At 62.4% G+C, this 45803-nt stretch carries 46 protein-coding genes and 1 riboswitch; of the genes, 24 read left to right on the plus strand and 22 right to left on the minus strand.

What is annotated here, in order from left to right; all coding sequences use genetic code 11:
* A partial coding sequence (locus RWT78_RS08775; RefSeq protein WP_314675371.1) for a helix-turn-helix domain-containing protein occupies positions 1-455 on the plus strand: 455 nt, incomplete at its 5' end.
* Here the strand turns inward: RWT78_RS08775 and RWT78_RS08780 are convergent.
* Positions 440-1285: an alpha/beta fold hydrolase gene (locus RWT78_RS08780; protein WP_314675373.1), complete on the minus strand. Its 846-nt coding sequence runs from the start codon at positions 1283-1285 to the stop codon at positions 440-442. The two genes, RWT78_RS08775 and RWT78_RS08780, sit on opposite strands and share 16 nt — an antisense overlap.
* A 128-nt stretch (positions 1286-1413) precedes the next feature.
* On the opposite strand from RWT78_RS08780, the gene RWT78_RS08785 reads away from it, so the two are divergent.
* The 3 genes from RWT78_RS08785 to RWT78_RS08795 are packed head-to-tail and all read left to right on the plus strand — an operon-like array spanning position 1414 to position 3448.
* Positions 1414-1917: a hypothetical protein gene (locus tag RWT78_RS08785; RefSeq protein ID WP_314675374.1), complete on the plus strand. Its 504-nt coding sequence runs from the start codon at positions 1414-1416 to the stop codon at positions 1915-1917.
* 9 nt (positions 1918-1926) lie between these two features.
* Positions 1927-2499, plus strand: coding sequence for a YdeI family protein (locus RWT78_RS08790; protein WP_007727476.1), 573 nt, complete (start codon positions 1927-1929; stop codon positions 2497-2499).
* 58 nt (positions 2500-2557) lie between these two features.
* A complete protein-coding gene (locus RWT78_RS08795; protein WP_314675379.1) occupies positions 2558-3448 on the plus strand; it encodes a sucrase ferredoxin in 891 nt (296 codons plus the stop codon).
* Between the two features lie 51 nt (positions 3449-3499).
* Here RWT78_RS08795 and RWT78_RS08800 read toward each other — a convergent pair whose 3' ends face one another.
* Positions 3500-4483 (minus strand): hypothetical protein, encoded by a 984-nt coding sequence (locus tag RWT78_RS08800; protein WP_058039036.1) that lies wholly within the window; start codon positions 4481-4483, stop codon positions 3500-3502.
* Between the two features lie 76 nt (positions 4484-4559).
* Between RWT78_RS08800 and RWT78_RS08805 the strand changes: the two genes are divergently transcribed.
* The gene (locus tag RWT78_RS08805) at positions 4560-5141 is read left to right on the plus strand and encodes a GNAT family N-acetyltransferase (RefSeq protein ID WP_073512445.1); all 582 of its coding nucleotides are present in this window, start codon (positions 4560-4562) and stop codon (positions 5139-5141) included.
* Positions 5142-5154: 13 nt separating this feature from the next.
* Here the strand turns inward: RWT78_RS08805 and RWT78_RS08810 are convergent, their stop codons facing one another.
* The gene (locus RWT78_RS08810) at positions 5155-5769 is read right to left on the minus strand and encodes an NAD(P)H-dependent oxidoreductase (RefSeq protein ID WP_314675384.1); all 615 of its coding nucleotides are present in this window, start codon (positions 5767-5769) and stop codon (positions 5155-5157) included.
* 76 nt (positions 5770-5845) lie between these two features.
* Here RWT78_RS08810 and RWT78_RS08815 point away from each other — a divergent pair, with 76 nt between their 5' ends.
* On the plus strand, positions 5846-6421 hold the full coding sequence (locus tag RWT78_RS08815; protein WP_042449699.1) for a TetR/AcrR family transcriptional regulator: 576 nt from the start codon (positions 5846-5848) through the stop codon (positions 6419-6421).
* Between the two features lie 2 nt (positions 6422-6423).
* Here RWT78_RS08815 and RWT78_RS08820 read toward each other — a convergent pair whose 3' ends face one another.
* Positions 6424-7347 carry a LysR family transcriptional regulator gene (locus RWT78_RS08820; protein ID WP_314675390.1) on the minus strand — a complete coding sequence of 308 codons (924 nt, stop codon included), beginning with the start codon at positions 7345-7347 and terminating at the stop codon, positions 6424-6426.
* An 81-nt stretch (positions 7348-7428) separates the two neighbouring features.
* Here RWT78_RS08820 and RWT78_RS08825 point away from each other — a divergent pair, with 81 nt between their 5' ends.
* On the plus strand, positions 7429-8418 hold the full coding sequence (locus RWT78_RS08825; RefSeq protein WP_314675392.1) for a pyridoxal-phosphate dependent enzyme: 990 nt from the start codon (positions 7429-7431) through the stop codon (positions 8416-8418).
* Between the two features lie 383 nt (positions 8419-8801).
* Here the strand turns inward: RWT78_RS08825 and RWT78_RS08830 are convergent, their stop codons facing one another.
* The 5 genes from RWT78_RS08830 to RWT78_RS08850 form a co-directional block, all read right to left on the minus strand.
* Entirely contained in the window at positions 8802-9320 is a 519-nt protein-coding gene (locus RWT78_RS08830; RefSeq protein ID WP_314675394.1) for a hypothetical protein, read from the minus strand.
* On the minus strand, positions 9286-11280 hold the full coding sequence (locus RWT78_RS08835; RefSeq protein WP_314675396.1) for an SDR family oxidoreductase: 1995 nt from the start codon (positions 11278-11280) through the stop codon (positions 9286-9288). The genes RWT78_RS08830 and RWT78_RS08835 overlap by 35 nt, the downstream gene beginning before the upstream one ends.
* A 50-nt stretch (positions 11281-11330) precedes the next feature.
* Positions 11331-11453, minus strand: coding sequence for a hypothetical protein (locus RWT78_RS08840; protein ID WP_003940840.1), 123 nt, complete (start codon positions 11451-11453; stop codon positions 11331-11333).
* Positions 11454-11737: 284 nt separating this feature from the next.
* Positions 11738-12205 carry a hypothetical protein gene (locus RWT78_RS08845; RefSeq protein ID WP_231915037.1) on the minus strand — a complete coding sequence of 156 codons (468 nt, stop codon included), beginning with the start codon at positions 12203-12205 and terminating at the stop codon, positions 11738-11740.
* A 67-nt stretch (positions 12206-12272) separates the two neighbouring features.
* On the minus strand, positions 12273-14393 hold the full coding sequence (locus tag RWT78_RS08850) for an MMPL family transporter (protein WP_314675400.1): 2121 nt from the start codon (positions 14391-14393) through the stop codon (positions 12273-12275).
* A 71-nt stretch (positions 14394-14464) separates the two neighbouring features.
* A riboswitch (cobalamin riboswitch) is annotated at positions 14465-14611 on the plus strand.
* Between the two features lie 115 nt (positions 14612-14726).
* On the opposite strand from RWT78_RS08850, the gene RWT78_RS08855 reads away from it, so the two are divergent.
* From RWT78_RS08855 to RWT78_RS08870, 4 genes are read left to right on the plus strand one after another with little or no spacing between them, the layout of a single operon-like run.
* Positions 14727-15722: an ABC transporter substrate-binding protein gene (locus RWT78_RS08855; protein WP_314675423.1), complete on the plus strand. Its 996-nt coding sequence runs from the start codon at positions 14727-14729 to the stop codon at positions 15720-15722.
* Entirely contained in the window at positions 15719-16759 is a 1041-nt protein-coding gene (locus RWT78_RS08860; RefSeq protein ID WP_050654847.1) for an iron ABC transporter permease, read from the plus strand. Before RWT78_RS08855 ends, RWT78_RS08860 begins: the two co-directional genes overlap by 4 nt.
* A gap of 32 nt (positions 16760-16791) precedes the next feature.
* Positions 16792-17589, plus strand: a complete 798-nt coding sequence (locus RWT78_RS08865; RefSeq protein ID WP_081305329.1) for an ABC transporter ATP-binding protein — start codon at positions 16792-16794, stop codon at positions 17587-17589.
* Positions 17586-18356: a (2Fe-2S)-binding protein gene (locus RWT78_RS08870; RefSeq protein WP_003940787.1), complete on the plus strand. Its 771-nt coding sequence runs from the start codon at positions 17586-17588 to the stop codon at positions 18354-18356. Before RWT78_RS08865 ends, RWT78_RS08870 begins: the two co-directional genes overlap by 4 nt.
* 31 nt (positions 18357-18387) lie before the next feature.
* Here RWT78_RS08870 and phoA read toward each other — a convergent pair whose 3' ends face one another.
* On the minus strand, positions 18388-19920 hold the full coding sequence (gene phoA, locus RWT78_RS08875) for an alkaline phosphatase (RefSeq protein ID WP_003940796.1): 1533 nt from the start codon (positions 19918-19920) through the stop codon (positions 18388-18390).
* A 268-nt stretch (positions 19921-20188) separates the two neighbouring features.
* Between phoA and RWT78_RS08880 the strand changes: the two genes are divergently transcribed.
* The 4 genes from RWT78_RS08880 to RWT78_RS08895 all read left to right on the plus strand — a co-directional run bounded on the left by RWT78_RS08880 (position 20189) and on the right by RWT78_RS08895 (position 25907).
* On the plus strand, positions 20189-23476 hold the full coding sequence (locus RWT78_RS08880; protein WP_037129108.1) for an error-prone DNA polymerase: 3288 nt from the start codon (positions 20189-20191) through the stop codon (positions 23474-23476).
* A 234-nt stretch (positions 23477-23710) separates the two neighbouring features.
* Complete coding sequence (locus tag RWT78_RS08885; protein ID WP_007727425.1) at positions 23711-24058, plus strand: hypothetical protein; 348 nt, start codon at positions 23711-23713, stop codon at positions 24056-24058.
* A gap of 14 nt (positions 24059-24072) precedes the next feature.
* Positions 24073-24843, plus strand: coding sequence for an SDR family oxidoreductase (locus RWT78_RS08890; RefSeq protein WP_314675411.1), 771 nt, complete (start codon positions 24073-24075; stop codon positions 24841-24843).
* A gap of 56 nt (positions 24844-24899) precedes the next feature.
* Positions 24900-25907: an NAD(P)-dependent alcohol dehydrogenase gene (locus tag RWT78_RS08895; RefSeq protein WP_007727420.1), complete on the plus strand. Its 1008-nt coding sequence runs from the start codon at positions 24900-24902 to the stop codon at positions 25905-25907.
* Here the strand turns inward: RWT78_RS08895 and RWT78_RS08900 are convergent.
* Both RWT78_RS08900 and RWT78_RS08905 read right to left on the minus strand, forming a co-directional pair.
* Positions 25894-26784, minus strand: a complete 891-nt coding sequence (locus tag RWT78_RS08900) for a dienelactone hydrolase family protein (RefSeq protein WP_083057701.1) — start codon at positions 26782-26784, stop codon at positions 25894-25896. The genes RWT78_RS08895 and RWT78_RS08900 overlap by 14 nt on opposite strands.
* A 33-nt stretch (positions 26785-26817) precedes the next feature.
* Positions 26818-27657, minus strand: coding sequence for a CPBP family intramembrane glutamic endopeptidase (locus RWT78_RS08905; protein ID WP_003941033.1), 840 nt, complete (start codon positions 27655-27657; stop codon positions 26818-26820).
* 85 nt (positions 27658-27742) lie between these two features.
* On the opposite strand from RWT78_RS08905, the gene RWT78_RS08910 reads away from it, so the two are divergent.
* The gene (locus tag RWT78_RS08910; protein ID WP_003940684.1) at positions 27743-28051 is read left to right on the plus strand and encodes a rhodanese-like domain-containing protein; all 309 of its coding nucleotides are present in this window, start codon (positions 27743-27745) and stop codon (positions 28049-28051) included.
* A 47-nt stretch (positions 28052-28098) separates the two neighbouring features.
* Here RWT78_RS08910 and RWT78_RS08915 read toward each other — a convergent pair whose 3' ends face one another.
* Entirely contained in the window at positions 28099-28740 is a 642-nt protein-coding gene (locus RWT78_RS08915; RefSeq protein ID WP_003940771.1) for a dihydrofolate reductase family protein, read from the minus strand.
* A 74-nt stretch (positions 28741-28814) separates the two neighbouring features.
* Positions 28815-29900, minus strand: a complete 1086-nt coding sequence (locus tag RWT78_RS08920) for a TDT family transporter (protein ID WP_314675416.1) — start codon at positions 29898-29900, stop codon at positions 28815-28817.
* Between the two features lie 91 nt (positions 29901-29991).
* Between RWT78_RS08920 and RWT78_RS08925 the strand changes: the two genes are divergently transcribed.
* Positions 29992-30903: a LysR family transcriptional regulator gene (locus tag RWT78_RS08925; protein WP_030535095.1), complete on the plus strand. Its 912-nt coding sequence runs from the start codon at positions 29992-29994 to the stop codon at positions 30901-30903.
* A 12-nt stretch (positions 30904-30915) separates the two neighbouring features.
* On the opposite strand, the gene RWT78_RS08930 is transcribed toward RWT78_RS08925, so the two are convergent.
* The gene (locus RWT78_RS08930) at positions 30916-31596 is read right to left on the minus strand and encodes a TetR/AcrR family transcriptional regulator (protein ID WP_007727412.1); all 681 of its coding nucleotides are present in this window, start codon (positions 31594-31596) and stop codon (positions 30916-30918) included.
* A gap of 73 nt (positions 31597-31669) precedes the next feature.
* Between RWT78_RS08930 and RWT78_RS08935 the strand changes: the two genes are divergently transcribed.
* The 3 genes from RWT78_RS08935 (at position 31670) to RWT78_RS08945 (ending at position 38012) form a co-directional block, all read left to right on the plus strand.
* Positions 31670-32806, plus strand: coding sequence for an NAD(P)/FAD-dependent oxidoreductase (locus RWT78_RS08935; protein WP_209920850.1), 1137 nt, complete (start codon positions 31670-31672; stop codon positions 32804-32806).
* A 7-nt stretch (positions 32807-32813) separates the two neighbouring features.
* On the plus strand, positions 32814-33647 hold the full coding sequence (locus RWT78_RS08940) for a DUF3626 domain-containing protein (protein ID WP_030535092.1): 834 nt from the start codon (positions 32814-32816) through the stop codon (positions 33645-33647).
* 180 nt (positions 33648-33827) lie between these two features.
* Positions 33828-38012 (plus strand): bifunctional nitrate reductase/sulfite reductase flavoprotein subunit alpha, encoded by a 4185-nt coding sequence (locus tag RWT78_RS08945; RefSeq protein ID WP_314675417.1) that lies wholly within the window; start codon positions 33828-33830, stop codon positions 38010-38012.
* A 6-nt stretch (positions 38013-38018) separates the two neighbouring features.
* Here the strand turns inward: RWT78_RS08945 and RWT78_RS08950 are convergent, their stop codons facing one another.
* On the minus strand, positions 38019-38483 hold the full coding sequence (locus RWT78_RS08950) for a tRNA (cytidine(34)-2'-O)-methyltransferase (RefSeq protein ID WP_007727408.1): 465 nt from the start codon (positions 38481-38483) through the stop codon (positions 38019-38021).
* Positions 38484-38619: 136 nt separating this feature from the next.
* Between RWT78_RS08950 and RWT78_RS08955 the strand changes: the two genes are divergently transcribed.
* The gene (locus RWT78_RS08955) at positions 38620-39291 is read left to right on the plus strand and encodes a DUF2510 domain-containing protein (protein WP_314675418.1); all 672 of its coding nucleotides are present in this window, start codon (positions 38620-38622) and stop codon (positions 39289-39291) included.
* Between the two features lie 51 nt (positions 39292-39342).
* Positions 39343-39963 (plus strand): pentapeptide repeat-containing protein, encoded by a 621-nt coding sequence (locus tag RWT78_RS08960; protein ID WP_003940770.1) that lies wholly within the window; start codon positions 39343-39345, stop codon positions 39961-39963.
* Positions 39964-39969: 6 nt separating this feature from the next.
* Here the strand turns inward: RWT78_RS08960 and RWT78_RS08965 are convergent, their stop codons facing one another.
* Together RWT78_RS08965 and RWT78_RS08970 are read right to left on the minus strand one after the other, a co-directional pair.
* Positions 39970-40245: a DUF1905 domain-containing protein gene (locus RWT78_RS08965; RefSeq protein WP_003940856.1), complete on the minus strand. Its 276-nt coding sequence runs from the start codon at positions 40243-40245 to the stop codon at positions 39970-39972.
* A gap of 32 nt (positions 40246-40277) precedes the next feature.
* The gene (locus tag RWT78_RS08970; RefSeq protein WP_063892105.1) at positions 40278-40790 is read right to left on the minus strand and encodes a GNAT family N-acetyltransferase; all 513 of its coding nucleotides are present in this window, start codon (positions 40788-40790) and stop codon (positions 40278-40280) included.
* Between the two features lie 31 nt (positions 40791-40821).
* Here RWT78_RS08970 and RWT78_RS08975 point away from each other — a divergent pair, with 31 nt between their 5' ends.
* Both RWT78_RS08975 and RWT78_RS08980 read left to right on the plus strand, forming a co-directional pair.
* Positions 40822-41679: a bifunctional methylenetetrahydrofolate dehydrogenase/methenyltetrahydrofolate cyclohydrolase gene (locus RWT78_RS08975; RefSeq protein WP_003940923.1), complete on the plus strand. Its 858-nt coding sequence runs from the start codon at positions 40822-40824 to the stop codon at positions 41677-41679.
* A 5-nt stretch (positions 41680-41684) separates the two neighbouring features.
* Positions 41685-41969 carry a DUF3017 domain-containing protein gene (locus RWT78_RS08980; RefSeq protein WP_003940740.1) on the plus strand — a complete coding sequence of 95 codons (285 nt, stop codon included), beginning with the start codon at positions 41685-41687 and terminating at the stop codon, positions 41967-41969.
* A 5-nt stretch (positions 41970-41974) separates the two neighbouring features.
* Here the strand turns inward: RWT78_RS08980 and RWT78_RS08985 are convergent, their stop codons facing one another.
* The 4 genes from RWT78_RS08985 to RWT78_RS09000 all read right to left on the minus strand — a co-directional run.
* Positions 41975-42550 carry a hypothetical protein gene (locus RWT78_RS08985; protein WP_003940836.1) on the minus strand — a complete coding sequence of 192 codons (576 nt, stop codon included), beginning with the start codon at positions 42548-42550 and terminating at the stop codon, positions 41975-41977.
* Positions 42550-44328, minus strand: coding sequence for a DEAD/DEAH box helicase (locus RWT78_RS08990; RefSeq protein ID WP_399551586.1), 1779 nt, complete (start codon positions 44326-44328; stop codon positions 42550-42552). The genes RWT78_RS08985 and RWT78_RS08990 overlap by 1 nt, the downstream gene beginning before the upstream one ends.
* Before the next feature lie 169 nt (positions 44329-44497).
* The gene (locus RWT78_RS08995; protein ID WP_042449669.1) at positions 44498-45634 is read right to left on the minus strand and encodes a homoserine O-acetyltransferase; all 1137 of its coding nucleotides are present in this window, start codon (positions 45632-45634) and stop codon (positions 44498-44500) included.
* On the minus strand, positions 45631-45803 hold a 173-nt coding region (locus RWT78_RS09000; protein WP_314675424.1), incomplete at its 5' end, for a PLP-dependent transferase. The genes RWT78_RS09000 and RWT78_RS08995, both read right to left, overlap by 4 nt.

Consider the following 45803-nt stretch of genomic DNA (forward strand, 5'->3'; position numbering starts at 1 on the left):
CGCTCGCATTGCTCGAGCGAGATCATGGTGCAGAAATGGCCCGACGTGTCGCACAGCTTCTGGTGGTACTTCTCCAACGTCCGGGTGGGCAGTCACAGTTCTCGCCGTCGTTGAGCGGGCCGCGGCCCCGGGTGCCCGCGCTTCGCGCAGTGGTCGAGGCGGTGGCCGCCGATCCGGCGGGGGAGTACTCGGTCGACGAACTGGCTGCCCTGGCGCACCTGAGCCCACGGCATCTGACGAGGCTCTTTCGGGAAGAACTCGGTACGACGCCGGCCAAATACGTCGAGTTGATCCGTTTCGACTCCGCGAAAGCGCTCCTCGATGCCGGCCACTCGGTGACCGAAGCCGCGCAATTGGCGGGATTCGGCAGTTCGGAATCCCTACGACGAGCATTTTCGACGCATCTCGGAATCTCGCCGCAGGTGTACCGCCGTCGTTTTCAAGCTTTCGGCTGAGACTGACTTTCGTGCTTGCCTTGCGGCGGGCTCATGCCCTGCTTGTCGAGCCAGGCAAGGCTGTAGTCCGCGATCTCACGCCAGCCGTGGTCGATGGTCAGCGAGTGACCTCGATCGCCGAAGACCTTGTATTCGTTGATCGTCGGGGCCTTGGCGTACTTCTTGAACGAGCTGTCCGAACTGGCTTTCGGGACTGTGCGATCCTTGCCGCCGCCGATCATCAGGAGTGGCCCGCGGCGGGCGTTGAAATCTACTGCAGCGGGGCTGTGGGGCGCGAAGTTGGCGAGTGCTGCCTCGAACAACGGCCGACCAGGGGCGGGAATCGCATACTGCTCGAACAATGCGTCGGACTCGTCCTTGGACACGGCACTGGCGAAGGACTTGTGGAACGACTCTCTGTTGTGTGAGTACGCCTTCCGGTAGTTCCCGGGGTTGGACAGGACCGGGAAAACACTGCCCAGTTGAACGAGGGGAAGTTTCAACACCCCTTTGGGCTGAGCCGGGTCGATGGCAATTGCCGCGGTCGCCAGCTTCTGGCCCAGAAGTTTCTGCGCGATCAAACCTCCGAACGAATGCCCCACCACGATCGGTGGTTCGTCGAGATCGGCTATCACCTTGGCGTAGTGATCCGTCACGTCCTCGATGCCGTGTCCCGCGATGTCTTCCGGGTGTTCACGCGTCTCACCCACGGTCGACGCGTCCCCTGGCCACCCCGGCGCCATCGTGGGGTATCCCAGCGCGCTGAAAACCTGCGCCCAGGGGTCCCAGGTGGTCGGGTGCATCCAAAGTCCGTGGATGAACAGAACAGTCGGGTTGGACTTGGGCGACATGCGCGCTCCCCGCTATCGGACCGATGATCGATACGGAATGCCCGCTTTTTACAACCTCATTCACATTTTCGGCGAGCTCTTCCGTCGGGCCGTTCCGTTCTGTTGTGCGAAGATGGCACGATCGTGGAATGGCACCAACTGGATCTGCGAAGGCGATGGCATTGTGGACGACTGCTTTTGTTGTCTCACAAGCGAATATTGCTCGCCTACTCGGGCCGGTGGCTCCCAGAGTATTGGAAGTGCAGACGGCGTTCTCCGCTCGCCGGTACGTCGAAATATTGGACTCCATGGACGCAGAGGCCACGGCACGATTTCGTAGTCACTACTACCCCGACTTCGTACATCCCGCGATCTACGCGATGGCTTTGCGGTCAGCGGGCACGAGGCTCGGGGAGCGGGTTCCCCTTTCCCCGGCAACTCGGCGCGCCCTTGCCGTAGTGCCGGTACTGTCGGCGGCCGGCGACTACGTCGAGAACGTGGTCGGACTCCATTTCCTCGATCATCGCGACAGGATCACCGACTCGAGGGTTCGCGCCGCTTCGACCGTCAGTATTGCCAAATGGGTGCTCGCACTCGGAACTCTCGGATATTTGTCGCAGGGTTTTGTCAGAGTATGGGTATCGCGAAATTGAGGAGCACTGATGGCAGTCGAACTCGGCACCGAATACTTCGCTGACGGAGCAGAGTTCCGTCGATGGCTGTCCGAGAACCACGAGGTGGTCCCCGGCCTTTGGCTGAAAATGGCCAAGAAGACCTCGTCGCACAGTTCGATCGACTACGACCAAGCGTTGGACGTTGCCCTGTGCTTCGGCTGGATCGACAGCCTCGCACGGCGAATCGACGACGATTTCTTCGTACAGAAGTTTTCGCGACGCACCGCGCGGAGTCCGTGGTCCAAACGCAACGTCGAGATAGTCGCCCGCCTCGACGCTGCGGGACTTCTCGAGCCTTCCGGCATCGCCGAGATCGAGAAGGCCAAGGCCGACGGTCGATGGGATCGCGCGTACGAGGGATCAGCCAAGGCCGAGGTCCCCAAAGACTTTCTCGATGCGCTCGCGGAAAACCCGAAGGCTCGTGAGTTCTACGCGACGCTCAATTCCACCAACCGATTCACCATCGCGTACCGACTGCAGGAGGCAAAGCGTCCGGAGACGCGAGCCAGGCGGATCGAGAAGTTCGTGAACCAGCTTGCGGAGGGCAAGAAGTTCTACTGAGCTGCCGCGTCACTGGGCCACAGGGACTTGCGAATCGACACCCAGCGAGGCTGACACAATGGGCCTCGTGATCGAAGCCGAAACCTGTTCCGCACTGTCTGCTGTCGATGAGCCGCTGGCAGGCAGCGCTGCCGTCGTGCGGGGCTGGGTATGCCTCGAATTCAATGCCGCGTGGGGTCGTGACGTGTTGGACGGTACGGCCTTGGGAGAGGAGCTTGCCGCCGAGCTGAGCCGCCGAGCCGATGCAGCGAACGTACGAATCATGTTCGTTCGGCGACCCGGGCGTACCGATCCGATGACTGATGGACACACCGTCCTGCTTGCGCGCTCCGATCCGAGCGACTCATGGTGTGAAAGGTTGCACATCGATTCGCCGATGGACTTACTCGACGTCGATTTCTCCCTGTTGGATGGGCCGCCACCAGGACTGGGCGAGCAAGTGACCGAGCCAGTCGTATTGGTCTGCGCGCACGGCAAGCGCGACCAGTGCTGCGCTGTATTCGGCAGGCCGATCGCCGCAGCGCTGATGTCGTCCTTCGGACCCCAGGTGTGGGAGTGTTCGCATACCGGCGGGCACCGATTCGCGCCGTCGATGATCCTGTTGCCGAGCGGCAATACGTACGGCCGTCTGTCGGCAAGTGAGAGTGTCACGGCCGTGGAGGTGGCTTCCCGAGATCAGGTCCATTTGCCAGGCCTGCGTGGACGGAGTTGCTGGTCTCCTGCGGGACAGGCTTCGGAAATTGCTGTGCGACAGCAAATAACCTGCGGAATCGACGACTTGGCTGTCATCGAGCAGGCGAGTGACGGGACATGCGTCGTCACACATGTGGACGGCCGGCTATGGGCGGTGGAGACGGCACTCTCCGAACTCGCGCCGCGTCCACCGAGTTGCGGCGCGGCGCCCAAGCCGGTCAGGCCGGTTGTGGTCACGTCGATTCGAGACCTGTGATTTCATCGTCGGTTTTCTACGATCAGTCTCGATGAACTCGGGTGTGGGTCGCTACTGCAACAGGAGCGCAATGACTGCGGGCGGTAATTGACGTTGTCCGAGGAGGTTTACGCGTTGGCATCCGTCGAGTTCGACTGCCATCCGCGTGCCGCCCGATCCGTCGGGACGAAGTACGTCGATCGAAGCGATGTGATGGGCGACGAGATCGCATGGGCCTGCAGGTGGCGCGGTGGATGCAACCTCCATCAGATCAGTACTCTGCTGGCGTGACAAGCGGATTCGGGACTCGGGCAGCGGCGGTTCGGTGGAATAGCGGCACACCCGTAGTCTGCCGACGTCGGAAATCGGTGTAGCCAAAGCTGTTTCCGTCAGTGGGCGCGCGTGAGTGTCTTCGTGTTCTGCCATGCGACTCATGTCAGCTTCAGTGGTCGTCGCGAACGGTTGTCCGATCGACTCCGCGCAGGTTCCGGCGTCATCGGAGGAGATGCCGTCGACCGGATGCTGCGCGCGGCTGATCTCATGTAGTTGGCTCAGGGCTGCGTGTGGTTTCTCTTGCAGTCCGCAGGGCGCGGTCGGCCAGGTAGGGCGTATGGCTGCTCCTGCTTCGTCTACCAGCCACAAACCGGCTGGCGGGACGAGTCGGTACGCGCAGTCGGCCCGGACGTTGGCAGGAAATCGACGAGACTGTTCGCGGAATGCATCGTCCACCGCGTGGATGTCCCCCTCGAGGCGTATGGAGTCGATGGTCAACCCACCGTCGGACGTTTCTCCGCGTTCGCATCGAACAACGGCAACGGGGCTGAAATCAGGAGGCGGGTAACCACTTCCCTCGGGGCGAAGTGCGATGCTGCTGTCGCGTGCCTCGGGGGCTACGAGCGCGGCGGTGATATCAGGGGCGAGGCAGTCTGCCCGATCGACCGCCGTCGCGACCGGTGGAGTGAAAGATTCATAGTCTCGAACGCCGGTCCAAACCAACGCAACGGCGACGACACTGACGACGATGATAAAGACCCCAGCTGTGAATCGTCCACTCATACATCGACACTATGTGCTTTTGCGATGGATTGAGGCGAAGTCTCGACCATTGCGGGTGCGACGTAGCATCGCTGCTATGACAGTCGATTTGGTTGCGCCTGACGAGGCCTTGTGGGTGTCCTGGTTGGAGTCGCGTGACGAGTGGGGTGGACCGCAGGCGGATCAGCCCGGTTCGGCGTTGGGAGTTGCGCAACGTCTGGATCTCGACCTTGCGTCACGCGATGGATTCGGGCAGTGGGTTCAGGAGTTGTTGGCGCAGCCCGAGGCGTTACCGGGTCCCGACATTGTCCCGGCAACCAACTGGTGGATCGTTCGAGACGGCAGGTATCTCGGTGCTATCCAGTTGCGGCACAGCTTGAATGAGTTCTTGGCTGATCTTGGTGGTCATATCGGCTACGGGATTCGGCCGTCGGAACGGCGGAAAGGGATAGCGTCGGCTGCTCTGCGGGAAGTGCTCACGTATGCCGGCGACCCGGTGGGGCTCAGTGGCGTCCTGATTACGTGCGACGAGACCAACGCGGGTTCGCGTAGGGCAATCGAAGCGTGCGGGGGACTTCTCGATAGCGTGCGCCCAGCTGATCAGTTGTCGCGCAACCTCGGCCATTCGGGAGACACGCTTCGCTACTGGGCGGCCACGGGCCGGTCAAGCGCCAGTTGACCGTTTTTGACCGTCAACGGGAAGTCGCGGTCGCAGGGTAGGCGACACGGGACGCGATGCTTTCGCTGAGGTCGTGGATTTCTGCGGCGAGGACGTCTCGGCTCTTCGTGTCCGACTCGTGAACGAAGGTTGTCGATCCCATTGTGGCACCGCAATATTCGATGATTCCGCGTTCGATCTGTGTCCGGAAGGCCTCGTACACGCCGTGTCGGTCGAAACTCTCGGCGTCGTCACCTGCGACTGGAATCAGGTGGACGGTGAGTCGGTCCAGTTTCTTCACGAATTCGCTTCCCGGGGTGAATTCGTACGCCCATCCGCTGACGAAGACTCGATCGATCCAACCTTTGAGTAGTGCGGGCATCGACCACCAGTACATCGGGAACACGAGAATCAGATCGTCTGCACGATCGATTCGGTCCTGCTCGGCTACAACATCGGCCGGGGGAGTCCCTTTGCCGCGGAACAGGTTCACATCGGCTTCGGCGAATCGGGGATCGAAATTCTCGGCATGTAGGTCCGCGAAGTCGACGTCGCCGCCCAGGTCGCGGATCGCGTCGGCGGTAGAACGGGCGACATGCTGGGTAAGTGACTGAGGATCGGAGTGGGAGACTACGACGAGTGTGGTCATGAGCGTCCTTCGGTAGATGGTGCGCTTATGTACTAAGAGTAGGTTACTATTGGTATATAGCGCAAGGAGGTGTCCGATGGCACGTACGAGACTGTCGCGAGCCGGCAGGTACGAACAACTCGTGGAGGTGTCGTGGGCATTGGTGCGAGAGGAGGGTGCGGACGCGCTGACCCTTGGTCGGTTGGCTGAACGTGCCGGCGTTGCAAAGCCAGTTGTATACAGCCATTTCGCCTCTCGCGCCGCGTTGTTGGCAGCCCTCTTCAAGGAATTCGACGATCGTCAGACGGTGATGCTCGAGGAGTATCTCGATGCCGCGGATGAGTCTCTGAACGGACGCGCGAATGCCATCGCCGACTCCTACGTCGGATGTTCGCTGGCGCAGGGGCGTGAACTGACGGGTGTGCTTGCAGCGCTGGAGGGTTCGCCCGAGCTGGAGCGGGTCAAGCGTGAATCGGAACACGCCTATTCCGAACGATGTCGGGAGGTGCTGACTCCCTTTGGTGCGGGCGGAGGACTTGCGCAACCTTCGATGACCGCAATATTCGGTGCTGCAGAGGCACTCTCGCATGCGGCGGTAGCGGGAGCGCTCTCGCCCGACGATGCTCGAAGCGAACTTGCCGCACTGATAGTCGCGGTGGTCGGCCGGACCTGAGGTCACCGGTTATCTTGGTGCCCATCCAATTCGACGCGCTCACGCATGGATTCGGATATCGCTGTCAGAGTTCTGACGAACGCGTCGATCGCGGGAGCAAATGGAGGTTTGCCGTAGGTTGCGACGGAGACAGTGCGTCGCTCGCCGGGAATGCGGTGTGCGCGGATACTCGGGTTCTGATGTGCCTGGAGGGCGAGGGCCGGAAGGGTGCTTACCCCGCTTCCGGAGGCGACCAGGGCTTGGACGGCGACGTAGTCGTCGGTCTCGAACTCGATCCGCGGAATGAATCCAGCTCGATTGCAAGCGGTGAGGAGGTGGGCTCGGCAGCTCGGGCAACCGGCAATCCAGGTCTCACCGGCGTAGTCCGTGATCTCGTTGGCGGCATCTGCATTCCGCGCAGAGGTGATCAGGTACAACGGATCTTCCAGCAAAGTCGTCTGCGCGACCTGCTTGAGCCCGACTTCAGGGGTGTCCTCGTGCGCGAAGACAACAGCTACGTCGACATCGTTGTTACGGAGCAGTGCAAGTGCTTTGGGTGGTTCTGCATCAACGAGGCTGATGGACACATCGGGGTACTGGGACGTGAACGCTGCCATCGCCTGCGGAATCAAACTCGCCAGGGCTGACGGGAATGCGGCCAGTCGTAGTCGCCCGGTCCTCAGTCCGGCGTACGTCTGGACTTCGGCTACCGCTGCGTCGACGTGGCCGAGGATCTCGGTGGCTCGCCGAACCAGCACTGCGCCGGCGTCCGTCAGGCGCAGTCCACGACCCGCTCGCTGGAACAGTGGAACCCCGACTTCCGATTCGAGCTGTCGAAGGTGGTGACTGATGGAGGGCTGCGCGTAACCGAGAGAATCGGCGGCGGCTGTCACCGATCCTTCCCGTGCAACAGCGACCAGGACCCTCAGCCGAATTAGATCGAGCATGCCAAAATCATAGAAGATTTCGATGCTTTGGACGAAAACACGTATTGGATCTATGAATCGGTGTTTGGCAGGGTGAATCACATGGCACCGGCATCTGATCTCACGGCATCAAACCAGCTACATCCACCCGTATGGGCAGACGTCGAGCGTGCCAGTCAGGTCGTCCGACGGCATCTACCGGTCACGCCCCTGACATCGCATCCGACCTTGGGTGCGGGCTCGTGCAGCCAATTGTTCGTCAAACACGAGAACGTGCACCCCACGGGTGCGTTCAAGGTTCGCGGCGGACTGAATCTGGTGGCAGGACTGGATGAGGCGACGCGGGCGCGGGGGATTGTCGGCTACTCGACCGGAAACCATGCTCAGTCCTTGGCGTATGCCGCAGCGGGTGCGGGCGTGCGGTGTGTGATCGTCATGCCGGTTGGGGCGAATCCAGTCAAGGCTCACGCTGTCCGCATGCTCGGAGCCGAGCTCATCGAGCACGGTGTGAACTTCGACGAAGCACGTGCTCACGCCGATTTCATCAGCGAACGTGACGGCCTGCGTCTCGTGAGCGCCGCCAATGAGCCGGCAATCCTCGCCGGTGTTGCAACGGCCTACGTCGAACTCCTCGACCAACAACCTGATCTGGACGCGGTGGTGGTCCCAGTCGGTGGCGGCAGCGGCGCCGCGGCGGCGTGTCTCGTCGCCAGTGCGCTTGCACCGCACCTCGAGGTGTTCGCAGTGCAGTCTGAGGCCGCACGAGCCGCACATGACTCGTGGAGTTCCGGCACGTGCGTCGAGCGCCCGAACACCACCCGTGTCGAAGGGCTTGCGACCGGTGCCGGGTTCGCACTGACTCAACGTGTCTTGCGTGAACGCCTCGGGGGATTCCTGCTCGTCACTGACGACGACATCACCCTCGCACAGCGGGCGTTGCTCTACGACGCTCACACTTTGAGCGAAGGTGCTGGTGCGGCCGCACTTGCTGCGGTCTATTCGCATCCGAACACCTTCGCTGACAAGCGCGTTGCTGTTGTCTGCACGGGCGCCAATGCCTCCGAGAGTGAGATCCGCAGGGTCGTCGGCTAATTCATCTCGCATTCGGAACAATGTGCAGTGTCAGCGAACTGACGGAAAGCCGAAGTACGGTGTTCCAATGACTTCACCCCGAGACAGGTCACTTATCACTCGCAGTGTTCCCGCACTCATGCTGGTAGTCGGGGTCATTGGATTGATCGCAAGTTTCGGAGTGACCTCACGTTGGGGGTTCCCAGGGTCCGCATCGCAGCTTTGTAGATCAAGTTCGTATGGAAGCGGATTGCTCGAAGAAGCAGGATGGGCTTGGATCCCGTTTCCCGTAGCCTCTTGCAAGGCAGTGGATTTCGATTCTTCCGCAGTTTACTTCGCGCTCGGATGGGAAAACTCGATCACTGCCGCAGTATCGATCGCATTCATCGCCATGGCTCTGAAACTCACTTGGGGTGCAGGAGTTCAGTGATGCTTATATGCCCGGCCTTGGGTTCGTTCGGAAGGCTGACCGGCGCAAGCCCCATGCTTTCCCGACGCTCGTTGACCGAAAAGACGTACTGGGCAAATTCAGGCTTGACATGCACGTCCGGAAACTGTGCCCGAAGTTCGCCCACGATCTGATAGCCCTCGTCGTACCAGTCGAAAACGTTGATCCCTGGATTCCACTGCGGTCGCATCGCGAAGCCGTCGATCTCGGTCACAAAGAACTTTTGGAAGCGATCAGTCCACGCCAGTATTTTCTCTCCGAGTTCATCGTTGATCCCCATTTGGCTCGGGAGAACAAAGGGCTGATCCGCCTGAATGATGACCAGTTCACACGAAGGCCACAGCGAACTGGGATGACCATGGTCTGGATAGATTCTGATGACTAGCATTGCAGACTCGTTCCCCTGGCCGAAACGCTCCGAGGCGAAGTCACACCACCGGTCACCAGTGCGTACCGGGCACGAGTCGGGCGGCACGACGGCCGAGTTTGCGGATGCGCGAGCGCGAATGGTGCTGTCGCGTCGGTGTTGCCGGAGCGTCTGCCGGAGTTTCCTTGTCTACCTGACCCTTTGCCGCCGGAGAGTCGGGGAATGCCTGGTACATCTGGTTGAGAATTCGGTCCTTGGTGTGCGGTGCGAACAGGGTTCCCAGATCACCCAGGGTTCCGAGTGGTACGTCGATGCGTTTGGGGCGGTCGATCAGCGCGCGGATCACCATTGCCGCAGCCTTTTCCGGGCTGGTGATCGGGCCGTTGTTGTATTCGCCGGTCGGAGCGATCATCGGTGTTTCGACCAGGGGCATGTGGATGGTCGTGAAAGTGATTCCGTCCGCCAGGGTTTCAGAGGCGGCTACGTCCGAGAAACCGTCGAGGGCGGCCTTGCTCGCCACGTAGGCCGAGAATCTAGGCGTTGCCGCCTGGACTCCCGCGCTGCTGATGTTCACGATGTGGCCGAAGCGGCGAGAGCGCATGGTCGGTAACAAGGCGAGCACCAATCGGACAGCGCCGAAGTAGTTCACGGCCATCGTTCGTTCGTAGTCGTGGAAACGATCAGTGGAGTGGTAAATGCCGCGCCGGATGGATCGGCCGGCGTTGTTTACCAACATGTCTACGTGATCGTGTTCTGTCAGAATGCTTTTGATCGTGTGCTGGACCGACTCGTCGTCGGTGATGTCGCAGGGGTAACCGAACGCCTTGCCTCCGGCTGATCGAATCTCCAGTACCGCGGCATCGAGTTCGTCGGTGCGGCGTGCGATCAGGAGAACGGTGGCGCCTTTCTGAGCGGCGGCAATGGCCGATGCCTTGCCGATTCCGGAAGAGCCTCCGGTGATCAGAACGATCCGACCCACGAGCGGTCCTTCGGGACTGTTACGTCGTGCGCGATTGGGATCGAGGTTTGCGCGCCAGTACTTCCACAACACAGTGGAGTACGACCCGAACTCGGGGACCGCCAGTCCCGATCCGGCCAGGGCGGCAACGGTTCTCTCCGAGGTGAAGGTCGGCGCCATCGTCATGTTGTCGAGCAATGCTGCAGGCATGCCGATGCGATCGAGGAAGACCTTCCGTGCCGATTCTGCCGAGTCCATCGGCAATGGCGAGACAAAGGGTTTGGCGATCACGCCCGGAAGGCTGAGTGCGGGCCGGGGTGCTCCGGCGGCCTTGGCGAGTCCGGCATAGATTTCGCGGACCGGTTGAGGTTTCGGATTCACGAGATGGAATGCTTCGCCGTCGTGGCCGGGCGCGTGCATCAATTCGACGAGGGCGGCGGCTACGTAGTCGACGGGCACCACATTGGTTGCGCCGAGGTTGGGGATCGGGATGGGGAGTGCTGCAGGTAGTTTCGCGAGTAGCGCCAGTCCTGGAAACAAGTAGTACGGACCGTCGATCTTGTCCATCTCCCCGGTGACGGAGTTGCCGACCACGGCAGACGGCCGATAAACACGCCAGGTGAGGCCTTCTCGTTCTCGAACGAGCTTCTCGGCCTCGAACTTGGTTCGGTGGTAGGGCGTCGGAAAGCCTTGGCCGCAATCGAAATCGGTCTCGCGGAACGTGCCCGGATAGTCGCCTGCGACTGCGACCGATGACACGTGATGAAGGGTGGCTCCCAGTTTCGCAGCAAGTTCGACCACGGAGCGTGTGCCCTCGACATTCGTCGAAGCCTGCTCGTCTCCGGCGGTGATGTCGTAGATCGCGCCGAGGTGAAGGACGTGGTCGGCAGGCGGGGGAGAATCGATGCCCAGCCCAGGCTCGGTCAGATCTCCAATGAGCGGATGCACGCGATCGCCGCCGGGAATTGCCGACACCTGTTCTTCGAGTTTGGCGACAGAACCGGCTCTGACCAGCACATGGATCTGAGCAGTTTGATCACGCTCGAGCAGGAGTGGCAGTGCAGCTCGTCCGAGGAATCCGGTACCGCCAGTGACGATGTAAGTGGCCATAGTCGGTAACTTACTCCAAAGTAAGATCAGCGGCTAGAGGGAAACGAACATCAGTGCGTCATGACACCGTCCTCGGCGTCGAAGTCGATGCCCGCGGAGATGATTCCGGAGAACAAGAACGCGACGGCAAGCGCAAGAGCGGGGATTGCAAGGATCCATTCGAAAATTGTCATGCTCCAAGTCTGACGAAATCAGCTTCGGAGAACATCGCCCTGCGGAGCGATTTAGACGATCGGGCAGTCATCCTCGAGGACGACTGCCCGATCAGGGAAATCCACTAGGTCTGTTGCTGAAGAGTTTCGGGCGCAGTGGGGTGCGCGCTCGTCCTTGCGTCGCGTGACGTGATTTCGGATGAGATGTGGGCGGCCGTTGTTCCGAGGGTGTGAAGGCCATGCGCCGTCCGCCAGTAGACCGGCGCACCATCGTCGAGGCGATGGAGTGGCCAGGCCGGCAAACCCTAGGCCGGTTCAGCGCCCGACAAGTCCTCGACCGCATACGGGGTCGTTCCTTCGAACAGAACACCGATCCCGAAAGGATCGGCCATCTCGAGCCTTGACTCAGCGAACCGCAGCAGCCAGGTTCCGTCAGCCCAGATCACCGCCTCAGGTTCGCCGAACAGTGACTCCGTGGCGTCCAACTCCACGAGTTCGGAGTGGCGGAGGCCGAACTGTGGCCCACGCAGCTGTTGACGCAGGTAATCGGCGGCGACTTCGGCAAACTCACCGAACCGGGCCATCACGGTCGCAGCGAGCTCACACACCGCAGACTCCGGCACGGTGGCCGGCTCGATAACCAGACTCACCGGCCTGGAGTCACCGACCCCCTGGACATCGATGATCGATGTCCAGCACGCCAACGAATCGTCCGAGTCGACACGCGAAAACACTGCTGAGCCGACCACAACACTCTCAGGTAAGTCATCCACGACCCCTAGTCAAACACGGCTCTCCGCAGGATCCCAGGCACTCTTCAGTGACATGATCCAGTCGCGATCAGTGGCCGATGCCGACCTTCGCGTGAACCTTTTTCATCCACACAGGAGCCCACCAGTTCGCTTCGCCCATCAACTTCACGAGCGAGGGCACGAGCAACATGCGGATGATGGTCGCGTCGACGATCAGCGCGACGATCATGCCGACGCCCAGGAACTTCATCACTGACAGCCCTGACATTGCGAAGGCCCCCGTCACCACTATCAGGAGTAAGGCGGCAGCCGTCACGATGCGGCCGGTGCGCTCGGTTCCGAACTTGACCGCTTCCTCTGTCGTCGCTCCCGTGTTCTTGGCCTCGACCATCCGTGACATCAGGAAAACCTCGTAGTCCGTGGACAATCCGAAGACCACCGCCAGGATGAGCACGACAAACGTAGCCTCCAGCGGAGTTTGACTGACCCCGAGGAGTTCGACGCCGTGTCCGTCCTGGAAGACGAAGGTGAGGACACCGAAGGTGGTCGCGAGGCTCAGGGCTGCCATCAGCACCGCCTTGATCGGCAGCACCACCGAACCGAACGCGAGGAACAACAGGATCAGGGTGGATCCGACCATGATGAGGATCATCACCGGTAGCCAGTGCAGGACGGCGTTGTTGCCGTCGTCGACCATGGCTTGACCGCCGCCGACAAGCAGCACCGTTCCGTCGGGAGCGGAGATCGCACGCAGATCTGTCACTGCGGCGCTCTGTGATTGGGGTGTAGAGCCCTCGCTGTAGAGAGCCTGAACCGCGACGAGTTGATTGGTGCTCGCGACGACGGTCGCCTGACCGATGCCCTCGACTTGACCGGCGGACTCGGCGATCGCTGCACCTTCGGCCGGGGTGAGAGTGTTCCCGTCCTCGGCCTGAAGGATCATCGTTGCGCCGTTTCCGGTTTGCGGGAAGTCGTTGACCAACGTGTCCATTGCAACGCGAGCGGGGTCGTTGTCCGGTAGTGCGGTGTACGAGAGCTCTCCCAGCCGGGCGCCGAGCAGCGGCGAGGCCATCACGAGCAGCACAGCCACGATTGTCACCGAGACTGCGACCGGACGCTTCATCACCCACGTGACGACGCGGCCCCAGAACTTGCGCGAGCGTTCCTCGCCGCGTTGCGCCGCATCCTTGCGCCATGTCAGGGCGTTGATGCGATGCCCCAGAATGGCAAGCAGCGCAGGCACAGCGGTCAGCGACAGGACGGCCGCGCTCAATACCGCAGCGATCGCGCCGAAGCCCAGAGACCGGATGACGGCCTGGGGGAATACGAGCATGCCGCTGAACGCACAGATCAGCAGTAGACCCGAGAACATGACGGTGCGACCCGCCGTCAGAACTGTCCGCTGAGCAGCCGCTCCCGGGTCCGAGCCCGAATTCAGTTCTTCACGGAACCGACCGACCACGAACAGTCCGTAGTCGATGGCCAGTCCCAACCCGAGAAGAGAAGCGACGTTGATCGAGAACGAGGACACATCGGTGATCAGCGTGAGGATTCGCAGAACCGCCAAAGCACTCAGGACACTGAGTACACCCACGAACACGGGCACGGCAGCAGCGACGATGCCGCCGAAGATGAAGACCAACAGCACCAGAGTGATCGGAATGGCGATGGCTTCGGCGACCACCAGGTCCTTCTCGAGCTTGGTGTTGAATGCGACGCCGACGACGGTGTTACCCGCGAATTGTGCCTCGGCACCTTCGACTTCGAGCTTCGGCAGGAGATCGGCGAAAGTGGCGGGCGTGACGCCCGAGTCCGGTGCCAACGTGATCGCAACGGCCGCCATGGATCCGTCGTTCGAGAGCAGGCTGGCCTTCGCTGCGGCGTCTGTTCCCCAATACGATTTCACCGAAGCGGTCGGCACTTCGGTTTTGAACTGGTCGACGGCGGCTGTCACTGCCGGCCCGATGTCGTCCAGAGTCTTGCCGTCCGTGGGCGAGTAGATCGCGATGATGTCCGGGGTCTGCGGTCCGAGATTGTCTTCGATGATGTCGGCGACCTTCGCGGAGTCGCTGCCCGGATCGATGAAGCCGCCCTGGCTGAGCTTGCCGAACACTCCGAGTCCCCACACCCCACTGATGAGAACTATCAGAACCGCGAGGCTCAGTACCCACCATTTCCGGGCGACGACGGTTTGGGCCCAGCGTGTCATGTATCAACTCCGGTGTGTGGGGGCGTCTGGCCAGATCGACTGTAGTGGGCGTTTGGTCTTGAATCGGAAACGTCATGCATACTGCTCGAAGCACTTGCAAGCCACGCGTGTGGGGGAAGCCGGTCCGAATCCGGCGCTGACCCGCAACGGTAGGTCGATTCTCGGTAGTCACCGAGTGTCGGCAAGCCCGATTACCCGCCGCGCGGTGTGCGACATCCATTCGTCGTGGTCTACGAAAAGGAAGTCCAGCAGGAGCTCTGGCCGAGGATCAGCGTGCGGGCGGAGTTGTCTGTCGGATTCTCATTCGTGGCTCAGAGCCCTTACGAGGTCCCCGTGTCACTTCAGTTCTCCCCGTCCCGCGCCGCCGCTGTTCTCATCGCGGTCGCCTTGGTTTCGGCAGGTTGTTCCAAAGGTCAGGAATCAGAGTCGGCGTCTGCTGCGGAATCCTTCGCACAGCCGGTATCCGTGACCAACTGCGATCGCGAGATGACCTTCGATTCGCCGCCGCAGCGCATCGTGTCTTTGAACGGACACGTCACCGAAGCCCTCATCGAGATCGGCGCGGGTGATCGGATTGTCGGGCGGGCGTACAGCGACAACCCGCCAACTGCCGAGACCGCCGATGTATTCAACAAGATTCCCAGCCTTTCCGATACGTTCCCCAGCATGGAGCAGGTCCTCGACGTCGATCCGGACTTCGTGGTCGGAGGAATGACCAGTGCCTTCAACGAGAAGCAAGGCCGTTCCCGAGACGCTTTCGGCGAGCGCGGAATCAACACCTTCCTCTTCTCGGAATACTGTGGCACCGGGTTCCCCGACATCGGATTGCTCGAGAACGACTACACGCAACTCGGTCGAGTCCTGGGCGTCGAAGATTCCGCCCGCGAGGTCGCAGAGGAGATCAGCGCTGGTCTCGATTCCGTCCGCGCTTCGGTCGGAGACGCGGCGCCGGTACCGACCTTCTTCTACGACAGCGGTGACCAGGTTCCGACGACCATCGGCGGAGTCGGCGTCGGTCAATTGGTCGCGGAATACTCCGGCGTCTCGAACATCTTCGCCGAAGGGACAAAGCCCTACATCGACGCATCGTGGGAAGCTGTTGCCGAGCGTGCACCCCGGGCAATCGTGGTCATCGACTACGGCGACAAGACCGCAGAGCAGAAGATCGACTTCCTCCGTGCCCAGCCGTTGATGGCGACCACCCCTGCTGTGCAGCAGAACCGGTTCGTCGTGGTTCCTCTCGCTGACCTGTTCGAGAGTTCACGGTTGGTGCGTTCGGCACAGACCATCGCAACAGCCTTCCATCCAGGCGCTGACGCGGCGAAGTGACCCGCACGCGTTACGGGTACGGCGCCCTGCTTGTCGGCTTGGCGGTCGCCTTGGCGATCGTCCTGGGGTTGGCCGTCTCCTTGGGATCGGTTCGCATTCCCGTCGGTGACGTCTGGGCGATAGTCGGAGCCCGTTTGGCGCCAGGGACTTTCGAGACGTGGTGGACCGCGGCGCGGGAGTCGATCGTGATCGACTCCCGCCTGCCACGTGCACTCACTGCCGCGGTAGTGGGTGCTTCGTTGGCGATGTCGGGTGCAGTTGCTCAAGCTGTCACCCGTAATCCGCTTGCCGATCCGTATCTGCTCGGAGTCTCGTCGGGTGCGGGATTCATGGTGGTGCTCGTGTCGGTGCTGGGTTTCGGCGCCGGCCTCCTCGGGGTTTTCACGATTCCGGTCGCAGCATTCGTCGGGGCGATGATCCCGTTGTTTCTCGCACTGCTGATCGGCGGCCGGTATCCGCAGCCGACCGCGATCATTTTGGTGGGTGTCGCGCTCGCCCAGATATTCTCGGCGCTCATCACCTTTTGCATCCTGGTATTGGCCGATGATCGGCACGTGACGTCGGTGATGCACTGGATTGCCGGCGGATTCGGTGATGCACGATGGTCGACGCTGATCTTCCCGACGATCACACTGGCCGTCGTCGGCACAGCCCTTCTGTTCAGTTCGCGATGGATGGACGTTTTGCAGACCGGTGACGACGGGGCTGCTGCACTCGGTATGAACGTCCGACGGTTCCGTGTGTTGTCCTTGCTCGCGGTCTCCGTACTGGCGGGCGCAGCAGTCAGCGTTGCCGGTGGAATCGGTTTCATCGGTCTGCTGATCCCGCATCTGGCCGGCTTCATCGTCGGCACCAGAGCAATTCGACTGCTCCCTGCTGCAGCCCTGCTGGGCGCCGTCGCGATGGTTGCCGCGGATACCGCTGCGCGCTCGGTGGCACAATCCACTGAAGTTCCGGTCGGAGTGATCACGGCCCTCGTGGGTGCACCGATCTTCGTCTGGATGCTCTACCGGCAGTATCGGAGGCTCGAACAGTGACACAGGCCAGAACAGTGACACAGGCCAGAACAGTGACACTCCCGAAAGACTCCGAAACTGCGCCCCTGCTCGAACTCGTCGAGACCCGGGCGCGGCTCGGAAATCGCGAAGTGTTGCGCGGCATCACTTTCGCAGTCAAGTCCGGTGAAATATTGGGCTTGGTCGGGCCGAACGGCAGTGGCAAGACGACGGCGCTGCGCTGCTGCTACAACGCTTTGACGCCGACAGGTGGCGCAGTTCTGATCGATCAAGTCGACTCGACGACGCTCTCGCGTAAGGACATCGCCCGAACTGTCTCGGCAAGTGTTCAAGAACCCACTGTCTCGGCAGGACTTTCGGTTCGTGAATCGATCGCGCTCGGACGAACTCCGCACCGCAGCTGGTTGGACCGAAGCACGGAGCGCGATACCACCATCGTGGACCGGTGCATCGAGCAGGTCGGTTTGGTCGAGCTTGCCGGACGAGACGTATCGACCCTGTCGGGTGGTGAGCGGCAACGTGTCTCGATAGCTCGCGCATTGGCTCAGGAGCCCAAGGTTCTGTTGTTGGACGAGCCGACCAATCATCTCGATCTTCGTCACCAGTTGATCGTGATGGAACTGCTTACCGAACTTGCGTCGGCGGGGCTCGCAGTTGTGGTCACGATGCACGATCTACGGTTGGCAGTCGAGTACTGCGACAACCTTGCCGTGCTCACCGAAGGTGAACTCCGCGCGTGTGGGTCTACGGTCGAGGTGTTGGACGAGCCGTTGTTGGCCGAGGTTTTCGGCATCAGGGCGCGAGTCGAACGCGGAGTACGTCCGCGGATGGAGATATTGGGGCTGGCATGACGGAATCGGTGGCCGGGATCTACGCCCGTATGGCAGTAGCTGTGCCGTTCTTCGACAACCTGAGCGCGTATCCGGATACGGTGCCCGCGGTGTTGATGACCGACCCCCAGTGGTTGGCAGCACGTGTCGCCGATACGGCAGAGCGATGGGGGAGTGCGGACAGTCGAGTGAACGGCACGTTGTGGTGGTACTCGGCCAGCTCGACGCTGACCGGCATTCCGATCGGAACCGGGATGGTCACCGGGTTCGCGGCCGATCCATCGTTGGACGGTGGGCGGATCTTCTTGCGTGACAACGGCTATCTGGGCGGTTTTGCTGCCGGATCGGTCATTCCGATCTCGCGGAGTGTGGCGGAGTTGGGCCACGCGATGTTCCGCTCGCTCAATCCCGTGATCGAGGTACTCGCCGAGGTGTCCGGCGTTCGGCAGCAGGCGCTGTGGGCGATCACAACGGACTCCATCGCCAATCGCAGCCTCGATGCCGCCGGTAATGCGCGGGAGCGCGGAAGTGCATTTGCGGCCGGTCTGATCGAAGTTCTCCGCGGTGAGAACCCGGGCATTCCGGTCCCGCGTTTCGTGGACGTGGATCGCAGAGAATCTGCTGTGCGCGTAAGTAATCCATTGACGCCGGTGGCATTCGGGCGACGCAGATTCACGCAGCGGGCGTCGTGCTGCCTGATCTACGAGGTACCCGGTGAAGGCAAATGCACCAGTTGCCCGAAGCGCGCACCCGAAGATCGGGTGCGCGCCTTGGCCGCTCTGGTGTGACTGTGGGTGGGCGGATTCAGGTGTTATCGGATCAGTGAGCTGCGACCTTGGAACGGTCGAGTCCCAGCGCGTCGGTCATCGTGAAGAACAGGTCCGTCTGGTCCGTGAGACCGCTGACGTTGGCCGCATGCGGGCCGAAAGCTGCTACGCGCAACTGAGTTCCGGTGTGTCCTTCGGACTCGACGGCCGGATCCTCGGACGTTCCGTAGCTGATCGTCATCTCCGAGCCGTCCTTCGTGGTCAGCTTGCGGGTCAGTCCGGGGTAGACGATTTCCTGGGCGCGCTCGACCGGGATGTTCTGGTCCTTGGCGATGGTGGCGATGTCGTCGGCGCTGACATTGGTGACGATCTGGCTGGTGTGAGCGTGGTCGGCTGTGACGATGACCAGGGTTTCTCCGTCGGTCTTCGCAAATTCGAGTGCCTTCTGCACAGCTTCGTCGAGGTCGACGGTTTCACCGATCTGACCGCATGCGTTGGCTGCGTGATCCTGCTTGTCGATCGAGGCACCTTCGACCTGGAGGAAGAATCCGTTGTCGTTGACCTTCAGTAGGTCGATGGCCTTCTGAGTCATGTCCGCGAGCTTGGGCACGTCGGAGGTTCGCTTGGGGTTGTCGACGCAGGTTTCGGCGGGCTGCAGGTAACCGTCGCGGGTGGCGACGGATCCTTCCCAGCGGACGGGCATGTTGCCGTCGGCGAACAAGCCGAGCACGGGTGCATCCTGATCGGCCTTGCCGACCTCGTTCATCTCGGCGGCGTTCTTCACCAGCTGGTAGCCACGGGCGGCGGCCTGCTCATTGAGTGTCTTGCCCTGCCAGTCACCGGCTTTCGCGGTCTCAGCGAAGGACTTGGCGCCGCCGGCGAAGGTGACGTCGGCGCGGGTGTCGAGGAGTTGTTCGCTGATCGACCCTTTGCCGCCGTTCTCGAGGGCGTTCTCCGGGCAGGACTTGGACGTTGCCTCCGGTCCGTAGCACTTGCGGCCACTGACGTGCGCGACCTGCACTGCGGGGGTGGCGTCCTGCACCTCGGCGGTGGAGACGTTGCCGGTGGCCTTGCCGTTCGCCTTGGCGATCTCGAGGACGGTCGACTGGGCCTGACCCTTGATGTCGACGGAAATCGCGCCGTTGTAGGTCTTGGTGCCGGTGGACCATGCCGATCCGCTGGCTGCGGAGTCGGTGACGTAGTCGGGCTTGCCGTCCTTGGTCAGTGCGTAGTGCGTGTACTGGCCGGTGATCGGCAGGGCGTCGAGGCCGGGGAAGCTGCCGGCAGCGCCTTCGGCGTAGTTGCGTGCGGCGGTGATCTCCGAGTCGCCCATGCCGTCCCCGATCAGGAGGATGACGTTCTTCGCGCCGGAGGCATTGACGGCGTCGCGCACTGCGGCCGACTGATCACCGTCGATGCGACGAGCGCCACCGTTCGAGGACAGTTCGCCGGTCGCGGCGCGATCGACGGTCGCGCCGTTCGAGCCGGTGGCCTCGTCGGCGCTGCTGCTGCAGCCGGCAGCGGCCAGAACGGCGACGGCGCCGGCGACGGCCGTCAACCTACGTGTGTTGCGCGAGAACGACATACGAGTAGTACTCCTGGAAACAGTATGGATGGAGATTATGAACGCCGCTAATGATCTGGGGCGAAAGTGAACGGAGTGCAGACATGCGTACATCTGAATGTGACGAGACGGTGAGGGTTGAGATTCGCTCTGTTGACTGTGGGTGAGTGACCTGTCAGACTGAATCTGCATCGAACATCAGTTCGATGCATGTGGTGCGTCTTCCCTTTCGGCATCCTCGAGCAGTCGGTCGTCCCTGACGGCCGACTCGATCAGGTGCGAGGTCAGTGTGGGTTGGGGAAATGGGCCGCCGACGTGGTCCGAGATGGAACGGGTGCTTTCCGGACGACCCGGCCGTGTGGAACATGAGGATTTGTTTCCGGGCGATGGAAGCGACAGCCCCGCCTGGTCAAGAAAGCGCGGCGAGTACCACGCGGGCGAGCTCACCCGTGGTGCCGGTGTAGTTCCTTACGCAGAACTGCACGCTCACTCGGCCTTCAGTTTCCTCGACGGTGCATCACCGCCGGAAGAGCTGGTCGAGGAAGCAGTGCGTCTCGGGCTCGAAGCTATCGCCGTCACCGATCACGACGGCTTCTACGGCGTGGTGAGGTTTGCGGAAGCCGCACGTGAATGGGGAATGCGCACCGTGTTCGGGGCCGAGTTGTCTCTGGATTCGGTACCCAGAACCGGCACGGCAGATCCCGGTGGAACACACCTCCTGGTGCTTGCCCGTGGGCAGGAAGGGTATCGCCGGCTTTCGCGGGAGATCGCTGCCGCGCATCTGGCGGGCGGCGAGAAGGGCAAACTGCAGTACGACTACGACGTGCTGACCGAAGCGGCCGGTGGGCACTGGCAGATCCTGACCGGGTGCCGGAAAGGTCATGTGCGGCAAGCCTTGACGTCGGGTGGTCGCGAAGCAGCGGCGGATGCCTTGGGGGATCTGGTCGAGCGTTTCGGGGCGGAGCGAGTGTCGGTGGAACTCACTCATCATGGGTTGGCGGAGGACGACGAGCGCAATGCCGTTCTGGCCGAATTGGCGAGAGAGCATGGACTACGTACGGTGGCGACCACCGCCGCGCACTTCGCCGCTCCTCCGCGTCGACGCCTCGCCATGGCAATGGCGGCTGTGCGGTCGCGTCAAAGCTTGGACGAGGCAGCAGGATGGCTGGCCCCTACCGGCGGAGCGCACCTGCGGTCCGGCGCGGAGATGGCGGCACTGTTCTCGCTCTATCCCGAGGCTGTCAGTGGTGCCGCCGATCTTGGTCGTGAGTGCGCTTTCGATCTCAAGCTCATCGCGCCCAAATTGCCACCGTTCGACGTTCCCGCCGGGCATACCGAGGCGTCGTGGTTGCGTGAGCTCACCATGGTGGGGGCGCTGGAACGCTACGGACCGCCGGAAGGTGCACCGAAGGCATACAAACAGCTCGAACATGAACTTGCCATCATCGAGGGATTGAACTTTCCCGGATATTTCCTGGTGGTGCATGACATCGTGTCGTTCTGCAAGAACAACGACATCCTCTGTCAGGGAAGAGGTTCCGCTGCGAACTCGGCGGTGTGTTACGCGATCGGCATCACCAATGTCGATCCGGTTCGCAACAAACTGCTGTTCGAGAGGTTTCTTGCGCCTGAACGTGACGGCCCGCCGGACATCGACGTGGACATCGAGTCCGACCGCCGGGAAGAGGCGATCCAGCACGTGTACGCGAAGTACGGGCGTACGTATGCCGCGCAGGTAGCCAATGTCATCACCTATCGAGGAAAGTCGTCGGTGCGGGACATGGCTCGGGCGCTGGGCTTTTCGCAGGGCCAGCAAGATGCGTGGAGTAAGCAGGTCGGCCGGTGGGGCGGTATCGACAAGAATGCGGATACCGATATTCCGCGTCCGGTACTCGAACTGGCGGCGCAGATCGAAGGCTATCCGCGGCACCTCGGTATCCACTCGGGCGGCATGGTCATCTGCGATCGTCCCATCGCCGACGTCTGCCCGGTGGAGTGGGCGCGAATGGCCAATCGTAGTGTCCTGCAGTGGGACAAGGACGACTGTGCTGCCGCTGGGCTGGTCAAATTCGACCTGCTCGGCCTCGGCATGCTTTCTGCTTTGCACTACATGATGGATCTGGTGGCCGAACACAAAGGCATCACAGTCGATCTGGCGCAACTCGATCTGTCGGAAACGGCGGTGTACGAGATGCTGCAGCGGGCAGATTCGGTGGGGGTGTTCCAAGTGGAATCACGTGCGCAGATGGCGACACTGCCGCGTCTGAAGCCTCGAAACTTCTACGACCTGGTAGTCGAGGTCGCGCTCATCCGTCCGGGGCCGATCCAAGGCGGATCAGTGCATCCGTACATTCGTCGGCGCAACAAACTCGAACCTGTGTCCTACGACCATCCGTCGCTCGAGAAGGCACTCGAACGCACGTTGGGGGTTCCGCTGTTCCAGGAACAGTTGATGCAGATGGCCGTCGACGTTGCGGGCTTCACGCCGTCCGAGGCCGATCAATTGCGTCGGGCAATGGGATCGAAACGCTCCACCGAGAAGATGGAACAACTGCGCGCGAGGTTCTATCAGGGCATGCGAGACCTACACGGCATCGGTGACGAGGTTGCCGACCGGATCTACGAAAAGCTGTATGCATTCGCTAATTTCGGTTTCCCGGAAAGCCATTCACAGAGTTTTGCCGCGCTGGTCTTCTACTCCTCGTGGTTCAAACTTCATCATCCCGCTGCGTTCTGCGCCGGACTTCTGCGCGCGCAGCCCATGGGTTTCTACTCGCCGCAGTCCTTGGTTGCCGATGCGCGCCGGCACGGAGTGCAGGTACACGGTGCAGACATCAATGTCAGCCTCGCGCATGCCACCGTCGAGGCAGGTGGATTCGAGGTTCGGCTGGGGCTGGGGGAAGTGCGCAACATCGGCGATGCACTCGCCGAGAAAATTGTCGAACAGCGCGACCTCGGTGGACCGTTCACGTCGTTTCTCGATCTGACCGGGCGGGTGGAACTGACTACCGCACAAGCTGAATCGCTGGCGACCGCCGGTGCGCTAGCCAGCTTCGGTATCTCGCGTAGAGAAGCGCTGTGGGCAGCGGGCGCTGCGGCGGGGGAGCGCCCCGACCGCTTGCCCGGTATCGGTGCGTCGGTCACAGCTCCCACCCTGCCCGGCATGAGCGACGTCGAATTGGCGGCAGCGGATGTCTGGGCGACAGGAGTATCTCCCGACACCTACCCGACACAGTTTCTCCGCCCACAGCTCGACGCGCTCGGCGTGGTGCCGGCGTCGAGACTTCTCGACATCCCGGACGGTGACCGTGTGCTGGTGGGGGGAGCAGTCACACACCGGCAGCGTCCGGCCACAGCTGCGGGCGTCACGTTCATCAACCTCGAGGACGAAACCGGCATGGTCAACGTCGTGTGTTCGGTGGGGTTGTGGGCAAAGTACCGAAAATTGGCAAATACGGCGCCGGCGTTGCTTATTCGAGGGAAGGTGCAGAATGCAGAAGGCGCTGTCACCGTCGTGGCAGACCGGATGCAGCTGATGGATCTGCGAGTCACGGCCAAATCGCGAGACTTCCGTTAACGCCTGATTCTGGCCACCGTGTTAGTGCCGAGAGACAGTTTTGTGCCGAGAGGACAAATGTGGAGCTCAACTCTGACCTCCGAGCATATGGTGCGGGTCACATTTGCTCCCTAGGGTTGTCGCTTGAGCGCGATCGATTCACCACACGCAGCCGCGGTCAGTTGCCTTGCGCGTGAATATCGTCGCCTTCCAAACGCGCTGAACCAAAAGCACTTCGAGTCGAAGAGGAACTTCATGAGCACAGCGATTCTCGTCGCACACGTACACCCCGCCGATCCGTCTTCGGAGGATGCGTTCAACCGCTGGTACGACGACGTGCATATTCCGCAGGTCGTCGAACGAGTGCCCGGAGTTGTCTCCGCCTCCAGATTCTTCCTGGCGGATGTGCAGTTGCTGCCCGAGGATGCATTGCCCGCGCGCCGCTACCTGAGCATCTATCAACTCGACACGGAAGATCTCGCGGGCACCGCGCAGGCGTTGGGAAGTGCTTTGGGCGACGGAACTCTCGACATGTCCGAGGCCATCGCGACCACCGGCGACACCGGACCCGAATTGCTTTTCTACGTCCCGACCGAGAACTGAAGGGGAACGCTGACATGTCCGATCTTCTCGCGAACAAAGTTGCAATTGTCACCGGCGCAGGTGCCGGAATCGGCGCCGCCATTGCCCAGGCATTCGGGGCGGAGGGCGCGAGGGTCGTGGTCTCCGACATCAACGGTGGCGCAGCACAGGCAGTGGCGGACTCGATCGACGGAGCCATTGCTGTCACCACTGATGTCACCGACGAACAGCAGGTCAAGGATCTCGTCGACAGAGCGGTCGAAGAGTTCGGCGGACTGAACGTCGTAGTACCCAACGCCGGTATCGCCACCACGACCCCGCTGATCGAGACCTCGTTCGAGGACTGGCGGAAAGTCATGTCGGTCAACCTCGATGGAGTGTTCTTGACAGTGCGTCATTCGCTGCCCGCTCTCGTCGCATCCGGTGGCGGTTCGATCGTGAACATCTCGTCGATCTCGTCGACCACCGGCTCGCCTTTGATCGGCAGCTATGCCGCCGCCAAAGCAGCAGTCCGCAATCTCACCGAAACCCTGTCAGCCGAACTTCGCTTCCATGGAATCCGCGCGAATGCATTGCTGCCCGGATTCATCGACACAGACCTGGTCAAGAGTCACCAGCAGGATTTCGAGAATGCCCTCGGCCTCGAGTCCGGGGGATTCGACGACCTGATGGTCACTAAGCAGACGCGCTACGGCCGGACCGAGGAAGTTGCCGCCGCCGCAGTGTTCTTTGCGAGCGACCAGTCGTCGTGGTGCAACGGCAGCAGCCTGGTTCTCGACGGAGGGTTCACCGCTTCTCTCCTCTGAGCAGCAGAACCCTTTCCGAACGTCACCCGATCACCATTCGTGCGAGGATCCACACCATGACCAACCGCGCCGTGTACGTACTCCCGCCTGGAGGATTGAACAACCTCGAATCGAGGACGATCGAGACCCCGGGCCCGGGTGCGGGTGAGGTGACGATCGCGATCCACGCGAATTCGCTCAACCACCATGACTACCTCGTGGCGACCGGAGAGATAGCGACCGACGGTCCGCGGATCCTGTTGTCCGATGCTGCCGGGGAGGTCGTTGCGGTCGGAGACGGCGTAACGCAGTTCAGCGTCGGAGATCGCGTGATGAGCACCTATTTGCCGCATTGGCGGAGCGGCACACCGGATTTCGACGGATTCGGAAATTCGCCGGGTGACGGTGTCGACGGGTTCGCCCGCGACACCGTCACCGTGCCGGTATCTGCTGTGACAGTGATGCCGCGAAACTACACCTACGAGGAAGCCGCTACCTTGCCCACCGCAGGTTTGTCAGCGTGGCGCGCACTATTTGCCGGAGTCCCGATCATCCCAGGGTCGTCGGTGTTGATCCCTGGGACCAGCACGGTGGCGCTGTTTGCCGTCCAGCTGGCCAAAGCTGTTGGAGCTCAGGTGATCGCAACGTCGTCGGCCCCCGACAAGATGGCACGATTGGTCGAGCTCGGTGCCGATCACGTGGTCAACTACCGTGAGCGCCCGGACTGGGGTTCGGAAGCGATGCGGCTCAGCGGCGGGATCGACCTCGTCCTCGACGTCGGCGGGCCGTCCACCCTCGGCCAATCTCTGGCGGCAGTCCGACCAGGCGGGCGAATCTGCGCGCTTGGCATCATGAACGGCCCCTCGTCGTCGATCGACCTGACTTCGCTACTGACCAAACAGGTCACCATCGAAGGTGTTCTGGTGGGCAGTCGTGCACATCAGGAGGAGATGGTCGCCGGGCTGGAGAGCCTGGCGCTTCGTCCCGTCATAGATTCTTCCTACAGCCTCGACCGCCTCGCTGACGCTTTCGAGCAGCAGAAATCCGGGCAGGCCTACGGCAAGATCGTCATCACAAACCCTTGATCGCTTGCCGGTCCCAACGGGGATCGGTGAGGATTTCCGCCGAGTCGCCGACAAATGCACTTGCGGCAGTCTGGTCGCCGCTCAGGGTGAATCTCAGCCATGCGGTGAGGTAGCCCCGGAATCCTTCGCCATCTGCGGCCCAATTGTGGCCGACGCCAAGCAGTCTGCCGCGGACCGCCGGTCCGGCGGTTTTGTCGAAGTACTCAGCTTGCGGATCGGCGGTGGAGACCGGGTCGTCGGCGCCGGTCATGAAGAACGTCGGTCCGGTCAACTGGGCCACGTCGATCACGTCGACAGGTCGCGAGGCCCACCACGGGTCAGGCAAATCGAGTACCGCCGTGGCGGTGATCAGATTCGCGGACTGGGTTGCCGCGTTGATCGCGCCACCGGCGCCCTGGGAGTGTCCGACCGAGGCAATGTTGTCGGTGTCGATCCGCTGGTGAAAAATGCTCTCAGCGTTGGTGTTCTGATCGACGACGTACTGGGCAGCCCCCAAGATCTCCGTCCCGTCGCCGGTGACGCTGCTGTCGGCCACCACAACGACAAAACCCCAAGAAGCGAGATGCTGCAGGAGCGCTTCGTACTCTTCGTAAGTCGCATAGCTGCCGTTGCCGAAGGTGACGACGGGATGCCGATTGCCATCAGACGACAAGTCGGCTGGGTAGAACAGTTGGTACCCGGGAACTGAATCGGCAGCCACTTCGTGCGCGCCCTGGGCTGCATACAGATCGCTGATCGATTCCGACGCGATGGATTCGGTGGTCGCGACTTCGGGAGTTGTCGGAACCCCCGCGGTGGCATGAGTGACGGCACCGGAGAGTGCCAGCACACACGATGCAGTCACGACGGCGAACGAGTACGTGGTTCGAGAAGGCATGGGCACAAGTATGTCTTGTACGGTCGCGGTCGGTCAGGCCGAGACGGGTGTGTGCCGTTCTTCGCCGATTCGATCTCGGATGAGGAAGACGGCGATCACCCCGAAGACGACCAAGAGGACCGTCAGTAGAGAGGTGATGGCGGCGGCGCCGCTCACTTCCGTGGTCACCGAAGTGTCCAGCCCGCCGGTCGAGAGAATTGTGGTGGGGTCGGTGAGGCCGTGTAACACGATTGCGGCCCAGATCGTGCCCGTCACACGCATTGTCAGGTACATGCACATACCGAAACCGAAGGTGTAGACCACGGTGACAAGGACGGTCGACGGCTTCATCCCGGCGATCAGGTTGACCGTGTGCATGAGTGCAAACACCAGTGAAGACACGACGGCGACAAAGCGCTCGCGATGGCCGGCGTCGCGCAGCATCTTCACTGCCAGGCCACGGGTGGCCAATTCCTCGGTCAGGCCGACGCACGCACCGAGCACCAGCAGGGCGATTACCTCGCCGGTGGTCCAGGCGCTCCAATCCGTTCCCGCCAGATGCGCAACAATGGCGGCGACCACGATGATCGGACCGATCCACATCCAACCGCGCCCACGAATGGGTTGTGGGCCGAAGACGCCGCGCAGCCAGCCGACCTTTGTCGTGAAAACCAGCAGGGCGATCCCGCCGATCGCGATGGGCAATGCGACGCCGAGGAGGATGCTGGAGGCGCTTGCCACGACATTGTCCGTATCGATCTGGTCTGCAAAAACCCGGGAGGTAACCTGCCCGACAGCAAGATAGAACGCCAGGTAGACGACGATCAGCAGGAGCACTTTCCACACGGTGGGGCGACTCCAAAAACCGGACTTTTCGGGAACCGTATTGGTCATTGTCAGATCGTAAAGGGAGCTGCACGAAAACGCCCGGGTACCGTCTATTCGGACAGCAGCGAACACGAAGGCAGGCGCAGAAGAAATGTTGGAAGTCGATTTGAATGCACTGGACACGGCTTTGGCAGCGGGTGAGCCGTTGATCGACGTCCGTGAGGCCGACGAGTTCGCTCAGGTCCGAGTTCCCGGTGCGACGCTCATTCCGCTCAGCGAATTCGTCTCTCGCGTGGGTGAAATTCCGGACGCGGAAACGGTGTACATCATCTGCGCCGTCGGTGGTCGGAGCTTGCAAGCCGCTGAGTATCTGCAGGCTCGCGGCATCAATGCCGTTTCGGTGGCCGGTGGAACGATGGCGTGGTACCAGTCGGGGCGCCAGGTCGAGACCGGCGAATAGTGCGTAACTGTTGGGGCAGCTCCCGTTCACGGAACTGCCCCAACACGTCACTTCCGCCAGAACAGGTGGTGCGTCACGCCGCTCGGGCTCGGCACAACGTCGAGGTTGAAGCGGTCGAGTAACTCGTCAGGTGTCTCCCACAGTCGTAGACCGGATCCGAATTCGATCGGGGAGACAGCGATGTGCATCGTGTCGACCAGATCGGCGTCGAGGAATTCACGGATAGTGCTGACTCCGCCGCCGAGTCGAACGTCCTTGCCCTGCGCTGCCTCACGTGCCTGCGCGAGGGCCGTCGCGGGGTCGGCGTCGACGAAGTGGAATGTCGTGTCCGATAGCGTGAACGACGGCCGCACGTGGTGGGTCAAGACAAAAACCGGGGTGTGGAACGGTGGCTCGTCGCCCCACCAGCCCTGCCACTCGAGATTCTCCCAAGGGCCGCGGTAGGGTGAGAATTTGTTGCGGCCCATGATTTCGGCGCCGATGTTGTTGGAGAAGTCCCGCGTGAAATAGTCGTCGAGGCCTCGGCTGCCGCCGGGATCGGTGCGATTGGGCCAGCTGGCCGTAGCTCCTGCCCACGCAAACATTTCACCGTGGTCCAGGCCGAACGGGCTCTCGAAGCTCTGGTCCGGACCGCAGGCTATTCCGTCACTCGAAACGCCGAAATTCTGCACTCGCAATAACTGACTCACCGTGTACTCCTGCTCTCGACAATGGTCTACGTGAGTACAGACCGTACGGCGAGCCAAAACTCATCGGTGCGAATTCATGCAGCCGCCGGTAGAACTCCACTGCGGATCGACCGGACGGTCCTGACCGCGACGGTTGCCCAGATGGGGATCAGTACGGTCAGCAGGGCAAGTGCGATTCCCAGGATCAGGGTGGAACCGGTGGCGACTCCGAAGGCATTCGCTCCGACGGCACATGCTCCGATGGGGAAGGTGAAGCTCCACCAGCCGAGCGAGAAGTCCAAGCCGCGGCGCAGTGCGTGGATGGTGACGACGGTGACGGTGACAAACGCGATCACGCCGATGATTCCGACGACGGTTCCGTAGGCGATCCCGAATTCGTGCAGGGTGTCGGCATGCTCGGGGCTGAGTGCATGCCGTGAGGCGGCGGCCAACAGGTTGGATGCCGCGATCGACTGTCCGATCACGCCCAACGGAATCCACAGTGAGGGAATGGCATTGAACGGGATCACGTCGACGCCGGCCGAACGGTTGCGTGCGAACTGCCTGGCGACGGCTACCAGAATGCCGATGGCGGCGGTCAGCGCCAGAGCGAACAGGATGTAGCAGAAAACCAGTACCGCGATGCGTGAAGCGCCTTCGGGCATGTGGGTGCTGACCGCTGCGCCGGTGGTGGCCGAGACCATCGGAGGTACGACGGGCATGAGCCAGAACGGCATTGCCGTCGCCATCCCGGCATCTCGAACGAGTCGAATCATCATCACGACGTAGGTGACCAGGCCGAGTGCCGTGCCGAGTGTCCACAGTGTCAGCGACACGGTGATCGCCACGTCGTGGCCGAGGAAGTCCGGGCCGGTGATGCCGGTTGCGGATCCCACGGTCAGCAGTGCCATTGCGACGGCGCCGTAGAAGGGGAACATCGCGGGGCTGTGCAGGTAGGCGAGGGCCTGACATCGATGTTGTGACCAATGGGTGGCAAATGCTCCGATCAAGGCGCACAGTACGAGAACCGCCAGAACCCAGAAGATCTCGGAGACCAGTTTCAAGCCCTCGATCTCCGGTTCGAGCGAAGCGGCGGCCACCGACACGATTCCCGTTCCCATCGCTGCCGCGAACCAGTTCGGAGTGATGTGGGCGAAGGTGGAACTCGTTGTGGTGGTCATGTATTTCACTGTCGTCTCATCCGGTCCGTACCGGTAGACCGGTTGTTCTTGAATGCCCACAAACTCGCCTTGTGGGTCTAATCTTGGGACTATGTCGTTGTCTCCTCGGGTGCCGGAACTCAGTGCCCTCGACGTCCTCCTTTCCGTAGGGCGTCTGGGCAGCATGGGTGCTGCCGGCCGGGAGCACGGACTCAGTCAGCAGGCGGTCAGCGCCCGGGTGCGTTCGGTCGAACGCCAACTCGGAATCAAGGTGTTCGATCGAGCGGCGACCGGTGTTCGTCCCACCGCCGAGGGCGGTCTGATTCTCGAGTGGGCAAGTCACATCCTCGTCAGTGCCGAGGAAATGGCATCGGGAGTTGCCGCACTTCGCGGTGAACGTGATGCTGCCGTCACGGTTGCCGCCAGCATGACCATCGCCGAGTATCTGGTTCCCGGATGGACGGTCGCGATGCGGCACAAGTTCCCCAACGTCGTGGCGTCGGTGAGCTTGCACAATTCCTCGGACGTCTCTGCTCAAGTTCAGGCCGGCCAGGCCGATATCGGATTTGTCGAAGGGCCGGATGTGCCGTCGGCGCTCGCGTCGTGCGAAGTAGCGCGTGATCACCTCGTCGTGGTTGTGCCGCCGGGACACGACTGGGCGAATGGTGTGCCCGTTCCGGTCGAGGAACTCGCACGCACACCGCTGATTCAGCGCGAGTCAGGGTCCGGTACGCGCCTGACGCTCGAGAATGCTGTTCCCGATTGTGTGCCGCCGCTGCTCGAGCTCACCTCGTGTACCGCTGTCAAGGCTGCGGTGGTGGCAGGCAACGCCCCGGCTGTTCTGTCGTCGCTGGCAGTTGCCGCCGACCTGACGGACGGCCGACTGGTCGCGGTCAACGTCGACGGCTTGCGGATGCCGCGTCGACTCCAAGCCGTCTGGGATCCCGATCGCGGATTGCGCGGTGCGGCAAGAGATTTCCTCGATATAGCGCTCGGATCCAACACCGCTGTTCATTCACGCTGACGGCTACGGCCGCTATCGGACGGTGTCGATCCCCGCGAGGATGAGCTCGATGCCTGCCAGAAACTGTTCTCGGTCGTCGTGGTCGCGCAACTGCGCCGTCACCTGATTGAGGAACGGGTACTTCGCAGAGTCGAGTTCTTCCCATCGCGTGGCGACGCCCGCGAGGAAAGCGGACCGATCTGTCTCACGGGGGAGCAGACGGGCGCCCGCGGCGTACTGTCCGGCGAGACCGAGCACGTAGTTCAGGAGCGCGGACGCGCAGTCGAACTGTGCCGATTCGGGAACGCCGAGCGCCTGGAGTTGCTCGCCGAGACTTTCGAAGATCTGCATCACCGCTGATTGCCACGGTTCACGTGAGAGTTGGGTGCCGACCCAGGGGTGGGCGTCGATCGCGTCGAACACGCCGAGGGTGATGGTCCGGATCGCCTCCCGTGGGGCTGCGCCTTCGGTTGCACCGGTTGTCACGCGGGCGATGACGTCGTCGGTCGCCGCGGCGAGCAGTTCGCTCTTGTTGGCAACGTGCCAGTAAATCGCCCCGCTACCTGTTGCCAGGCGTGCGGAGAGCGCGCGAAATGTCAGCGCGGCTTCGCCCTCGTCGTCGAGGATCTCGATCGCAGCCTCGACGATTCGCTCCTTCGAGAGCGCATCCGTACGTCGTTCGGTCCGCTGATTCCTGGTCGCCATGCGAACCATCTTGACATATCTGGAACGCCGTTCCAAGATGTCATTGGAACGACGTTCCAATCGAAGCCTGAAAGGAAACAACATGAGCAACTCGATAACGATCATCGGGGCGGGCCTCGGCGGTCTGACCCTCGCGCGTGTCCTCCACGTTCATGGAATTCCGTCGAAGATCTATGAGGCGGAACTGTCGGCAGAAGCTCGCACGCAGGGCGGCCAACTCGACATCCACGAACACAACGGTCAGGCCGCGCTCGACGCTGCCGGCCTCACCGACGAGTTCCGCGCGATCATCCACGCGGGCGGCGCCGCGTCGCGCGTACTCGATCAACACGCCGCCGTGCTCCTCGACGAACCCGACGACGGCACGGGAGCACGTCCCGAGGTGCTGCGCGGCGACCTCCGTCGAATCCTGATTGATTCCCTTCCGGACTACACGATCGAATGGGGACGCAAAGTCGACACTGTGCGCTCGCTCGGAGATGATCGCCACGAGTTGACCTTCGTCGACGGTTCGACAGTGACCACCGACCTTCTCGTCGGTGCAGACGGTGCCTGGTCGAAGATCCGGCCGCTGCTCTCCGATGCGAAGCCGGAATACGTCGGCACCACGTTCGTCGAGACCTACCTCTACGACGTCGACGAGAAGCATTCGGCTGCAGCCGAAGCCGTCGGGGACGGGGCGATGTACGCGCCCGCACCAGGAAAAGCGATCGTCGCGCATCGAGAGGCGGGAGACATCGTGCACACCTACGTTCAGCTGAACCGTCCGGCGGAGTGGTTTGCCGGTATCGATTTCACTGACGCCGCCGCTGCGACAGCGCGGGTCGCCGCCGAGTTCGACTGTTGGGCACCGGAACTCACGGCGCTGATCACCGATGGCGAAACCGCTCCGATTCCGCGCGCGATCCATGCACTTCCCGACGAGCACCGATGGGATCGCGTGCCTGGGGTGACGCTCCTCGGTGACGCGGCGCACCTGATGGCCCCGTCCGGTGAGGGTGCGAACTTGGCCATGTTCGACGGCGCCGAACTGGGAAAGGCGATCGCCACGCACCCCGACGGCATCGAAGGGGCACTCGCCGAGTACGAAGAAGCGATGTTCGTGCGCAGCGCATCCGAGGCCGCGGACTCGCACGTGATCCTTGATCTCTGCCTCGGTGAAGGCACACCGTATTCACTGGTCGATTTCTTCACCGGCGCTGCTTCCATATCCGGATAATGGGCGAATGCCTGTTGATTCCACTCCTTGGTCTGCCGCGATTGCGCACGTGAGCGGTCTCTCGAAGGGCGGCCCGTTGGATCGAAATCACCGGGTGACGTTGCACTTTCATCCGGACCTCCCGTCTGAACGTGGTCTGACATTGGCCTCGATCGCACGTCAAGGCACCTATGTGACCCAGTTCGAGACTCGAACGAGCAACGGCGGACTGACGGCGCATCACGGCGGCGATCGTTGGCGTTGGGAGAGTCGGATATTCGGCGGAGCTTACGACGAGCGAGAGCCCTCGGAACGGCCGAAGTACGGATCGTTGAACTTCTCCGCCGATCCCTACGGGGCATCCCCTCGGTTCGGCTCGTCCTACTTCCGGCTTGCCGAGCACACACTCGACCGCACCACTTTCTGCTTTCCCGACAGCGTCTTCGAGCCTGATCTATTCGGAACGGCCGAAGCGATGAGCTTGGTCGACGCCGCACGGGCTGCCGAGCTCGACGATCCGCTCGACCACTACATCGAGGCGCACGTCCACGGCGCCGTCGACATCGGGACGGACGTCGAGGCGCTCGTTCTGGATCCGAGTTACCGGGGCACACGGATCGAAGAGATCGCCCACTCGCTCACGTGCCCGGTGCTGTGGCACGAGGGATACGCGGTCGATGTCGACGAGATAGCCGAACATCCCGAATACCGGGGAGCGGCCGTGATCGACCTTGCCCGAGAAATTGCGCACGGCAGGCGGCTGACGCCTGCCGTCCTGGGGCTCGCACGGGGTGCATCCTTCGATCCGCAGGACGTCAAGAAGGTTTGGCACTACATCGCTCGATTCGGCGGCAGAGCGTAGAACTGGGCATTCGCGTACAGCTGCACGTCGACGACCGCTGGTCCCGGGACCGCACATCGGTCCGAAGGTCGCGGTGAGGAAAGAGTGATTGATACGCAACATCGGGCATGAACTCCCGAAACAACTGCATCCGAAGATAGAAGTCGACCTTGATCCTCGGTCGAAGGGATGCATGAATCGATGGGCGCTCAACTCACCACCACCAGTGTCGACACACTCTGCGCGTACTGCGGGGTGGGCTGTGGTCTTGTCCTCGACATCATCACCGATCCCGAGACAGGTCGTCGGAAGGCTGCGAAGTCTTCCGGTCTGAAGACACATCCCACCAACTTCGGGCGTCTGTGCACCAAAGGCACCACGACCGCAGACATGCTCGCAGGCCCGGGGCGCATGGAATCTGCATATCGCCGTCCGCGCCGAGGTGATGCGATCGAAGCGGCGGACATGGCCGCAGTCATCACTGACACCGCCCAGCGCCTGCGGGCAATCATCGACGAGCACGGTCCCGACGCGTTTGCGTTGTACGTGTCCGGGCAGATGTCACTCGAAGCTCAGTACCTGTCGAACAAACTGGCCAAGGGCTTCATCGGGACCAATCAGATCGAATCGAATTCCCGACTGTGCATGGCAAGTGCCGGCACCGGATACAAGCAATCGCTCGGGGCCGACGGACCGCCCGGTTCCTATCAGGACTTCGAACATACCGACGTGTTCTTCGTGACCGGCGCGAACATGGCGGACTGCCATCCGATCCTCTTCCTTCGAATGCAGGAGCGGGTCAAGGCGGGCGCGAAGTTGATCGTCGTCGATCCTCGACGCACCGCCACCGCCGACAAGGCGAACTTGTTCCTGCAGATCGCTCCCGGCACCGATCTCGCGCTACTCAACGGACTACTCCACCTGCTCGTCGTAAACGGCCACACCGATCCGGACTTCATCGCCGACTTCACCGAAGGCTGGGAGGTGATGCCCAGTTTCCTCGCGGAGTACACGCCTGCGAAGGTCAGCGAGATCACCGGTATCCCCGAGGCCGACATCCGCACTGCAGCGCAGTGGATCGGTGAGGCTGCAAACTGGATGAGCTGTTGGACAATGGGTTTGAACCAGAGCACCCACGGCACGTGGAACACCAACGCCATCTGCAACCTTCACCTTGCGACCGGTGCGATCTGCAAGCCCGGCAGCGGTCCGTTCTCGTTGACCGGTCAGCCGAACGCCATGGGTGGGCGTGAGATGGGCTACATGGGGCCAGGTTTGCCCGGCCAGCGCGCCGTGATGGTCGACGCCGATCGCGACTTCGTCGAGGAGCGATGGGGGATCCCGCAGGGCTCGCTGCGCACCGACATCGGCGGTGGCACCATCGACATGTTCTCCCGAATGGCGGCGGGTGACATCAAAGCGTGCTGGATCATCTGCACCAATCCCGTTGCGACGGTAGCCAACCGCAAGACCGTCATCGACGGCTTGGAGAAGGCCCACCTCGTCATCACCCAGGATGCTTTCCTGGGCACCGAGACCAACGAATACGCCGATGTTCTGCTGCCCGCGTCGCTGTGGACAGAGTCCGACGGAGTGATGATCAATTCCGAACGCAACCTGACGCTCTTTCAGCAGGCACTGGATCCGGTCGGGCAGGCGCTGCCTGATTGGCAGATCATCGCCCGGATCGCCTGCGAGATGGGGTACGCCGAAGCGTTCACCTACACCTGTGCCGAAGAGGTGTTCGAAGAGATCAAGCAGTTCTGGAATCCGAAGACCGGCTACGACTTACGCGGCGTCACCTACGAGCGCCTCCGCAAGACATCGATCCAGTGGCCATGCCCGCCAGACAGTGATCAGGACCGTCATCCCATCCGATACGTCAATGACGGTGTCAGTCAAAGGCTCCTGATCCGCGAGGACGGCAGCACTCCGCGGCTCGCATTTCCCACCGCCACTGGCCGTGCGATGTTCTTCGCACGGCCGCACATGCTTCCCGCCGAAATGCCCGACGACGACTACCCCTTCCTGCTCAACACCGGTCGTCTCGCGCACCAGTGGCACACCATGACCAAGACCGGCAAGGTGGCCAAGTTGAACAAGCTCAACCCAGGTCCCTTCGTCGAGATCCATCCCGACGACGCCGCCAGGCTCGGCATCGTCGACCAGGATGCGATCGAGGTTGCCTCACGTCGCGGTCGCGCTGTGCTTCCGGCTGTTGTCACCGACCGAGTGCGTCCGGGGAACTGCTTTGCCCCATTTCACTGGAACGACGCCTTCGGTGAATATCTGTCCATCAACGCCGTCACCAACGACGCCATCGACCCTGCCTCGCAGCAACCGGAGTTCAAAGCCTGCGCTGTCACTATGACGAAGGTCGCCGTGAACACACCTGAAACAGTGCTCGCCGAGGCGCCGCTGGTGGCTTCCGTGCCAGCTGATCGGGCTTTGTCGCGAACTGATGTCCTCGCGGATGTCATCGGTCAAACAGGAACACCTGCAGTGGTATTCGATGCGCTCCAGCAGAGCTACCTGGCCGGTCTTCTCTCCGCGTTGCGTGCGGACGCCGATCGCACTGCCGGGGTCCCGACGTTGCCGTCGACGGCGCCGTTCGACGCCGAAAAGCGGATGTGGGTCGACGGTGTACTGGCCGGCCTGTACTCGCGAACCGCGCTCCCTGGCACCGACGGGCCCGCGTTGTCCTCGGCTCCGGGCATTGCGACAGAACGCGCGCCGATCGTGGTGCTCTGGGCATCGCAGACCGGAAACGCGGAAGAATTTGCCGCCGCCTGCGCTGCTCGCCTTGGGGAAGTTGGCTTGCCCGTGGTGATGCATGCAATGGACGAGTTCCAGGCCGCCGACCTGGCGGCCACCCGAGAGGTCCTGTTGATCACCAGTACCTCCGGTGACGGCGAATCCCCGGACAACGGCAGCGGTTTCTGGGATGCGTTAGCTGCTGACACGGCGCCCCGCATGGCCGAGACACGGTATGCAGTCATCGCTTTCGGCGACTCGAACTATGACGACTTCTGTGGGCATGGACGAAAGCTTGACGCCCGCCTTGCCGAACTGGGGGCCAGTCGTATCGTCGATCGCGCCGACTGTGAGCCCGATTTCGAGGACACCGCTGCTGGATGGCTGGACTCTGTCACGGCTGAACTTCAGCGCTCGGCGGCTGGTGAGACGGCCGACGTCGTCGTTGCAAAGAAGAATTCTGGGACAACCGTTGCAACCCCGCCGATTTCACCGGCGATGCCGGCGCCGCTGCAGTACAACAAGAAGGCGCCACTGACCACAGCCTTGACGCGCAATGTCGTGCTCAACCGTCCGGGTTCTTCCAAAGACGTGCGGCAGTTGGGCTTTCACCTTCCAGGTGACACGGTCAGTTACGAAGCCGGCGACGCTCTCGGAGTCTGGCCCCGAAACAGCTCTCCGTTTGTCGACGAGTGGCTCACCCTTACCGGCCTCGACGGTGACGAGACCGTCGAACTGGGGCAGTACGGGGAAATGACGCTGCGTACCGCGCTCACCGAGCGCTTGGAGATCACTCGAATCTCGACCGACATGATTCGATTCGTGCATCAACGAACCCGCGATTCGGACCTGGCCGAGTTGTTGAAGCCGGAGAATGTCTCCACGTTCAAAGACTGGTCGTGGGGACGACAGTCCGTCGACATTCTCGCACAGTCGCCCGTTCGTGCCTCGACAGACGAATGGCTCTCGCTGCTCAAACCGCTTCAGCCGCGGCTGTATTCGATATCTTCCAGTCCGAAAGAGAACCCGCGCGAAGTGCAGTTGACGGTGTCCGCGGTGCGCTACAACGTTGCGGGTGTCCCACGGCGTGGAGTGTGCTCGACTTACCTCGCCGACCACGCTCACGATGACGACATCGGTATCTACGTGCAGAAGTCGACCCACTTCCGGCCACCTTCCGATCCCGAGACCCCGATGATCATGGTCGGTCCGGGGACCGGCATTGCACCGTTCCGTGCCTTCCTGCATGAGCGGCGGGCATTGGGGCACACGGGTCCGAACTGGCTGTTCTTCGGAGAACAGCACGCCGCGACCGACTTCTACTACCGCGAAGAAATCGAAGAATTGCGGAAAGACGGATTCCTCACCGAACTCGACCTCGCGTTTTCCCGGGATCAAGCCGACAAGGTCTACGTGCAGGACCGGATGCGTGAGCGGGGTGCACTGCTGTGGGAGTGGTTGCAGAAGGGAGCGCACTTCTACGTCTGCGGCGATGCCAACCGGATGGCCAAGGACGTCGACAGTGCCCTCAACGGGGTGGTCGCTCAGCACGGAAAACTGGCACCTCGCAGTGCCGAGGCGTACGTGAAGGCTCTTTCGGCGGAGAAGCGCTATGTCCGGGACGTCTACTGACGTCGATCAGACAGCGCCCTTGAACCCGTGCTGACGCCAGGCCTCGTACGTCACGAGGGCGGCAGCGTTGGACAGGTTGAGGGACCGGCGTCCGGGCAGCATCGGGATACGCAGGCGCTCGGTGACGTGTTCGTCCGCCAATACTTCTTCGGACAGTCCGGTGGGTTCGGGCCCGAACAGCAGGACGTCGCCGGGTTGGTAGGCGATATCGGCATACGACGTGGTCGCGTGCGCGGTGAAGGCGAACACGCGAGCGGGGGTGACGGCTTCCCAGGCAGCGGTCAGGTTTTCGTGGACCGTGACAGTCGCCAGGTCGTGGTAGTCCAAGCCTGCGCGCTTGAGCTTCGGCTCCGACAAGTCGAACCCGAGAGGGCCGACCAGGTGGAGTTCGCAACCGGTGCCTGCGACCATGCGGATCGCGTTTCCGGTGTTGGGTGGGATGCGGGGCTCGTGGAACATCACTCGGAACACTCGAGGAACTGTACCGGGCGGCATATCGGTGCCCGCGTCTGCGAGAAGAGCGGTGGAGAAGTGTGGGCGAATTGGTAACAAACCGGCCAGTCCGTGCGAACCTATTTCCGGCACTCTTCTCAGAACGGACATTTTGATGAACCCTCCCGCCGGTTGGAACCCCGACCCCTTCGACCCCACGATCGACCGTTACTGGGACGGTCAGCAGTGGACCGCGCAGACACGGCCCAAGGGCGTCGACGCACCCACTCAGGCTTTCGGCACTCCCACGCAGGTCTTCGGCGCACCCGGATCGGCGGTGCCGGACACTAACGCCGAGGAAGGCAAGACGCGGCGTAAGTGGCCGTGGATCGCCGGCGCGGCAGTCGTGGGGCTGGTTGCCATCGCCGCGGCGACGGGAGCGGGCAAGTCGGAAGAATCGACGACGCCTGCTGCGACCTCTTCGACGACAGCTGCAGCGACGACAACCAAGAGCACTGTCCCGTCGACGACAAAGACCACGACTTCGTCCCTCTTGCCGACGACGACAACGATCGTGCCGCCACCGACGACAACCACCGTGGCAATAGTGCCGCTGGTTCCGCAGGTCCCGGAGACCACGACTACGCCGTATGTACCGCCCGCTCCGGCGTACACACCGCCGAAGACAACGGAACCCGCCTACGTTCCCCCGAAACCGTCGGGAGGAACGGTGAATCCGGGCTCGTTCTGTTCGACCCCTGGAGCAACAGGCGTGACGACAAAGGGCAGAGCGATGGTGTGTGGGATTGGTAGCGACGGACGAGATCGCTGGGTGTCGGCCGGCTGATTGTCCGCCGCCATCAGGGGCGCCGAACCGGTGTCGGTGCGGCGGGGCAGTATGGACGGCATGCTCCCCGAAGAATCCGACGATGTCGTCGGCGAAGATTATTCAGACGCGCGGCTGGCCGGGCAGAAGTGGCGTCAGCGCACTTTCACCAATTGCAATTTCCGAGATGCCGATCTCACCGGACTCACGACGGAGTCGGTGGTGTTCACGGACTGTGATTTCACCGGCACCGATCTGGGGGAGTCCGTGCACACGGGAACTGCGTTTCGCTCGTGCAATTTTGCTCGGACCAGCCTGTGGCACAGCACGTTCCGAAACTGCAGTCTGCTCGGGTCGACGTTCGACGGTTGCCGCATCCGGCCGTTGACGCTCGACGAAGTCGACTTCTCGTTGACCTCACTCGGTGGGGCGGACCTGAGGAAGATCGACTTCACCTCATGCCGATTCCGTGAAGCGAACCTGGTTCGGGCCGACATGCGGGGCGCGGTGCTGGCGTCGGCGGATCTGTCCGGTGCTCGTACGGGTGGACTCAAACTCGAAGGTGCAGATCTGCGCGGTGCGCGGATCGATCCGAGCCTGTGGACGTCCGCGTCCGTCGGAAACGCGCAGATCGAGTTGATGCAGGCGGTGGCGTACGCGTCGGCGCACGGTCTTGTCGTCGACATGAAGTAGCAGCGCCTAGCTCTCCAAGCGTTCCTCGAGGCGCACCGTCACCAACTCGCCGGTCTCCTTGCCGATGGCTTTGAGAAGATCGGCTTTGACCGGCAGCTTGTGGTTACCGTCTCCCAACGCCATGAACGAACTCTGGAACGGATGTCCGTCGATCGTCCCGCGCACCTTGACGAGGCCGCGGGTGCCGAAGAACTCGGCGGACTCCGGCCAGATCACATAAGTCCACCCGCCCTTGGCGTCGCTCTTCTGCAGGGTGGCCGTGAATTCCTTGTCCAGCAACATGATGTCGGTCCTTTCGAACTCGTCCCAGTCGATCAGCGGATGAATTCCCGTGCGAGCAGATCCATCAACAGTCCGTCCTTCCACGCACCGTGGCGATCTCGCGAATACTCGCGCATCACCCCGACGTCCTTGAAGCCCACCGATCGGTAGCACGCGATGGCGACGGAGTTGTCGACTTCCGGGTCGATGACCAGACGGTGGAATGCGAGGTCGTCGATCAGGTGGGCACACAGCACCCGTATCGATTCGCGACCGAACCCTCGGCCGTGGAAGTCGGGATCGAGGAACAAGTCGAGCCCGGCGTGGCGGAAGTCGGGGTTGTCTTCCGCTTCGTACCACTGGATGAAGCCGATCAGTTGGTCGCCGTGGAAGATGCTGTAGTGCGTGGTGCCGGCTTCTGGCGCCGCAGGCCAGTCGTCGTCGGGATTTTGCCACCACTGCACGACGTCCGGGTGCAGGTGAATTGCCCGCAGACGGGCGTGATGATCGGGCGCGACGGGGGAGAGGAGCACCCTCGGGCCGCGTAGTTCCGGAGCCGTTGTCACTCATCGACCCTAACCTGGAACAATGGTCGCCGTGACTGCAACGATCCTCGACGGCAAAGCTACCCGCGACGAAATCTTCGAAGACCTGAAGGTGCGGGTGAGCGCTCTGAAGGCAGAGGGCATCACACCCGGCTTGGGCACCATCCTGGTGGGCGACGACCCCGGATCCGCGGCTTACGTGCGCGGCAAGCACAACGACTGCGCCAAGGTCGGCATCAATTCTTTGCGACGCGACCTGCCTGCCGACATCACGCAGGAGCAGCTCAACGCGACGATCGACGAGCTCAATGCCAATCCCGAGTGCACCGGCTACATCGTGCAGTTGCCGCTTCCCAAGCACCTTGACGAGAACGCAGCCCTCGAGCGCATCGACCCCGACAAGGACGCCGACGGCTTGCACCCGGTCAACCTCGGTCGACTGGTGTTGGGCAAGGAAGCCCCGCTGCCGTGCACCCCGCGCGGAATCCTGCATCTCCTGCGCCGCTACGAGGTCCCTATTGCAGGCGCACACGTGGTGGTAGTCGGACGAGGCGTCACAGTCGGTCGCCCGATCGGATTGCTGCTGACGCGTCGTAGCGAGAACGCGACGGTCACGCTCTGCCACACCGGTACCCGCGATCTCGCGGCCGAGGTTCGCCGCGCCGACATCATCGTCGCTGCCGCCGGCGTTCCCGGCCTCATCACCGCAGACATGGTCAAGCCCGGAGCGGCGGTCCTCGACGTCGGCGTCAGTCGCACCGACGACGGCCTGCGCGGCGACGTCGCAGCCGACGTCAACGAGGTCGCCGGCTTCGTCTCACCCAACCCCGGTGGTGTCGGACCGCTGACCCGCGCGTTCCTGATCACCAACGTGGTCGAGCGCGCCGAGCGGGTTCTGGCCGAGGCCTGAGTCCGATGTCCTCACTGGTCGGCCTCGCGAAGAAGAATCTGCCCATGCTCGCGGTCCTTGCCGTGATCGCGGCAGCGGTTGTTCTCGTGCTGGCCGACCGGTGGCGCCGCGGCGCCCTCGTCTTCGGTGTTGCCGTCATCATCGGAGCTGCCGCTCGGTGGTTCGTTCCCGAGAACCGTGTGGGATTGCTCGCGGTGCGTGGAAGGGTCTTCGACACTGCGGCGATGGGCGTTATGGGTGTGCTGATCGCGACGCTCGCCCTGACCATCGATCCGCTCGGTACCGACTGAGAAGATCAGTCCCCGTAGAACGAGCGAATGTCGATATCACTCAAAGGGATCCACTCCGCCGAATGTGTGGATGTCGACTTCTTTCCAGCCTTGACCGGTGCACTCCGTAACGTCACCGCAACTGCAGGTTCCTCGTCGATTCGCCCGGCGAGGGCGTAGATCGCGGCGAGATGGTGAACGCACGGCGAGCGTCGACCTGAGCAGTCGCAGCTGGCAGTGCACTCCGAAAGATCAACGGCTACTGCGATATTTCGAGCCTGCAGTTCGGTGACGATGCTGTCCGGCAGTTCGCCGGTGGAGACGGATCTGTTCGCCTTTCCAGCCGAACGGAGAAGGCTCTTCACTGCAGCGATTTCGGATTTGGTCCAGAGCGGGACACCAATCGTCACTGACGAAGTTTTTGCCTTGGTGCTCACTTCGGCTACGACGGTCCCCGACGAGACGACGGTGAACTCCACGGAACCGTTGCGTGCGAGGGTGCGAGCTGTCGGCAGGGACGGGTTCGGACCGGACGCCGCGGTCCGCTCCACCGTGCGCAGCCACGCTCGACCCCAAGCGGTGACGCCGAATTCGTTGGCCATCAGATGATCACCGCGCCGTCGAGTTCGAGAAGTTCACGCAGTTCGGTGTCGGGGAGATCGGCCAGCGCGGCCTCGACGTTCCCGGAGACAGCATCGGCCACAGCTCGTTTGGACTCGTGCATCGCTGCTATGTGATCCTCGACGGTACCGCCCGTCACCAAGGTGTGGACGTTGACGGTGCGTTTCTGGCCGATGCGGTGTGCCCGGTCGGTTGCTTGATCCTCGACGGCTGGGTTCCACCACCGGTCGTAGTGCACGACATGACTTGCGCGCGTGAGGTTGAGGCCGAAGCCGGCGGCGCGCAAGCTCAGAATCAGAACCGGTGGTGAATCCGTCTCGTTCTGGAACGCGTCGACCATCGCGTCTCGTTTGTCGGTGTTCAGGCCGCCGTGGAGGAAAGGCACGGCACCGATACCCAGTTCGGCTCCCAGGTGTCGCGAGAGCATCTCGCCCATCGTCCGGTACTGCGTGAATATCAGCGCGCGATCGCCGTCGTCGACGATCTCGGCGATCATTTCCGTTGCGCGGTCGAGCTTTCCGGATCTTCCGTAGAGGCCGTCCGAATCGCCGGTGACCTGCGCGGGGTGATTGCATACCTGCTTGAGGGTGGTCAGAAGGGCAAGAATGTTGCCGCGCCGGGCAATTCCCGTGCCCAATCCGGAGTCGAAAGCATCGGCAACTGCCGACCGGTAGATGCGCGCCTGTTCCGACGTCAGAGTGCACGAGACCGTGGAGAACTGCTTGGGCGGAAGATCCTTGGCCACTGTGTCTTTGGTTCTGCGCAGAATGAAGGGGTCGATGACCGCGGCAAGCCTGGTCGCCGCGGTGGCCGATCGACCGGATTCGATCGGGACGGCAAAGCGTTGACGAAACCGTGCGCGAGTTCCGAGGACGTCGGGATTTGCGACGCGAAAGAGTGACCACAATTCTTCGAGGCGGTTCTCCACCGGCGTGCCGGTCATCGCTACCTTGACGTCCGCCGACAACTGCATTGCTGCTTTCGCGGCGAGGGAAGCGGGGTTCTTGATCTGTTGCGCCTCGTCGAAGACCACTGAACTCCAATGGACCGGGGCCAATTGGGCTGCGTCGGAACGCAAGACGCTGTAGCTGGTCAGAACCGTAGTACCGGCGAGGATACGAGTGGGAAGTGCACGGGCGGCCCCGTGATGAACGTGCAGTGGCAGATGCGGAGCGAATCGCTCGATCTCGCGGCGCCAGTTTCCTATCACCGAGGTGGGACACACAACCAGATGCGGACCGTCGTCGGCGCGGATCGCGATCATCGAAATCGCTTGCAGTGTCTTACCCAAACCCATCTCGTCGGCCAAGATCCCACCGCCCGAACCCGACAGAGCCGTCAGCCAGGCAACTCCGTGCATTTGATACGGGCGCAGAGTCGCCTGAATCTTTGCTCGGCGAAGACTCTCGATGGCCGCGCGCGCTTCCGTGAACAACCGCACCGTGGACGCGGCGCTTCGGATCTTCGTGTCGTCGCGCTCGATCGCGGCATGCGCTGCGGTCGGAATGTCATGTGCGCCGGTGTCGATGACGCGCTTCCACGCGAGCAGCGACGATCCGAGGTCGCCGCGACCAGCATCGAGGTTGTGGAAGGCGTCGATCGCGGTGGTGAGGTCGAGCAGTTGCGCTCCGACGTCGGTTGCTGTGATCGACTCTTCGACCGGGATCGCAAGCCTGCACACGCCCGGCGACCCGGTCGGCATCCCCAGTGCCGACAGCCGCGCTGCCGGGTCTGCGTCACCCCAGAACGCGAAGGACATGTGCTCGGGAATGTACGTAGCCTGCAGGCGCGTCGAGCATGGCTGATTCACGTTCGCCGATGCTAGCCGCGCCGGCTCACGTTCGCCAATGAGAATGTCGGGAAAACCCGCAGATCAGCTGTGGTTTTCCCGACATTGACGAATCCTGAAAACGTGGCTCTGTGCCGAATCAGCGAGCCGTACGTGCGAACTCCATCGTTCGGCGAAGCAGTCCGGCGACGGCGTCCGCCTCCGTCAGGAAGCCGTCGTGGCCATCTTTGGACTTGAGAATCTCGAGGCCGCTGCACGTGGAAATTCCGTCGGCGATCTCCTCCTGCAAGCGAAGGGGATACAGCCGATCCGAGTCGACGCCGCCCACCACGACCGGTGCCGTGATCGACGCCAACGCCGCCGCAACACCGCCGCGTCCACGACCGATGTCGTGCCGGTTCATGGCCTCGGTCAGTAGGACGTACGTGCTCGGGTCGAAGCGGTCGACCAGCTTGTCTGCCTGATGTTCCAGGTAACTCTGTACGGCGTATCGTCCACCGTTCCAAGGATTTTCGTCGTTCTGAGCGGAGTTCTCGAAGCGTGCGTCCAGTTCGGACTCGGTGCGGTACGTCAGGTGCGCGATGCGACGGGCGATGCCGAGTCCGGTGCGAGGTGCCCGCCCCGTTCCGTGGTAGTCACCGCCCTGCCAATCCGGATCGGAGACGATGGCAGCGATCTGCGTCGTCTGGGTGCCGATCTGATCTGCAGTGGCCCGTGATCCGGTTGCGAGAACCAACGCGGAGCGAATGCTGTCCGGGTAGGTAACTGCCCATTCGAGGGTGCGCATGCCCCCCATGGATCCGCCGACTACCGAGGCCAACTGGTCGATCCCGAGGAGATCGACGAGCTTCTTCTCCGCCGCGATCTGATCCCGGATGGAGATCTCCGGGAACCTGCTGCCCCACGGCTTGCCGTCGTCGGCCGGCGAACTGGGACCGGTCGTGCCGCGACAACCACCGAGGACATTGGTTGCGATGACGCACCATTCGCCGGTGTCGATCGGTTCGCCGGGGCCGACCATCCCGTTCCACCAGCCGGGGGAGGGCTGATTCGCGGAGATCGGTCCGGTGACGTGTGAGTCTCCGGTCAGTGCGTGCTCGACGAGTACTACGTTGTCGCGGTTCGGGGAAAGCTCACCCCACCGCTGAACGGCGAGCGAAACCGATGGGAGCACCGCGCCGCTCTCGAGTTCCAAGGCACCGATGTCGACGAACCCCACCTGGCCGTCGGGTGGGGGCAGGAGGTCGATCCTGGGCTCCAATTCGTTCACGGTCACGAGTTTGCCACCGCTGCCAGGCCGACGGTGAGATCGGCGAGGATGTCGTCGATTCCTTCGACGCCGACCGCGAGGCGGACGAGCCCGGGTGTGACACCGGAGGCGAGCTGCTCTTCGGGGGTGAGCTGCGAGTGCGTCGTCGACGCGGGGTGGATGACGAGTGAGCGAA

Origin of the sequence: uncultured Rhodococcus sp. (genome assembly GCF_963525155.1) — a bacterium.
In the GTDB taxonomy this organism is placed as follows: Bacteria; Actinomycetota; Actinomycetes; order Mycobacteriales; family Mycobacteriaceae; genus Rhodococcus_F; species Rhodococcus_F qingshengii.

Coding starts and splice junctions, on each gene's coding strand:
- RWT78_RS08820 (WP_314675390.1), bottom strand. CDS start 7,347: ATGCTCGATCTAATTCGGCTGAGGGTCCTGGTCGCTGTTGCACGGGAA.
- RWT78_RS08965 (WP_003940856.1), bottom strand. CDS start 40,245: ATGTTGCTGGACAAGGAATTCACGGCCACCCTGCAGAAGAGCGACGCC.
- RWT78_RS08925 (WP_030535095.1), top strand. CDS start 29,992: ATGTCGTTGTCTCCTCGGGTGCCGGAACTCAGTGCCCTCGACGTCCTC.
- RWT78_RS08835 (WP_314675396.1), bottom strand. CDS start 11,280: ATGGCCACTTACATCGTCACTGGCGGTACCGGATTCCTCGGACGAGCT.
- RWT78_RS08905 (WP_003941033.1), bottom strand. CDS start 27,657: ATGACCAATACGGTTCCCGAAAAGTCCGGTTTTTGGAGTCGCCCCACC.
- RWT78_RS08780 (WP_314675373.1), bottom strand. CDS start 1,285: ATGTCGCCCAAGTCCAACCCGACTGTTCTGTTCATCCACGGACTTTGG.
- RWT78_RS08900 (WP_083057701.1), bottom strand. CDS start 26,784: ATGCCTTCTCGAACCACGTACTCGTTCGCCGTCGTGACTGCATCGTGT.
- RWT78_RS08940 (WP_030535092.1), top strand. CDS start 32,814: ATGCCTGTTGATTCCACTCCTTGGTCTGCCGCGATTGCGCACGTGAGC.
- RWT78_RS08910 (WP_003940684.1), top strand. CDS start 27,743: ATGTTGGAAGTCGATTTGAATGCACTGGACACGGCTTTGGCAGCGGGT.
- RWT78_RS08785 (WP_314675374.1), top strand. CDS start 1,414: ATGGCACCAACTGGATCTGCGAAGGCGATGGCATTGTGGACGACTGCT.
- RWT78_RS08870 (WP_003940787.1), top strand. CDS start 17,586: ATGACGGAATCGGTGGCCGGGATCTACGCCCGTATGGCAGTAGCTGTG.
- RWT78_RS08960 (WP_003940770.1), top strand. CDS start 39,343: ATGGACGGCATGCTCCCCGAAGAATCCGACGATGTCGTCGGCGAAGAT.
- RWT78_RS08890 (WP_314675411.1), top strand. CDS start 24,073: ATGTCCGATCTTCTCGCGAACAAAGTTGCAATTGTCACCGGCGCAGGT.
- RWT78_RS08840 (WP_003940840.1), bottom strand. CDS start 11,453: ATGACAATTTTCGAATGGATCCTTGCAATCCCCGCTCTTGCGCTTGCC.
- phoA (WP_003940796.1), bottom strand. CDS start 19,920: ATGTCGTTCTCGCGCAACACACGTAGGTTGACGGCCGTCGCCGGCGCC.
- RWT78_RS08805 (WP_073512445.1), top strand. CDS start 4,560: ATGACAGTCGATTTGGTTGCGCCTGACGAGGCCTTGTGGGTGTCCTGG.
- RWT78_RS08980 (WP_003940740.1), top strand. CDS start 41,685: ATGTCCTCACTGGTCGGCCTCGCGAAGAAGAATCTGCCCATGCTCGCG.
- RWT78_RS08815 (WP_042449699.1), top strand. CDS start 5,846: ATGGCACGTACGAGACTGTCGCGAGCCGGCAGGTACGAACAACTCGTG.
- RWT78_RS08990 (WP_399551586.1), bottom strand. CDS start 44,328: ATGTCCTTCGCGTTCTGGGGTGACGCAGACCCGGCAGCGCGGCTGTCG.
- RWT78_RS08885 (WP_007727425.1), top strand. CDS start 23,711: ATGAGCACAGCGATTCTCGTCGCACACGTACACCCCGCCGATCCGTCT.
- RWT78_RS08795 (WP_314675379.1), top strand. CDS start 2,558: ATGGGCCTCGTGATCGAAGCCGAAACCTGTTCCGCACTGTCTGCTGTC.
- RWT78_RS08895 (WP_007727420.1), top strand. CDS start 24,900: ATGACCAACCGCGCCGTGTACGTACTCCCGCCTGGAGGATTGAACAAC.
- RWT78_RS08920 (WP_314675416.1), bottom strand. CDS start 29,900: ATGACCACCACAACGAGTTCCACCTTCGCCCACATCACTCCGAACTGG.
- RWT78_RS08955 (WP_314675418.1), top strand. CDS start 38,620: ATGAACCCTCCCGCCGGTTGGAACCCCGACCCCTTCGACCCCACGATC.
- RWT78_RS08810 (WP_314675384.1), bottom strand. CDS start 5,769: ATGACCACACTCGTCGTAGTCTCCCACTCCGATCCTCAGTCACTTACC.
- RWT78_RS08800 (WP_058039036.1), bottom strand. CDS start 4,483: ATGAGTGGACGATTCACAGCTGGGGTCTTTATCATCGTCGTCAGTGTC.
- RWT78_RS08790 (WP_007727476.1), top strand. CDS start 1,927: ATGGCAGTCGAACTCGGCACCGAATACTTCGCTGACGGAGCAGAGTTC.
- RWT78_RS08825 (WP_314675392.1), top strand. CDS start 7,429: ATGGCACCGGCATCTGATCTCACGGCATCAAACCAGCTACATCCACCC.
- RWT78_RS08850 (WP_314675400.1), bottom strand. CDS start 14,393: ATGACACGCTGGGCCCAAACCGTCGTCGCCCGGAAATGGTGGGTACTG.
- RWT78_RS08930 (WP_007727412.1), bottom strand. CDS start 31,596: ATGGTTCGCATGGCGACCAGGAATCAGCGGACCGAACGACGTACGGAT.
- RWT78_RS08945 (WP_314675417.1), top strand. CDS start 33,828: ATGGGCGCTCAACTCACCACCACCAGTGTCGACACACTCTGCGCGTAC.
- RWT78_RS08935 (WP_209920850.1), top strand. CDS start 31,670: ATGAGCAACTCGATAACGATCATCGGGGCGGGCCTCGGCGGTCTGACC.
- RWT78_RS08985 (WP_003940836.1), bottom strand. CDS start 42,550: ATGGCCAACGAATTCGGCGTCACCGCTTGGGGTCGAGCGTGGCTGCGC.